Genomic DNA, 55,667 nt, shown 5'->3' with positions numbered 1-55,667 from the left:
GATCGAGTGCCCACGGCTGCTGTTTCCGTTCGCGCGCCAGATTCTGGCCGAGATCACCCGCGAGGGCGGCTACCCGCCGCTGCTGATCAACCCCATCGATTTCACGCCGCTCTATTGGTCCGAATTGCGCGAGCGCCAGGAGCGCGCGGCTGGGGCTGACGGGGCGCCGCCGCAGGCCGCCGCGGGCGGCGCGAGCTTCTAGCTCCCGGTTTTCAGCCAAATCGCCTTTTCGCCGAGCTTGGCGATAAACGCGGCGTGGGCCTCAGCTTCCTCGGCCGAGCCCCTCGGCCCCAGCGGGATGGGCCGTGGCGCGCGACGCACGAACTCAATCGGCTGCAGCATGCCGGCGTCGGCCGCCGCAACTTCGTCGGCCTCGAACGCCAGCCGCTGCTCGCGGCCGCCTTTAAGATGCAGATAGACCTCGGCCAAGATGCGCGAGTCGACGAGTGCGCCGTGACCGCCGGGCCCCTTGCGGGACGCCAGATCAAAGCCGTAGCGGTCCAGTTGGAAGCGGCGCGCCAACGCATCGAGCGAGCACGAGGCGCCCGGGAATTTCTTGCGCGCCAGCGCCAACGTATCGACGAACCGATCCTCCGGCAGCTCGGTCAGAAGGCACCGGCGCAGCTCCGCGTTGATGAAGCCGCGATCGAACGAGGCGTTGTGCGCCACGAGCGGCGCATCGCCGACAAACTCGATAAACTCGCCCACGATCTCGGCGAAGCGGCGCTGCGTTCGCAGAAAGTCGCCACGCAATCCGTGCACGCGCACCACTTCCTCGGGCACGTCGCGTTCGGGATTGATGTAGGCGTGAAACTCGCGGCCGGTGCGCTCCAGGTTGAACACCTCGACACAGCCGATTTCCACCACGCGGTCACGCAGCTTCTCGTCAGCATGGTCCGGGAAAACACCGGTCGTTTCCGTGTCAAACAGGATCTCGCGCATGCATTTTGGCTAGATCTGTTCGCGCAGCGCGTCCAGTATGCCTCTGACTTGCGACCGCGTGGTCTCGAAATCACCGCCCGTATCAATGACGAAATCCGCGCGGGCCCGCTTTTCCGCGTCAGGCATTTGCCGCGCCAGGATGGCTTCGAACTTCTCGGCCGTCATGCCGGGTCGCGCCAGTACGCGGGCGCGCTGCACCTCAGCTGGGGCCGAAACCACGACCGTCTTGTCCACGTATTTCGCGCCGCCGCCTTCGAAGAGCAGCGGAATATCGAGGACGACGACCGCCGTGCCCGCGTCGCGATTGTCCTGCAGGAATTGCATCTGCGCGGCGCGCACTAGCGGATGCACGATGGCTTCGAGCTGCTTGATCGCGGACTCATTGCCCACGACGCGTTTCGACAGCGCCTCGCGATCGATCGCGCCTTCCTTCGTGACGCCTGGAAACGCGGCTTCCACTGGCGCGACCGCTGCGCCGCCCGGCGCGTAGAGCGCGTGGACGGCGGCGTCGGAATCAAAACCGGGCGCGCCCTCCTCCGCGAACATTTTCGCGACCGTCGATTTGCCCATGCCAATCGAGCCGGTGAGGCCGACGATGATCATCCGCCGAGCGCCTCGAGCAGACGTTCCCGCGCCCTCTTCGTATCGGGTTTCACGCCGAACCAAAGCTCAAACGCACGCGCGCCTTGGTGGATTAGCATGCCCAGACCATCCATCGCGACCAGACCACGTGCGCGCGCGGCGTAGAGAAAGTCGGTCTCAAGCGGCTTATAGACAATGTCGGCCACGATAGCGGTGGAGCGGCAAAGCTGCACGGGCCAATCGTGCGATGGTTGCCCGGCCATGCCAAGCGTTGTCGTCTGCACGATGAGATCCGCCGCGCCGAAGCCGCGCTCCAAATCTTCCCAGCGCAGCACACGACCGTTCGACACCGCGGCCGCGGCCGCCTCGGCGCGCGCCAAGGTGCGGTTGGTGAAGTGCACAGTGTCCGCGTAAGCCGACAGGGCCTTGCCGACACCGAGCCCCGCCCCGCCCGCGCCGATGATCAGCACGCGGCTGACGCGGCCCCGCCAGTCGGGCGCGGTCTCGGTCAGCGCGTCCACAAAACCCGCGCCGTCCGTGTTGAAGGCCGATAACGTGCCGTCCTCTTCCCAGCGCAGCGTGTTGGCGACTTCGGATTCGCTGCGGTCCGCGGCGCGCGCGGCGGCTTCCTTGTGCGGGACGGTGACGTTCACGCCTGTGAAGCCGAGCGCCTTCATCGCACGGATGACGCTTGCCGCGTCATCGCTCTTCAAGGACAGCGCGGTGTAAACCGCGTCCAACTCGTGATCCGCGATCCAGCCATTGTGCATGACCGGCGAGAGCGAATGCCGCACTGGATCGCCGATGACCGCAAGCAATTTGGTGGCCGAAGTGATGTTCATTTCGCCACCACGCCATGTTCACGGAGGAAGGCCAAAAGCGGCAGCAACGGCAGCCCAAGCACGGAGAAATAATCGCCGTCGACGCGCTCGAAGAGCTGCGCGCCCAAGCCTTCAAGCTGATACGCGCCGACGGATTTCAGCGCGTCGGCGCCAGCGCGGGCCAGATATTCATCGATGAAAGCGTCAGTGAATGCGCGCATACGCAGACGCGGCGTTTCAATATGCCGCCAGATAATCGCGCCTTCGCGCGCGACCACGGCGGCGCAGAGAAGCTCATGGGTCCTGCCGCGCAAGCGCATCAGGTGTGCGCGCGCTTCGGCCATGTCCTTCGGCTTGTCCAGCGTTTCGCCCTCGATCGCCAGCATCTGGTCGGCGCCGATGATGAAGCCGGGGCGCTTGCGTGAAACTGCGAGGGCCTTCAGTTCGGCCAGTGCATCCGCTTGCTCGCGCGGCTTCAAGCCTTCGGCGCGGAGGCTCGCCTTAGCCCCCTCCTCATCCACACGCGCGACTTCGACCTCGAAATCGAGGCCCGCCGCAGCCAGCACCTGTCGGCGAATGGCGCTGCCGGACGCCAGCACGAGATTCATTCTTCCCTATGCTCCGCCAAGAGATTGAGCACCGCCGCTGCGGTTTCCTCGATTGATCGGCGTGACACGTCGATTGTCGGCCACCCTTCCCGCTCGAATAATTTCTGCGCCTCCATCACTTCGCGGCGCACATCTTCTTCGTCCGTGTATGAGCCCGCGCGCGTCTCTTTCATCGCCGCCAATCGATTTCGGCGGATGCCAATTAGACGGTCAGCTGAGATGAGAAGGCCAACGACAAGCGGCCGGTCCGGCCTGAACAATTCTTCCGGCAGCGGCACACCCGGCACCATCGGCACGTTCGCGGCCTTCACGCCGCGGTGCGCCAGATACACGCTGGTGGGCGTCTTGGAGGTGCGGCTGACGCCGACGAGGATAACGTCGGCATCCATCAATTCGACGGCCTGCTGGCCATCGTCGTGGTACATGGCGAAATCGAGCGCATCGATGCGCTTGAAATATTCCGCGTTGAGCTTCCGCGCCGCGCCGACGCGATGGTTGAGCTCAAGCCCGAGGTAGCGGGAGGTGACGTCCAGCACCGGATCGAGCACCGCCACGCACGGCATCTCCATCCTGGCGCACGCCTGCTCCAGCAGCGCCCGGTGCTCGAGATTGGAGAGCGTGAACATCACCACGCCGGGTGCGTCCGAGATTTCCTGGATCACCCGTTCCAGCTGCCGCGCCGAGCGCACCAGAAAATAGGAATGCTCCACGGGCATGATGTTGTCGAACTGCGCGCAGGTCGCGCGCATGACCCCGGCCAGGGTCTCCCCGGTGGAGTCCGACACCAGGTGGACATTGAAATAGATCGCGAGACGGTCACGGGTCGGCATGGGCTGCCCTCATATCAGGCCTGCCGCCCGTGTGGACAAGTTGTTGGCGAACCGACCAGTAAGACCGGTGAAGAGAACGAACAGACCACCCTGCCCCCGATTTGCTTCTCCTCATGCGCGATTCCTCCCCGACCTCTCCACAATGCGACAACGTGGGAAAAAAGGAATCGCCCGGTCCACTCGACAGGCTCAAGTAATTCGGCATTAACGATAATTCGCCTGGCGCCGAGACGGACAAGTCTGTGGGCAGCATGTGGAGAACCAAGTTCTCCCGGTTTGCGTATCGCCACAACAACGAGTCCTCTCTAATCAGATTTCTAAGTTTATTTAGTTTGGAAGAAGGTCATGGCCGATCGGGAAAGCGTTCCCGCTCTCTTGCGCGTTTTGAATGGAGAGAGATTAGACCCTCCTCCGATTTGGATCATGCGACAGGCAGGGCGGTATCTTCCGGAGTACCGGGAGCTCAGAACGCGGGCGAAGAACTTCCTGGATTTCTGCTATTCCCCTGCCCTAGCCACGGAAGCGGTGATGCAGCCCTTGCGGCGCTTTCCGCTCGATGCGGCGATCTTGTTCTCGGACATTCTGGTGATCCCGGATGCTTTGGGCCGGGCGGTCGCGTTCGTGGAAGGTGAAGGGCCGCGGCTGAAGCCTTTGGTCGAGGAAGAGACTTGGCGCTTCGATGATCCCGAGCGCGCACTGCAGCGGCTCTCTCCGGTCTATGAAGCCGTGGAACGTATCAAGCGCGCGATCCCCCGCGAAACGGCGCTGATCGGTTTCTGCGGCGGGCCCTGGACGGTGGCTACCTACATGCTGCAGGGCAAGGGCGGGGAAAAAGACCGCTCTCGCCGTGCTGTCTATGAAAGGCCTGCGGACGTCGATGCTTTGCTCGACGTGCTCGTGGAAATGAGCGCGCAGCACTTGGCCAAGCAAGTTCAAGCCGGCGCCGATTGTGTCCAGATATTCGAAAGCTGGTCCGAGGGCCTTTCTCCCCTCATGTTCCAGCGCGTCATTATCGGGCCGACGCGAAAGTTGGTTCAGCGTTTGCGCGCGCTTGGCGTGACCGCGCCGATCATCGGCTTTCCGCGCGGCGCCGGCGCGCAGATCGAAGCGTATGCGAACGAAACCGGCGTCAATGCGCTAGGCGTTGATACGCAAACGCCAGCGGATTTCGCGTTCAAGGTCGCGCCCGAAGGGATGGCGCTGCAGGGTAATCTTGATCCGCAAACCCTGATTGTAGGCGGCGAAGCCTTGGAGCGCGCCGCTCGTGATGTGCTGATCGCGTTCAAGGGCGCGCCGCATATCTTCAATCTTGGGCACGGCATTACGCCAGAAGCGACACCCGAAAATCTCGCGCATCTCGTACGCGTGGTGAAAGGCCAATGAGCGCGGTTCCGTTGGAGAACGAGAAGGCGGAAGAAGGTCCAGGGCTACGCCTAATGACCTCGCGCCGTGTCGCGATCATCCTCTTCAATCTCGGCGGCCCCGACAAACAGGAATCGGTGCGGCCGTTCCTGTTCAATCTGTTCAACGACAAAGCCATTATCAGCGCGCCGCAGCCGATGCGATTCTTGATCGCGCAGCTGATCTCCCGCACGCGTGAGAAGCTGGCGAAAGCCAATTATGCGCTAATGGGCGGCGGTTCGCCGATCCTGCCCGAAACCACGAAACAGGCGGACGCGCTCGAAGCGGCGATGGCGAGGCGCGTGAGCAATGTCACGTTCAAGTGCTTCCCGGCGATGCGCTATTGGAAGCCATTTGTGAAGGACGCCGCGCAAGCCGCGCAGGCCTGGGGTGCGACCGACGCGATCTTGCTGCCGCTCTATCCGCAATTCTCGACAACGACGACCGGGTCTTCGCTGAAGGAATGGAAGAGCCACAGCGACCTGCCCTGCTCCACGATTTGTTGCTACCCTGCCGGCGATGCGTTCGCTGAGGCGCACGCCGACGCCATCTTGAAAACGTGGCGCGACGCAGGCTCCCCGGCCAAGCCGCGCGTGCTGTTCTCCGCCCACGGCCTACCGCAACGCGTGATCGACGCGGGCGATCCTTATCAATGGCAAGTCGAGCAGAGCGTCGCCGCGGTGAGGAAGCGGCTCCCCTCGGACTGGGAAATGCGCGTCTGCTACCAATCCCGCGTCGGCCCACTCAAATGGATTGGCCCGTCCACGGAGGAAGAAATCCATGCCGCCGGCACGGACGGCGCGGGCGTCATCCTCTCTCCGATCGCCTTCGTCTCAGAGCATGTCGAAACCCTGGTCGAACTGGACATTGAGTATGCGCAACTCGCCAAGGACTTGAACCTGCCATTCTATCTGCGTGCGCCCGCGCCAGGGGCGGCCCCGCGCTTCATCGATGCGTTGGCCGATCTGACCGAGCGCGCCCTTGCCTGTCCGGGCAAATTGCAGTCAGAGAATGGCGGTCGGCTCTGCCCGGCGGCGTGGGGTCAGTGCCCCCAGGGGAACACGCGGTAATGGATCACGTGATTGGCTACGACCTCGCGCGGGGCCTGCACATCATCGCCGTGATCGCTTGGATCGCCGGCCTGCTGATGCTGCCGCGCTTCTATGCCTACATTACCGCCGGTCAGCCGGGCGGTGAACTTGAAGCCGCCATGCTGAAAGCGGCCCGCAGCCTGCGCATGATCATTCTCACGCCCAGCCTGATCCTGGCCTGGGCCTTCGGGCTTTTCCTATTCGCGACCTACATTTCCGGTGATTGGACCCGGCCAATCCCCGAAGTGCTCGCCACGGTGCCGCACTGGTTCTGGGGAAAACTCATCCTCGTTCTGGGTCTGAGCGGCTATCACGGCTTCCTGACGGCCGAGGGTCGCCGCATCGCCCAAGGCCAGCGGCGACACTCGGAGAAGTTCTGGCGGCTCATGAGCGAAATCCCGTTCCTGGTGGCCATCGCCGCTGTGCTGCTGGCGACACTTGAACCCTGAACCTGCGCTCCCACATTAAGCCCGGCTTGACGCTCCGGGCGCTATGTGGTGTCCATGCGTCCGAAGCGCGCTTTCCCAAAGCGCGTGTGCGACGGCGGCGCCGCAAATTTCCTTAACCGCCGGAACCTCTTTTCCCATCGACGGCCCTGCCCGCGCGAGCTTACGCGCGAGGTCCGTCTCCCGAGACGAATGAATGACTGAAGAACAAGCACTTGAAGGGCTCACCTCGCTCACGCTGCAGGAGCTCAAGCGCAAGCCAGCCGCCGAATTGCTGGCCCTGGCGGAATCCCTCGAGATCGAGGGCGCCAACACGCTGCGCATGCAAGACATGCAGGCCGCGATCCTGAAGCACGTCGCCGAACGCGGCGTGGAGATCGGCGGCGCCGGCGTCGTGGAAATTCTGCCCGACGGCTTCGGCTTCCTGCGCTCGCCGCAATCCAATTATTTGCCTGGCCCGGACGACATCTATGTCTCGCCGCAGCAGATTCGAAAGTTCGGTCTGCGCACCGGCGATACGGTCGAAGGCCAGATCAAAGCGCCGAAGGACGGCGAACGCTATTTCGCGCTGACCAAGGTCAATTCCGTCAATTTCGAAGACCCCGAGCGCGTACGCCACAAGGTCCATTTCGACAATCTGACGCCGCTCTATCCGACCGAGCGTCTGAAGATGGAATTGGACGATCCCACCATCAAAGACAAAACCGGTCGCATCATCGACATCGTGGCCCCGATCGGCAAAGGCCAGCGCTCTCTCATCGTGGCGCAGCCGCGGACGGGTAAAACCGTCATCATGCAGAACATCGCCAAGGCAATCGAAGCCAATCACCCGGAAGTGTTCTTGATCGTGCTCTTGATCGATGAACGCCCGGAAGAAGTCACCGACATGCAGCGCAGCGTGAAGGGCGAGGTTGTCTCCTCCACCTTTGACGAGCCGGCGACGCGCCACGTCGCGGTGGCGGAAATGGTGATCGAAAAGGCCAAGCGCTTGGCCGAGCACGGCAAGGATGTCGTGATCCTGCTCGATTCCATCACGCGCCTGGGCCGCGCCTACAACACGGTTGTGCCCTCTTCGGGCAAGGTGCTGACGGGCGGCGTCGACGCCAACGCGCTGCAGCGGCCGAAGCGCTTCTTCGGCGCCGCGCGCAATCTCGAAGAAGGCGGCTCGCTCACCATCATCGCGACGGCCCTCATCGACACAGGCTCGCGCATGGACGAAGTCATCTTCGAAGAATTCAAAGGCACCGGTAACAGCGAACTTCAGCTCGACCGCAAGGTCGCCGACCGCCGCATCTTCCCGGCTATCGACGTGCTCAAGTCCGGCACGCGCAAGGACGAACTCATCACGCCGAAGGAGCACCTGCAGAAGATGTACGTGCTCCGCCGCATCCTTTCGCCGATGGGCACGCAGGACGCGATCGAGTTCCTGCTCGACAAGCTCAAGGGCTCGAAGAACAACGACGATTTCTTCCAGTCGATGAACACGTAGTCACCTGCGAAAATGCGATGGTCCAACCAAGGGGCGCGACGCAGGTCGCGCCTCTTTCGTTGCCGGTTAGTCGCCTCAAGTGCTATTCGCTCGTCAAACGAAGGAGACGTCCATGCTCAAAATCTACCACGCGCAAGGCGCGCGTTCGCTGCGCGTGCTGTGGCTCTGCGAGGAAATGGGCGTGCCGTATGAGACGGCGGAAGCCTCCTTCTTCAAACCCAGCGATGAATTCAAAGCCGTCAATCCGCTGCGCACGGTGCCGGCGATGACTGACGGCGATGTCTCCATGATCGAGTCAGTGGCGATGATGATCTACATCATGGCCAAATACGGCCCGACCGATCTCGACGTGAAGCCGCACGAAGAAGGCTATGCAGACTATCTGCAATTCCTGATGTTCGGCGAAGCCGGGATGGCCGCCTACGGCAATCCCCTCGTCGCCACGCGCTACATGGCGCCCGACGATCAGAAGGCGAATTGGACGGTCGATTATCTCAAGGGCGCGATCGCCAAGCGCCTCGCTTTCACCGCCGAGCGCTTGGGCGGCAAGCCCTACGTCGCCGCCAATCGTTTCACTGCCGCGGACATCTCCGTCGCTTACGTGATTAGCGTCGCCAAGTTCGCCGGCATCGAAGACGTGGTGCCGCCGGCGATGCAGACCTATTACGACAACCTCGCCCAGCGCCCTGCTTTCCAGCGAGCGGCGGCGGTGAAGTAACTAAGGCACGAGCACCAGACTGCCCGTCGTCTTACGCGCCTCCAGGTCGCGATGCGCTTGCACGGCGTCGGCCAGCGCATAGCGCGTCGGCGGCGCGATCTTCACGGCGCCGGAGCCGATCACTTCGAACAGATCGGCCGCCGTCTCATCAAGGTCGGCGACGCTCGCGGTGTAGTGATTGAGCGTGGGCCGTGTGAAGAAGAGCGAGCCCTTTTGCGCGAGCAGCAACGGACTGAACTCAGGCGCGGGGCCTGATGCGTTGCCATAGCTCACCATCATGCCGAGCGGACGCAGACTATCGAGCGACGCCATGAACGTGTCTTTTCCGACGCCGTCATACACAACATGCGCGCCCTCTCCGTTGGTGATTTCGCGCACGCGTTTCGCGATGTCGTCGCGCGCTTGCACGATCACATGATCGGCGCCGAGCGCTCTTGCGATCTCCGCCTTCGCATCGCTGCCAACAACAGCAATCACGATCGCGCCGAGATGCTTTGCCCATTGCACAGCGATCTGACCAACGCCGCCAGCGGCCGCGTGGATCACAACAACATCGCCGCGTTTCACGCGAAACGTCTTGCGCAAAAGATAACGCGCAGTCATGCCCTTCAACATCGCGGATGCGGCGACATCGAACGAAATTGCTTGCGGCACATGCACGGCGCGCGTTTCTGGAAGCGTGTGTGTTTCAGCATATGCGCCGACAGGCGCCGTGCCGCTTGCAACGCGATCGCCGATTTTAAATCGCGTCACGCTCTCACCGATCGCTTCAACAACGCCGGCGAATTCTTGGCCGATGCCGGTGGGCAATGGCAGTTTGTACAACCCGCTGCGATGGTAGGTGTCGATGAAGTTCACGCCGATCGCATGAATGCGCACGCGGATATCGTTCGGCTTCAGCGCTGGAGTTTCCACCTCCACGAGCCGCATCATTTCCGGTCCCCCAGTCTCCGCAACGCGAATGGCTTTCATCGATCGCTCTCCATCATTTCGCGTTGATATGGGGATCAGTTGGCCGTCGCGCACTGCATGGCGGCGAGGCCGTCGACGCCGTCGTGGGCGTCCAGGTCGCGCGACGCCTCGACTGGCCGATCGGTGGCGATGAGCTGCAGCCCCGTCTCCGCGAACGCAGCGTATTGATCGCGGCCCTCGCGCGCGAAGCGCCCGTCCCATGAATAGTCGGGATTGCCCAGCGTGCCAAACATGGCCTCCACGCCGCGTTGCGCGAGCGCGACATTGAGAGCTGCGTTCGGCTCTTCGGTGCCAGTCCAAGCCAGCACTTTGCTCAGATCAACGCCGCGCCGCTCCAACGCATCAAGATCCCTCGCTTCATCGATCGAGACCGAGAGCACCAGCTCCGGCGCCAGATTGTGCACGCGCACGGCGGCGTCATCGCTGTAGGTGATGAATATGACGCGATCCTCGGCCCCGGCGGCGCGCACTTCAGCGACCACGTCTTCGTAGGAGACGCCCCGCTTCACATCGAGCTCCAGGATCGCGCGGCCGTCGGCCCAATCCAAAGCTTCGCGGAATGTTGGCACACGCGCATCGAGCGCCTGGCCGTTTTCGTCCTCGAGCTGCAGCGCTTGGATTTCCGCGAGCGTGTGCGCACGCACGAGTCCCGTGCCGGTCGTGGTTCGATCCAGCTCGTCGTCGTGCATCAGCACCAACACGTTGTCGCGCGTGCGGGCGATGTCGATCTCAAGCAAAGCGGGCGCTTGGCGCACCGTGTTCTCGAACGTGGGGATGGCGTTCTCGGCAAAGCCGGGCGCTGGCCCGCCGCGATGCGCCGCGACGATGGTGCGCCCGCTCGTGCGGAGGCAATCAAAGAACGCGCCGACGTCGGCCGGTGCGAGCGCCTGAATCTGATCGGCGTGCGTGTTGCTCGGCGTGGCCGTCCCCGCATCGCACGCCGCCAGCGCCAACGCGCCAATCAGCAAAAGCCGCTTCATACGAGGTTCGCCTTGAAGAACGCGATGGTGCGGTCATCGGCGGCCTTCGCGTCGGCCGCATCGTAATTCTTGCCGCCTTCGCGCGTGAAGGCGTGATCGCGCTCCGGGTAGTCGTGCAGCGTGACGTGGCTGTTGCCGGCCAAGCCATCTTTCATCTGCTTTTGCGCCGGCGGCGGCACGAAGCCATCCTTGCCGGCGATGTGCAGCATCAGCGGCTGGCGGATGTTCTCGGCTTCCTTGAGGAAGTTCGGAATGTTGACGCCGTAATAGCCGACGCTGGCGTCGGCGTCCGTGCGCGTGGCCGTCAGGTAGGCCAGCAAGCCGCCCAGGCAATAGCCGACCGCCCCGACCTTGCCCCCGTCCACCAAACCGCGCGCGTGATCGATCGTGGCCTGGAGGTCCTTGATGCCGGTGTCCAGGTCGAAGCGCTTCATCAAATCCATGGCCTTGGCCCATTCGGCCTCGGATTGGTCGGTGATGTCGACGTCCTTCTCGAGCCGCCAGAACAGGTCCGGCGCGATCGCCAGGAAGCCCTGGGAGGCCAGCCAATCCGCTTTGCCGCGCATCACGGCGTTGACGCCGAAAATCTCCTGGATCGCCACCACGGCGGCCTTGGGCGCGCCCGCGGGCTTGGCCATGTACGCGCGGAACACGCCGTCCGGTCCCGCGATCTGTACCCATTCACCCATGCCTCGATCTCCATCCTGTCTTGGGGCTTCGCCAGGCGTTATAGACGCTCACAGCGACAAACGCGCGAGAGGAATTGGGGCCATGAAGTTCACCGTCAATGTCGAATGCTCGCCGGAGGAAGCGCGCCGCTTCATGGGCCTGCCGGACGTCACGCCGATCAACGAAAAGCTCGTCGAGGAGATGGGCAAGCGCATGGAGAAGAACCTCCAGCTGATGAGCGGCGAAGCGATGATGAATTCGTGGATGAGCGTCGGCACGCAAGCCCAGGACGCGTTCGTGAAGCTGATGACGAGCGGCGTCAGCGGCGCTGCTGCTTCACGTGAAAAGCCCTAATCGCGTCTTAGAGAATTTCACATGAAACGCGACACGATCGTCGCGCTCGCAACGGGCGCAGGACGCGCAGGCGTCGCCATCGTGCGCATCTCTGGTCCGCATGCGCGCGATGTGTTGCGCGCGATAACGGCGCGCGAAATTCCATCACCACGCATTGCTGCGAGACGCGCGTTTTTCGCGCCAAATACGCGTGTTTCGATCGATGATGGTCTCGCGGTGTTTTTCGAAGCACCGGCGAGCTTCACGGGCGAAGACGTTGTCGAGCTACACGTGCATGGCGGGCCGGCGGTGATCGCCGCGATCATCGACGCGTGTCTTGTACAAACTGGAGTCCGCATCGCCGAGCCTGGCGAATTCACGCGCCGCGCGTTCGAAAACGGCAAGCTCGATTTGGCCGAAGCGGAGGGGTTGGCCGATCTCGTTGACGCCGAGACCGAGGGCCAACGCCGACAAGCTTTGCGCCAAGTACGCGGCGCGCTGAGCGCGGTCTATGAAGGCTGGCGCACGCGGCTGATCGAAGCGGCGGCTTTGATCGAAGCCGAGATCGATTTCCCGGACGAAGACCTGCCGGGCGCTTTGGCCCAGCGAGCCGGGCCCATTCTCGAAGCCCTAGCCGACGACATGAGCCGGCATCTCGACGACGGCCATCGCGGCGAGCGGGTCCGCGACGGCTTCCGCATCGCCATCATCGGCCCGCCCAACGCCGGCAAGTCGAGCCTCTTAAATGCGCTAGCCCAACGCGAGGCGGCGATCGTGTCGGACATTCCCGGCACGACCCGCGACGTGGTCGAGGTCCGCCTGGTGCTGGCCGGCTACCCGGTCTGGATCGCCGACACGGCCGGGCTGCGCGAAGCGGCGGACGCGATCGAAGCCGAAGGCGTGCGCAGGGCGCTGGCGCGTGCCGAGGAGGCCGATCTGCGGATCGCCGTGGTCGAGGCCGGGGCAGACATCCCAGTCGAGGTGCAGGCGGCGCTTCAGCCCGATGACCTGCTCGTTCGCTCCAAGGCCGACAAGTATGCGGCCCACAGCTCGGGCGAGATGCTGGAGATTTCCGTCAAAACCGGCATTGGCCTGCATCTGCTGGAAACCCAGCTCAAGGCGCGCGTGGTCGAGGCGCTTGAAGGCGAAGAGGCGCCGGTGTTGACCCGCGCGCGCCACCGGCGGCTGGTGGAAGAGGCGCTAGCCGCTCTACGCCGCGCCGTGCCGGCGCTGGATGCCGGCCCAGAGCTGGCCGCCGAGGACGTCCGAGCCGCCGCCCATGCCATCGGCCGGCTCACTGGGCGGATCGATGTTGAGGATCTGTTGGGCGAGATCTTTTCCAGCTTCTGCATCGGCAAATAAGCCGCCCGGAACCGGGGGTTCCACGCGAAACAGGTTTCCGGGCCTTTAGGGCGTTCCATGTGAAACGATCCAGGATTGGAGCCTCGCGCGCGGCCCCCATTTGCGCTATTAGACGCGCCCTCCATGACCCACGAAAACACCAGCTTCGACGTCATCGTCATCGGCGGCGGCCATGCCGGCTGTGAGGCGGCTGCGGCTGCCGCGCGCCTGGGCGCGCGTACGCTGCTGTTGACCCACAAGCTCGAAACCATCGGCGAGATGAGCTGCAACCCGGCCATTGGCGGCCTGGGCAAGGGCCATCTGGTCCGCGAGATCGACGCCCTGGACGGAGTCATGGGCCGGGTGGCCGACGCCGCCGGCATCCAGTTTCGCTTGCTCAATCGCTCCAAGGGCCCGGCCGTCCGAGGCCCCCGCGCCCAGTCCGACCGCAAGCTCTATCGCCAGGCCATGCAGGCCGCACTGGCGGCGCAGGCTAACCTCACGATTGTCGCTGCGGCGGTCGAAGACCTGATCTTGTCTTCCCCCGTTTACGGGGGAAGTGGCCGCGCCAACGGCGCGGTCGAAGGGGGCGGCCCCCTCAGTCAGGCTGCGCCTGACAGCTCCCCCGTAAACGGGGGAGCAGTTTGCGGGGTGACCACCGCCGACGGCCGCGAGTTCCGCGCGCCCCGCATCGTGCTCACCACCGGCACCTTCCTGAAGGGCGTGATCCATATCGGCGACAAGCGCATCCCGGCGGGCCGCCACGGCGAGGCGCCGGCGATTGGCCTGTCGGATCGGCTCTATGCGACGGGCTTCGCGATGGGCCGGCTGAAAACCGGCACGCCGGCGCGGCTGCAATCGAGCTCGATCGATTGGGACTCGCTGGAGAAGCAATACGCTGACGACGAGCCGTCGCCGTTCTCGTTCCTGACCGACAAGATCACCAACCGCCAAGTCGCGTGCGGCGTGACGTACACCACCGCCGAGACGCACAAGATCATCGAGCAATCGCTGTCGAAGAGCGCGGTCTATTCGGGCGCCATCAGCGGGCGGGGGCCGCGCTATTGCCCCTCGATCGAAGACAAGGTCGTCCGCTTCGCCGACAAGAACGCGCATCAAATCTTCCTCGAACCGGAAGGGTTGGATGACGATACGGTCTATCCGAACGGCATCAGCACCTCGCTGCCGGAGGATGTGCAGGAGCAATTCATCCGCACGATCCCTGGGCTCGAGCATGTCGTCATCAAGCGGCACGCCTATGCGATCGAGTACGATTACGTCGATCCGCGCGAATTGCTGCCGACGCTGGAGACGAAGCGCATCGCCGGCCTCTATCTCGCGGGGCAGATCAACGGCACGACCGGCTACGAAGAAGCGGCGGCTCAAGGTCTGATCGCGGGTCTCAACGCGGCGCGCGCCGCTGGCGGGGGCGCGCCGTTCGAGATCACGCGCGCAGAGGGCTATATCGGCGTGATGATCGATGACCTCGTCACGCGCGGCGTCACCGAACCCTATCGCATGTTCACGTCGCGCGCCGAGTATCGTCTGTCGCTGCGCGCCGATAACGCTGACCAAAGGCTCACGCCAAAAGGCATTGAGCTGGGATGCGTCGGCGCCGAGCGCGCGCGCAAATTCGCCGACAAAATGCGGGAAATCGAAGCCGCGCGTGCGCTCGCGAAATCGCTACAGCTGACGCCGGCGCAAGCCGAAGCGCGCGGGCTCAAGGTGAACCAAGATGGCCAACGCCGCGATGCGTTGCAGCTCTTGGCGTATCCGTCGATCAGCTACGATCAGCTCGGCGCCATCTGGCCCGAGCTTGTATCTCTCTCGCGCCAAGCGCGCGAGCAGCTTGAAATCGATGCGATGTATTCGGGCTATCTCGACCGCCAGGCGCTCGATGTTGCCGCCTTCAAACGCGACGAAGATTTGCGTCTCGATCCCGCGCTCGACTACGCAAGCGTCGGCGGTCTTTCGAACGAAGTGCGCGAGAAGCTGTCGCGCGCCAAGCCCGTCACGCTCGGCCAAGCCTCGCGCATTGAAGGCGTCACGCCGGGCGCGCTCACGGCGTTGCTGGCGCATGTAAAGCGCGAACAGAGGAAGCGGGCATGAGCCTGAAGCGAGACACGCTCTTCATCCTGCGCGCGCCGTTCGAGGACGCAGCGCTTGAGGGGACCTGGTTCTGCACCGCGTGCGCGACGATGGAAGGCGCGTTGCTCGCCAACCCGCATTGGGCCGCGCGCATCGATGTAAAGCGCATGCCGTTCCCGCGGCCGCGTCATGACATCATCGTGCTGATCGGCGAAGAGAACCAATCGATGCCGGTGCTCGTGCTGGCTGATGGTTCGACGCCACCGTCGGACGCCAAGGCGTTCGAGGGCCGGTACTTCCTTGATGAGCCTAAGCCCATCACACGCTACCTCGCCGCCACGTACGGCGGGGCGGGGCCGCATCCGTGAGCTACGGCCGCATTCATGCTCCCCCGCGTGCGGGGGAGCTGCCGAGCGCAGCGAGGCTGAGGGGGGCGTCGCCAACTTCCCCCTCCGTCGCCTTCGGCGACACCTCCCCCGCACGCGGGGGAGGATGGACGTGAGCTACGGCCTGGCGGAATTCACGCGTGACCTTGGGCTGCCGGTTTCACAAGAAACAGCTCAACGGCTGGAAACCTTTCGCCGGCTGCTGGCGGAGTGGAACGAGCACACCAATTTGGTCGGCCCAAAGGAGCTTGATCTCTTCTGGTCGCGCCACGCGCTCGATAGCGCCCAGCTGCTTCGCCTTGCGCCGGATGCCAAGCGCTGGATCGACCTTGGCTCTGGCGCCGGGTTCCCGGCGCTCGTGCTGGCCTGCTTCCTGGCCGAGCGTGAGGGCGCCAGCGTCCACATGGTGGAATCCATCGGCAAAAAGGCCCGGTTCCTTGATGAGGTAATCCAGGCCGCGGGCTTGCCCGCGCAGGTTTTCAACATGCGGATCGAGGATTTCGGCGGTGGGTCCGGACGGTATGATGTGGTGACGGCCCGCGCCCTCGCGCCCTTGAACCGACTCATCCCCTATGCGAAGCCGATTCTCGATCGCGGCGCGCAAGGTCTCTTCCATAAAGGCGCTGACCTAGACGCCGAGATGGCCGCCGCGAACGACGCTCTAAATGGTGGGGCGTACCGGGCAGAAGTGCTGGAGAGCCTGAGCGATCCGCGCGGCCGCATTGTTCGTGTCACGAAGGCGTCCGCGCGTTCCTAAGGCTCCGAGAAGGAGTGGTGGGACATGCGCGCTTTGGCGATCGCCAACCAGAAGGGCGGGGTGGGCAAGACAACCACCGCCATCAATCTCGGCACCGCTTTGGCGGCTGCGGGCAAGAGCGTGTTGATCTTCGACACCGACCCGCAGGGCAACGCCTCGACCGGCATCGACATCCATCCGCAGGATCGCAAGATCACGTCCTATGATGTGCTGGTCGGCAATCATCCGTTGTCCAAGGCGATCATGCCGACGAAGGTGCCGAACCTCTACATTTCGCCAGGCGATGCGAACCTCTCGGGCGTCGAAACCGAATTGATGGCCGGCGGCCGCGCGCAATTTCGCTTGCGCGATGCGGTGGCGCAATTTCGCGCGGAATCGCAGCTCAACATCGATTACATGCTGATCGATTGCCCGCCGTCGCTGAACGTGCTGACGGTGAACGCGCTCACGGCCGCTGATGCTGTGTTGGTGCCGCTGCAAGCGGAATACTTCGCGCTCGAAGGGCTCGCGCAATTGGTGGCGACCATCAATGCGGTGAAGGCCAATCTCAACACCACGCTTGAGATCCAAGGCGTGGTGCTGACGATGTACGACAAGCGCACCACGCTGAGCGAGCAGGTGGCCAACGAAGTGCGCACGCACTTCCCGGACAAAGTCTATGAAACCGTGATCCCGCGAAACGTGCGGATCAGCGAAGCGCCGAGCCACGGGCTGCCGGCGATCATCTATGATCAGAACGCCTCGGGTAGCAAAGCGTACATCCAGCTTGCCAAAGAGCTGATCGAACGGGAGCGCAATCTACAGGCGGCGTAGATTCCGGTGGGAAATTTTTACCCGCAGGTAAGACCTGCCTAGCGAAAATTTAAGCATACCGATTCGGGGTCGGGTAGGAGCAGGGCATGAGCGATTTAAGACCACGGGGGCTGGGGCGCGGGCTGTCAGCATTGCTGGGCGAGCCTGTCCGCACCGAGCCGCCGGCCGCTCAGCCAACGCCCGCGAATGCCTGGGCCCAACCGCAACCCGAACCGCCGCGCGCGCCGATCGAGCCGCCGCGCAATGTGTTCGAGCTGCCAATCGCCGCCAACGCCCAGCCGCAACCCGCCCCGGCGCCCGCCGCGCCGAGTTCAGTGTTCGGCGAGCCGGCCGCACCGCCGGCGGCGCCTGTTGCGCCCATCACGCCTGCTCCGGCTCCGACCCAGGCCGCCGCAGGGGAGACCGGCCCGCGCTCCATCTCGATCGATCTGGTTCAACGCAACCCGCAACAGCCGCGCAAGCATTTCGACGAAGCCGACCTGACCGAGCTGTCGAATTCGATCCGCACGCACGGCGTGCTGCAACCGATCCTCGTGCGCCCGATCGCCGATGGCCGGTTCGAGATCGTCGCCGGCGAACGTCGCTGGCGCGCCGCCCAACGCGCGGGCCTGCACACGATCCCCGCCGTGGTGCGTGAGCTCAACGAAGTTGAAGTCGTCGAGATCGCCATCGTCGAAAACGTGCAGCGCACGGATCTGAACCCGATCGAAGAGGCGCAAGGCTTCCAAGCTTTGATCGATCGCTTCGGCCGTACGCAGGAAGAGATCGCCGAAGCCGTCGGCAAGTCGCGCCCGCACATCGCCAACATGCTGCGCCTGCTGAAGTTGCCGGACGATCTGCAGGAGATGGTGCGCGACGGTCGCCTCAGCTCAGGCCACGCCCGCGCCATTCTCACCGCGCCCGATCCGCGCGGCCTGGCGCAGCGTGTGTTGAGCGAAGGCTTGAATGTGCGCGAAGTGGAACGACTCGCGCAGCAAGCCAAGGACGAAAAGCACGGCCCGCGCGTGGCGGTCGCCGCGCCCGCTAGTGTCGAGAAAAGCGCCGACACGCGCGCGCTGGAGCAAAGCCTGTCGAACGCACTTGGCCTCGAAGTGACGATCAATGATCGCAACGGCGCTGGCGAGGTCCGGATCAGCTACAAGACGCTCGAACAGCTCGACGACGTGATGCGTCGTCTGCGCGGCGGCTTCTAAGCTTCGGGAGGAAGCCCGGCCCAGCAAAGGGCAGGGCGGATCGTGAAACGTCGAAGGGCGCGGTGTTGGCCACCGCGCCCTTCTTCTTGGACCTCGCCAAGTTCATCGCAGGGAGCTGTGCGATGACCTTTAAGCGATTTGGTTGAGCGCGCTCATCGCGAACGGCGCGGCGGCCAGGAAGGCGAAGACCAGGGCGTAGAGTCTGGCGACGGCCGGCTTGGCGGCGGTTGCGAAGCTTGCGGCGGCGGCTTGGGCGGCTTGCGGATGCATGGGTGTTTCCCTCGGCTTTCGATTGCGGCTTAGGCGACGATCTGCGCGGCTTGGTTCAGCGTGGCGTAGGCGAACGGCGCGAACGTCAAAGCGGCGATGATCAGGCTGTAGAACTTGGCGGTCATTGGTCTTGCTCCCGGAAGCCCGTCGCTTCCATGAGCAAGACCTTATGACCGCCGTCTAAGGGCCGCCGTGACGCCAGTCACAGCAACCCACCTTTGGCCTAAGCCGCTCGGCGGGCGCTAACGCAACACCTCCACCGCGTCGACGACCTGCACGTCGGTCATCATGCGCAGATAGGCGTCGAACCATGGCTTGTGCGCAGACCCTGTGATCACCAGCACCCGGGCGCCAGGCTGATGGCTGATAACCTCACGGATGTTGGCGACCTGGCGCAGGTTTCGGGTTTCCCATTCGGCGACCCGCGTGCGACCAACATGATTGGGGCTCGCCCGGTTGATCATCGAAAGCCATTGACCGTTCGCGTCCGTGATCCCTACCGCCGGCGTGTTGAGCATTTGATAGGTCTGCAGCGCCTGGCGCGGCGTGCGCAGATTGCTCGACGCCTCGCGGAGCGGCGTGAACGCGGGGTCGGCCATGAGGTCGGTGAGCCAAGGTTCCGCGAAAAACGCTTCAAGGTCCGCGCTGCGCGCGAGTATCACGTCATCGCTTGCGTGATCGTCGATAGGATAGACGCGCTCAAGCCCGAGGCGGACGGCGAGACGGGCGCCGATCATGTGATTTTCGTTACGCCGCTCGCGATCATACAGGGCGAATTCCGTGATGAGGCGCTGGATAACGCCGTCGCCCTCGACCCGCTCGGCGGGCGGAAGTCTCCACCATTGCACCAAAGCCGAATTGAGATCGCCTGAGGCGACAAAGAGCGCCGCCAGCCGCCGGCGCTGCGCGGGCGTCGGCTCCTCCGGCCACGTCGCAAGCGTGCGCCGCACCTCAGCTTCGGCCTCGGCCATATCGAGCTGGAGATCGTAGCGCGTCATGGTCGAGAGCATCATGAGATAGCCGCCATAAGTGGTGGCGACTTCCGGATAGATTTCGCGATAGGTCCACAGCGTTTGGATCGACTCGCCTGACAGGCCTTCAATGGCGATGATGTCGGGGCGAAACGCCTCAAGGCGCTGCAGCAGCGGTTCGAGCACGGCGGGGTCGAAATTGCTTGGCGCGCCGCTCAGGTGCGGGGAGCCGAGCACCATGACTTGCGTGCGTTCGCCTACGATTTGATCTTGGTAGGTGCGCGGATCGAATGGCTGGGCGGCGGCGTGTGAAATTGCGCCGACCGCGACTAAAGCCGCGGCGGCAAGAATGAAGGTTTTCAATGCGGGGTCCTCCCTCCGTGATGAAGGGAGGACGCCCGCTGCCGCCGCTTTGGATGCAGCGGCGCTCAGATTTGCGACGGTTCAGGGTCTTTTTCGCCGCGTGAAACAACGGTCGCGACCACGAGATCGCCGGTCACGTTGAGCGTGGTGCGGCACATATCGAGGAAGCGGTCGACGCCGAGGATGAGGCCAATGCCTTCCGGGGGAATGCCGACCATCACCAGGATCATCGCGATCACCGGCAGCGAGCCCGCGGGCACGCCGGCGGTGCCGATGCCGCCCAGGATGCAGACCAGCATGACGATGACTTGCTGGCTGAGGGAGAGCTCGACGCCGAAGAATTGCGCCAGGAAGAGAACGGTGACGCCTTCGAACAGAGCGGTGCCGTTCTGGTTGGCGGTGGCGCCGACGGTGAGCACGAAGCGCGCGATCTTGCGCGGCAGGTTGAGCTCAGTCTCCGCCGCGCGCAGCGAGACGGGGAGGGTGGCGTTCGACGACGCGGTCGAGAACGCGACGACGATGGGTTCGCGGACATGGCCAAAGAATTTGAGCGGGTTGCGGCCCGCGAGCAGCCAAATGCACAGCGGATAGATAACGAACATATGGATCGCCATCGCGCCGACGGCGACGCCGACGAAGGCGGCCAAGCGGATCATCAGGTCCCAGCCGAACAGCGCCGCCAGATTGAACATCAAGCAGGCGATGGCGATGGGCGCGAGTTTGATGACGATGTTGATGAGCTTCATCATCACTTCGAAAATGCCCGCGATGGTCAGTTGCAGCTGATCCGTCGCTGGCGTGCGCACCAGCACAAGGCCAATGCCGAACAGCAGCGCGAACACCATCACCGGCAAAACCAGGTTGGCGCTCGCGGCGGCGAAGACGTTTTGCGGGATGAGGTCGAGGAAGAATTGGCCGAGCTGCACGCTTTCCGGCGCGTTCTCGACAATCCCGGCCGCGCCCTCGGCGCCTTGGGCCAAGAGTTGTTGCGCCAGCACCGGATCGACGCCGTCGCCCGGCCGCAACGCGTTGACCATGCCCAGGCCGATCAGCACCGCGATGGTGGAGATCACCACCGTCATCATCAGCGTCTTCCAGCCGACGCGGCCGAGCGCGCCGAGATCGCCCATTTCCGCAACGCCAACCACGAGCGCGCTGAACAAGAGCGGCAGCACCAGCATGAAGAGCAAGCGCAGGAAGATTTGACCTAGCGGGCCGGTGATGTTGGCGGTGAGCCATTCCACCCACGGCGCGTCGCCGCCGACATTCATGTTGACCCAAAGCCCGGCGCCGAGGCCCACGGCGAAGCCCAGCAGCATCAGAACATGGAGCGGGATGCCGCCCTTTTTGGTCGCTTCGGTCATGGCGCTCCCCGCACTTTGGTGTGTTCGTGGCTAGCGACGTAGGGGCAGGGGATCAAGCGCACTGTTGGTTCCGTGAGCTAGACAGCGTTTCGCCGGAGGCGTTCAATGCTGCAAAACACAATAGGGAGCGGTCATGAGACGAATGGCGGTGGCGGTGGCCACGGGGGTCGCTTTGGCTTTGGCCGCTTGCGGGCCGTCCGGACCGGCCGCGGTGAACGAGGCGCGCATCGTCGCCGCCGACCGCGAGCCCGGCAATTGGCTGACGCATGGGCGCACTTATTCCGAGGATCGCTTCTCGCCGCTGACCGATATTAACGCGGAAAATGTGAGCGAGCTTGGTCTCGCCTGGACCTACGAGATGCGCATGCCGCGCGGCGCCGAAGCGACGCCGATCGTGGTCGATGGCGTGATGTACGTCACCTCCGCCTGGAGCATCGTCTATGCGCTGAACGCCGCGACAGGGGAGGAGCTCTGGGTGTTCGACCCCGAGGTGCCGCATGAACGTGGCGCTTCTGCTTGTTGCGACGTTGGCAATCGCGGCGTCACGGTGTGGAACGGCAAAGTCTATGTCGGCACGCTCGATGGTCGACTGATTGCATTGAACGCGCGCGACGGCGCGAAGGTTTGGGAGGTCGTCACTGTCGATCAATCGCGCCCCTACACGATTACGGGCGCGCCGCGCGCCGCGCGTGGCCTCATCTATATCGGCAATGGCGGCGCCGAATTCGGCGTGCGTGGTTATGTGAGCGCCTATGACGCCGAGACCGGCGAGCTGCGCTGGCGCTTCTACACAACGCCCAATCCGCGCGAAGTCGACAACGCCGCCTCCGACTCCGTGCGCGACACCGCGCTCGCGACATGGAATCCGACAGCCGGCGCCTGGCTTGAGAGCGGCGGCGGCGGCACGGCGTGGGATGCGATCGTATATGATCACGAGACCGACACGCTCTGGATCGGCGTCGGCAATGGGTCGCCGTGGAACCGCGACATTCGTTCGCCAAACATCGAAGGTCGCAACAACGACAATCTGTTTCTCTCGTCCGTTGTGGGCGTCGATCCCGACACGGGCGCTTACAAGTGCCATTATCAGGAGACGCCAGGGGAGACCTGGGATTACACCGCGACCCAGCCGATCATTCTGAGCACGCTGCAAATCGGCGGGCAGGAGCGCCGCGTTCTGATGCACGCGCCGAAAAACGGCTTCTTCTATGTGATCGATCGCGACAATTGCGGGCTGATCTCGGCCGGCTCGATCGCGACGCAGACGTGGGCGAGCGGTGTGGACATGAGCACCGGGCGGCCGATCGAGAATGCCGAGGCGCGCTATGCGTCCGGCACAGCGATCGTGCTGCCGTCGCCGTTCGGCGCGCACAATTGGCACCCGATGTCGATGTCGCGCGACACCGGCCTCGTTTATATCCCGGTGCAGGAGCTGGCGCAGGATTACACCGCCGATCCGGCCTTCGTGTATCGCCCGGGCCGCTGGAATACGGGCACGGTGCATGCGGCGTTGCCGACAGATCGCGCCACGCGCGCGGCGATCCGCAATTCGATGCAAGGCTTCCTGCTGGCGTGGGACCCGGTGAATCAACGTGAAGCTTGGCGCGTGCCGCTTGGCACGCCGTGGAACGGCGGCACATTGGCGACGGCGGGCAATCTCGTTTTCCAAGGCACGCTGACGGGCCGCTTCCGCGCTTACAATGCGCAGACCGGCGCTCAGCTTTGGGATTACGACAACCAAGCCGCGACCATGGGCGGGCCGATCACGTACTCGGTCGATGGTGTGCAATATGTCGCCTCGCTTGCCTCTTATGGGACGCTTTGGTTCCTGCCGGTTGGCTTCGGCATCGCCGATCCGCCGCGTGAGCCTGTGAATGCGCGGGTCAACGTGTTCCGTATTGGCGGCACGGCGAGTTTGCCGACGCGCGAATTGGTGCGCCTGCCGATGGAGCGGCCGCCGACCCTGCGCGTCTCGCAAGCCGTGATCGCGCGCGGCTCGGCGGCGTACGGCGCCTTCTGCGGCGTCTGCCACGGCTCGGGCGCGACCTCGGGCGGCGTGCTGCCTGATCTCCGCCGCGCGCCATCGCTGCAGGATGCGAGCGTCTGGCGCGACACCGTGCACGGCGCGCGCGCCGCCAACGGCATGCCGGATTTCAGCCAATGGGTCAGCGCCAGCGACGCCGAAGCCATCCGCGCCTATGTCGCCAGCGAAGCGCAGGTGCTGTACGCCGAGGAGCAACGCGCGAATTAGGCGCGCGTCCGCATTGGCCTTGCGGCCTTCGAAAACTTTGGCCCGAGGAGGGCCGGAGACGCGGGATTGCGCGTCGTAAGAAGGGCGCCGTTGGCTCGGCGCTTATGACGCGTAAACCCGCGTCTCCGCGATTGTTCGAGGCGTCGGCTCCGCTGCGGGCGTTTTTTCACACCAGAGAGACGGACCGCCGACGGCGTGCGGCATGTCGTGTTCGCGACATTGCCGGTGCGCTCCCGCTGTTAGCAGCGGGCTTCGAACATCAGCGCCATCGCGGCTGACGGAGCGATGCGCCAAGCGGCAAGCCTGCATGACGCGCCCGACCCGGGCCGCTACCCCCGCACATCCGGCGCGCACCTTGAACGCGCTTGATCCGAATGGCCGCGCAAAGTTCGCGGCAGGCGGAGGAGCGTTGATGTTTCACGCTCAATCGCATCGCCGCCGCGTCGGTTCGAACAGGGTACCAACTGCCCTCCTGCGGAGGCGATGGCGGGAGAATACGGGCGGTGGGGGAGGGGTTGAATAGATTTTTTTGAAGGCGCGCTGGTCGATGTGGGCGCGGCGTGGACGGGTCCGCAAGTGCGCACGAAGCGGGCATTCCGCACGTCAGGCGCATAAGGCTGGAATTCGCCGAAGATGGACATTGCGTGGGTATCACGGACCAGACAAATTCTTCAGCCTGAAAGGGGGTGCGCGGCATGTGGAGGTTTCTCTCGGGGTGGCTTGCAGCCACGCTCTTAGGGGCGGCTCTGAAGACGATATTTGATATAGTTTTGTTCGCATCAGTGTTTGCAACGGCGGTGCATCAGACTCCCGCAGCATCCGATCTGCCGAACGCAGGGAATGCACTTCTAGCGACGGTGCTCTCCTACGCGATTGATTTCCTGCTGGGCTTTGCGGTTGCATTTCTACTCTCCCGCCGATTTCCCGCCGCTCACCTCGGCATCTTCATGATCGCTGGCCCCCTCGCTCTAATCGCGCCAAGGCTCATTTTTGTTGGTCCAGCATTTCTCGCCCTGCTCTGGCAGAACACGCTGGCCGAAATCGCAATCGGCTCAATTGCGGGATTGATTTGCGGCTGGATCGTAAGACCACGAGAAGCCGAGCCTACATCCGCATAGGGCCAATTATAGCCGCTCGGACAAATGCATACCAATGGCCGCTTCGGCGGCGCGGGAAAACGGCAAGGTCCGCCTGTGCCCGAAGAGGGGACGGCGTGGCGTGCTGGGGACGGTCACACGGCTTTTGAGCCGCGCGGGCCGTTCAATTGGAGGAGACGGAAGTTCAGCGCCGCCGCAACGCTCAAGACAAAGAACACGACCAGGGCGAGTGTCGAGGACAACGCCAAAGGAGACACCTCGTGGTTATGGACGCGCCAGACTAAGGCGCGCATGCGCATCGGGTCGATGCAGACTTTCGTGCAACGGCGCGCGACATGGCGCGTAGGCTCACTGGCCCTCGTCGGTGATGTGGTGCCCACATGTCGTTTGGTCCGCGGCGGCGCCGCTCACGCTCACCAGCACGGTAGCCGTTCGTTGGCGGTCGACGCCCGCGATGGCGCACGGTCGATCGTCCCGTATCTCCAAAAGGAGACCGCGCCCACCGGACTGAGCGCGATACCTCGTGCCATTCCAGCGCGGGAAGCTTGCTTCGACGTCGTTGAAGCGGAGCTCTTCGGCGCCCGAAATGACGACCACGCTGTCATTCGAATAGATGCGAACGATAGGCGCGCCCGTCGTCGCGACAGTCTGAAAGACCAGCCGCGGTTCGTCGCGCGGCGGTCCGCTGGCGCAGGCGGCGGCGCACAGAAGCGCCAATGCTGAGGAAAAGTGCTTATTCAAGTCGCCTCACCGCCTAACTTCACCCGGGCAACGCCGTTCACGATCAGCATCGGCGCGAGGGCCGCAGCCTGCAACACCAAATTAGCGCGATGTGACCGCCATGTGGCGTTGACAGGTCCGCGCCGGTGCTTGGTAAGTTCAACGCGCGAATGGGGCATTTTTCGATCGCGGCTTCGCGGGCTGGATTCATGTGGAACCGATTTCACCGAAACGTTCGGGGCTCCGCCTTGATCGTGACCATTGCGCTTCTCAGCGCCTGCGCGACGGCGCCGCCGATTGCGCGCCATGCGCTCGTGGGTCAGTGGCGCCAGGCGGAACATGAGTGCGGCATGGCGCTGGACGTTCGAGAATTGGAGTTCCATGCCGATGGCCGCTTCAGCGTCACGTGGCGGCCGTTCGAGACGTATCGCGATTATTGGGGGCGCTGGAGCTTCGATGAGCGCACCCGCGAACTCGCGCTCGTCATGGAAGGTGGCAACAATCGGCCGGCAGATTTCGTGGGACGAGGACGGATCAGGCTCGCCGATGGCGCCTTGCATCTCGGCGAAATTTCCCTGGGCTCGGCCTATGGAAGAGGGCCGTGCCCGGCGTCGTTTCGCCCGATGCAATCGCGTTAGCCGCATGGCGCGGAGAAACGCGAACGGCGCGAAGCGGGCGAAAGCGGATTTACCGACGAAGATCTGCGCCGCATGTGCGCGTCCGTTTGCGTGGCGCAAGAAATGGGCGCGGGATTGGGCGCAGGTGCTTCTGCTCGGACAAGTGCCGCGCGGCCGGCGCGAAATCCTAGCGCCGCACTCACCGCATCAACAAATCCGCATAGCGTTGCCGCAGCACTTTCTTGTCGATCTTGCCGGTGGCGGTGAGGGGGATGGTGTCGAAGAGGATGGCGTCGGGGCTCCACCATTTGACGATGCGCGGGGCGAGGAAGGCGCGCACGTCGTCTTCGCTCACATTGGCGCCGGCGTGAGTTTCGAGCACGAGGATCGGGCGCTCTTCCCATTTGGGATGCGGCACGCCGACGACGGCGGCGATGCGCACGCCAGGGCAGGCGACGGCCGCGTTCTCCAGATCGATCGATGAAATCCACTCGCCGCCGGATTTGATCACGTCCTTCTTGCGATCGGTGATGCGCATGAAGCCGAACGCGTCGAGCGTGGCGATGTCGCCGGTGTCGAACCAGCCGTCGGAATCGGTGACGTCTTTGTCGCCGCGATAATAACGTTGGATGGTCCAGGGGCCGCGCACCATCAGAGCGCCGGAGGTTTCGCCGTCATGCGGGGCCTCGGCGCCGTTCTCGTCGACGATCTTGAGCTCGATGCCGAATTGGAGGCGGCCTTGGCGGGTCCAGATGGCTTCGTCGAGCTTGTCTTCACCGAGGGCGGCAAGTGCGGGCGTCGGCGTGGCGATGACGCCGAGCGGGGCGGTTTCGGTCATGCCCCAAATTTGCAGCACGCGGACGCCGTAATCCTTCTTGAACGTCTCGGCCATGGCGCGCGGCACGGCTGAGCCGCCAATGACGACGCGCTGCAGCTTGCCGGGCGTTTGCCCGGTCTGCTTCAGATGCGCGAGATACATGGTCCAGATCGTCGGCACGCCGCCTGAGAAGGTGACGCCCTCGTTGACGATCAGCTCTTGCAGGCTTGCGCCATCCATGCGGTCGCACGGCATGACCAGCTTGCAGCCATTGATGGGCGCGGCGAACGGCAGACCCCAAGCCGAGGCGTGATAAAGCGATGAGCAGGGCATGACGACGTCGAACGCGTCGAAACCGAAGGCGCTGTTGAGGCCGGAGGCCATCGCATGCAGGACGATCCCGCGATGCGAGTAGAGTACGCCTTTGGGATCGCCGGTGGTGCCGGACGTGTAGCAGAGCATGGCGCCGGCGTTTTCGTCGATGCTGGGCCAGACGAAGGCGTCGTCGTTTTCGGCGGCGAGCAAATCCTCATAGCAGAGCGCGCCGACGGCGCCGGCTTCGTGCGCGCTAGCATCGCTCAGCATGATGAAGGTCTTGACGGTTTTCATGCCGGGCCGGAGCCGCTCAACAAGAGCGAGGAAGCTCTTGTCGAACAGCAGCACTTCGGCTTCGGCGTGATTGAGGATGAAGTCGATCTGCTCGTCGAACAGGCGGGGATTGACGGTGTTGAGCACCGCGCCCAGGCCGGGCACGGCGTAGAAGAGTTCGAAATGCCGATGCGTATTCCAGGCGAGCGTGGCGACGCGGTCGCCGGATTTGACGCCGAGACGCTGCAGCGCCTTGGCGGCGCGTTCGGCGCGGGCGAGCGCGTCGCGATAGGTGAGGCGGGTGAGCGGCTCGTCGATGAGCCGTGAAACAATCTCCACGCCGCCATGCGCGGTCGCGGCGAATTTGAGGATGTCGATAATCTGCAGCGGCTTGGGCTGCATCAGGCCTGGGATCATGTGTGGCGTGCTCCGCGCGCAGTGTGGGCCAGCGCGCGCGGATCGCCAAGGGTGAGGCGCGGGCCCTAGCCGCCCAAACGCACGCCCAGACGCGAGATCGCGTGCACGAAATTGTTGGGGGCGATGTCGATGTCGCCGGTCCAGGTGGCGTTGGGGTGGCGGGCGAGGATTTGGCGGTAGGCTTCCTCAAGCTGGATTTGCGCCACGCGTTTGCCGAGGCAGACGTGCGGGCCGTAGCCGAAGGCGATGTGTTTATCCGCGTTGGCGCGTTCGACATTGAGGGCGTCCGGATTGTCGAACATGGCGGGGTCGCGGTTGGCGGCGCCGTAATACATCAGCACCTTCTCGCCCTCGGCGATGTCTTGGCCGGCGATCTCTGTGTCGCGCGTGGCGGTGCGGCGCATATAGATGACGGGGCTGACCATGCGGATGAATTCGTTGGCGGCGTTGGCCATGAGCTCAGGCTGGGCCACAAGCTTGGCGCGCTGATCCGGGAATTCGGTGAGCAAGCGCATGGCGCCGGAGAGCGTGTTGCGCGTGGTGTCATTGCCGGCGAACACGATCAAGAGCCAGGAGCCGTCGAGATATTCATCGGCCAGCAATTCGCCGTCGAGCTTGGCGTTGGCGATGGCGGTGAGCAAATCCTCGCGCGGCTCGGCGCGGCGCTTCTTCAGGATGTCGCGGCCGTAAGCGAACATCTCTTCGACATTGCTGTTGAAGGCGCCGATGAAGGTGAGGAGGTCTGGCGAGAGCTGCAGCGTGCCGACGCGCTGTTGCATGGCGAGGTCTTGCGCGCGCTCCAGATAGTGCATCCATTCGAGGAATTTGGGGCGGTCCGGCTCTGGGACGCCGAGCAATTCGCAGAGCGTGTAGAGCGGCAGGCGCGCGGAGAAATGCTCGACCATGTCGATCTCTTCGCCCGCGTGCGGGGCCATGGCGTCGAGCAGACTGGTGACTTCCTGCGCGATGCGGCCCTTCAGCTTGTCCAGATATTTCGGCGTGAAGAACGCCATATGCTCGCGGCGCAATTCGAGGTGCCAGGGTGCGTCCATATTGATCATGGCGTCGAGCGAGGCGCGCGTGAGCAGGGGATGGCCCTGCTCCGGCTTCGGCGTGCCCATGAGGATGCCGCCGCGTTGCGAGGAGAAAGTCTGTGGGTCTGAATTGACCTTCATCACGTCGGCGTAGCGCGTGACCACCCAGAAGCCGGCGCCGCTGATGGGTTCGTCCACCCAAGCCACGGGCGCATGCTCGCGCAGATCGCGGTAGAGCGCATAGGGCTGCCCCTTGGTGAAGACCTTGATGTCGGTCAGCGCCGTTGCGTCAACCTGCTTGTTGCGCGCGGCGAAGTTCGGACCGGGACGACCCTCGACGGCGGTTTGACTGATCAATTGCATCGGGCGCTCCAAATCGTGTTGCGGGGAAACTAGGCCGCCGCGGCCCGCGTGCAAGCGTGGACGTGAGGGCCGCGTTGGCGCACCATGCGCTGACGTACGGAGAGGGTGACGATGTTCGAAGGCAAGACTTGGTGGATCACGGGCGCGTCGTCGGGCATCGGCGCGGCGTTGGCGGAGGCGCTGGCGGCCAAGGGCGCGCGCCTGATCCTGTCGGGACGCAACGAAGCGGCGTTGCGCGATGTGGCGGCGCGCGTACCGACGGAGACTCTGATCCTGCCGTTCGAGGCGACGGATTTCGCGCGCGTGCCGGACATGGTGCAACAGGCCTGGTCGTGGCGCGGGCGGGTTGACGGCCTAGTGAACAATGCCGGCATCTCGCAGCGCTCGTTGGCGGTCGATACCGCGTTCGAAGTGTATGAGCGCATCATCGCCGTCGATCTGATGGCGCCGATCCGGCTAACGCAGGCGCTGTTGCCGCTTATGGTGCGCGCGGGCGGCGGGCATCTGGTGGCGATTTCCAGTGTGGCCGGCATTGTCGGCGCCCCGCTGCGGGCGGCGTACAGCGCGGCCAAGGCTGGCATCATTGGCTATCATGACAGCGTGCGCGCGGAGACGACGCATCAGGGCATGAAGGTGCTGGTGGTCGCGCCGGGCTCGGTGAAGACGAACGTGTCGAAGAACGCACTCGACGGCAAAGCGCAGACGCGGGGCTTCAGCGATACGGCGATCGACAATGGGATGCCCGCCGACGTCGCCGCGAACACAATAGTCGATGCGCTGGAGAAGGGAACGCGCGAGCTTATCCTAGCGGAAGGCATGGAAGCGATGGGCGCGGCGCTGCGGCGGAGCAATCCCGATCAATTGTTCGACGTGATGGCGAAACTTGTTGCCGATGGTTACGCCAAGAAGCTTGGCGCGGAGTGAGGCTTTGCGCTGGGCGCGCGGGGCGCCTATCAAGAGCGCATGAGTTCGCTTGCTGATGTTGTCGCCGCGCTCGCTCCGGAGGGGGAGAGCTTTGCCATTGATGCGCCCGAAGCTTGGGCGCAAGGCCGCACGCTCTATGGCGGCATGACGGCGGCGCTTGGCTATGAAGCTTTGAAGCGCACGCACGGCGCGCTGCCGCCGCTGCGGTCGGCGCAATTCACTTTCGTTGGCCCTGCTTCGGGACGCCTGCGGTTCGCCTCGCCCCTGCTGCGGCGCGGGCGGTCGTCGGCGATCTTCGCCAGCGAATGCGTGAATGATGAGGGCGCGGTGGCGCGGGCAGTGTTCGTGTTTGGCGGCGCCCGCGACAGCCAGGTCGCGCACAATTATCTGCCGATGCCGGCTGTGGCGCCGGCCGCCGATTTGAAGCCGTTCCGCAAAGAGGGCGGCAATGCCCCGCCCGGCTTCTGGAATAATTTCGAGACGCGTCTCGCCGCTGGCGGTCGCCTCCTGGAGCAGAGCGCGCCGCGGCCGGAATTCAGCGTTTGGACGCGCTTCCTCAATCCCGGCGACGCTGATCCGAACACGGCCCTGCTCGCGCTTGCTGATTGCCTGCCGCCGGCGGCGATGGTGCATTTTCCGAAGCCCGCGCCGATCAGCACCATGACCTGGACGGTCGATGTGATGGCGCCGCTGGAGCGGCTCGATGCGTGGCACCTGCTCTGGGCGTCGAGCGAGCAGGCCGGCGAGGGCTATTCGATGCAAGCGATGACGTTGTGGGACGACGCGGGCAAGCCGCTCGCCGTTGGCCGTCAGGCTGTGGCGATCTTCGTCTAAGTGTAGCGCTTCGAGCTGCGCTGTTCGCCGATGTCGGCGTCGACTTTCTCCGCGCCGGCATAGCCGGTGATGCGATCGGCGACGAACGGATTGGTTTGACGTTCGCGGCCGAAGGTGGATGTGGGGCCATGCCCCGGCACGAACGCCATGTCCTCGCCCAAGGGCCAAAGCTTCTGCGTGATCGAGTCGATCAATTGCTGATGATTGCCCTGCGGAAAATCGGTGCGGCCGATCGAGCCGGCGAACAAGACGTCGCCGACGAAGGCGATGCGCGCGTCCTTGTTATGGATCACGACGTGGCCGGGCGTGTGGCCCGGCGTATGCGACACGTCGAAATGCACGCCTTCGAATTCGAGCACTTCGCCGTCGGTGAAATAGCGGTCGGGTTTCACATTGCGCAGGCCCGGCACGTTGTAGCGGGTGGCGGCGTCTTCGATTTGGTCCAGCCAGAATTGATCCGCCTCGTGCGGCCCTTCGACGGCGACGCCGAGACGTTCGCGCAATTCGTCCGCGGCGCCGGCGTGGTCGACATGGCCATGCGTCAGCCAGATGCGGGTAAGTTTCAGGCCAAAATGGTTGAGCGCGCCGATGAGCTTTTCGACGTCGCCGCCGGGATCGACGAAGGCGGCGTTCTTGGTCTCTTCGCTCCAGATCAGCGAGCAATTCTGCTGCAGCGGCGTCACCGGAATGATGCGGATCTGCAGCTTCGGCTGCGGGGGCGAGGCGTCGGTCATGGTGCTTGAATGGAGATCACGGGCAGCCCGCGCAAGCTTTGACGCTGCGCAAAGCGTTCAGAGGCCGCGGCTGATCGAGAAGACGAATGCGCTGTCGTAGCTGTCGGGACCGTACGTGTAGGCCTCGATGTCCGAGCCGGCGTCGATATCCGTGTCATGGTAGCGCAGGTCGAGCGTGAACCCGTCCACAACGTAGGCGGCGCCAAGATTCCAGGAGGCGTAAGTATCCTCCTCCGCCGCGCCAAAGGGGCCGTCGGGGTCTTCGACGCTTTGTGAGCCAAACGTGCCGGAGAAGACGAATTCGTCCGTCATCTCATAGGCGGCGCTGAGTTCGATATAGGTCGCCTCGCCCGTGTCGCCATAATTGTCTGGCGCCACATAGAGGGCGGGGCGCACCGAGAAGCTCTCGGTCAAGGAGAACGTGCCGGAGGCCATGAATTCGAGATAATCGAGCTCCGCTGCTTCATCATCGGCGCCGGGATAGAAATAGCCGAGCACGGCGAAGTCCCAGGTGATTGGGCCGGTGGTCGGCGTGAAGCCGGCATAGAGATCGAGTTCGACGCCGTCGGTGAGGCTTGAGCCCCATGTGCCGACATAGAAATGCTCGTCGGTCCAATCGAAGCCGCCTTGCACGGCCATGGCGCCGTCGCTGAGCGACACGCCGCGAAAGACGTAATCGCTGACAAGGCTGATATTGCCGGAGAACTCGCCCGCGTGCGCGGCGCCAGCCGGCGCCAGCAAGGCCAGTGTTGCAAGACCCAGTCGCTTCACCTTGGCACCTCGTCGTTTGCGCGAGGCTTGGCCGATTTGGTGAAGGAGGCCTTAAGCGAGGCCGCGCGCGAGACTTAAATCGCGCGCAGAGAGAAGGGCGCCGAGGGGGAGCATCCTCGGCGGCCTTCTGTGGCGCACTCGTATGGTCGCGGGGAGCTACGCGACGATCTGAGCGGCTTGGCTGAGTGTGGCCATCGCCATCGGTGCGAACACAGCGCAGGCGGCGATCAAGGCGTAGAACTTAGTCATGTGCGGGCTCTCGAAATTCTTGTGGGCGGGGCCGATCAGGCGACGATTTGCGCGGCTTGGGTCAGGGTCGCGAAGGCGACGGGGGCGAACACGGCGCAGGCGGCGATCAGGGCGTAAAACTTGGTCATGGGCTTTGCTCCTCAGGTCTCGAAGCGGCGTCGCTTCGATGAAGAGAACCTACCCGCACCCCCGCCCGGGCGATGTGACCATGGTCACGGTCCGGGACCGTGCCCGCGCGCCGTCTTGACTTGGCTGGGAACAACGAAGAACGGTTTGGGCGGCGCGACAGAAGACGCAGGACAACGCGCTTAGGGGACGATCGTGAGTGGCGGTGGACCGCTTCTAACACGCCGACACGTGGGGGCGGCCCTTGGCGCCGCCGCCCTCGCCGCGTGCGGCGCGCCGCTCGCGCGCCAGCCGACCGAGGCCAGACCCACGGGCAGAGGGGTGACGCCCCCGCCGGCGCCGCTGACGCGGCTTACCCAAGCCGAACTCGATCGCTTGCGGGCGATCACCGGCTCGCCCGCCTTAGCCGCGATGGCGCAAGCTGAAGCTGGACCGGTGGTGGGCTGGGTCTCGGGCGTGCGGCGGCGCGATGCGTCCGATCCCGCGACGCTGTCGGATCGCTGGCATCTGGGCTCAATCACCAAGTCGATGACGGCGACGTTGGTGGCGCGCTGTGTCGAGGCCGGTTTGGTGAGCTGGGACGACACGATCGAATCCGTGCTGGGCGGGTTCATGCCGAGCATGCGCGATGAATATCGCGGCGCGAGCTTCGTCCACCTGCTCTCGCACCGCGCCGGGCTGCAGACCGATGTGATCGATGTGGGCCTGCTGGGCCTGCCGTTGACGGAGACGGACGCGCGCGAAAGCCGCCGCGTGGTTGCGCGTTATGCCTTAAGGCAAGAGCCGGTCGGCCGGCGCGAAGACACGTTCGAGTATTCGCAGAGCGGCTACGTCATCGCCGCGGCGATGCTCGAAGCGAAGCTCGGCGCGCCGTGGGAAGAGTTGATGCGCACGCATGTGTTTGCGCCCTTGGGTTTGCAGAGCGCGGGGTTTGGTCCGCCGGGGCTGAGCGATGAAGGCGAACAGCCCGTCGGGCATGCGTCGTGGTTCACCCAGAGCTTGACCCCGCACCCGCCGGGCGAGGCCATCGCCGACATTCCCACGGCCTGGGCGCCGGCGGGATCAACGCATGCGTCGCTGCCGGACCTGATCCAATATCTGAACGCGCATCGCGATCGCTCCACGCTGCTGCGGCCCGAGAGCTGGGCGCTGATGCATACGCCGCCATTCGGCGGCGATTACGCGCTGGGCTGGTATCTGCGCAATGGCGGACTTTGGCACAACGGCACCAATTCAATGTGGTACGCCGAAGTTCTGATCGATACCACGGCGAAGACCTCGGCGGCGGCGGCGTGCAATGACGGCCGCATGGAAACGGTGACGCCGATCGTGCACGCGGCGCTGATGAGCGCGGCGCGGTATGATGATTTCAACGTCGACCATGTTGAGCAGACGCGGATCGCCGGCTGAGCCGGCTCTTGATGCGTCGGCAAATTTCGCTATATCGGGCGCCTCAGCACAAGGACGCGCACACGTGAACATCGCCTGACAGCCAAACCCTTTGTCGGATTGCCTGCGGACTATGTGTGTTCATGTCGTCGATTGTTGTGTCCAAGCTCGGCTGGGTTTTGCCCGATGGCCGGCCTCTCTTCTCTGATCTTGATCTGAGCTTCGGCGCTGAACGCGCGGGGCTTGTCGGCCGCAATGGCGTGGGCAAGACCACGCTGCTGAAGATTATTGCCGGTGAACTTGCGCCGCGCACAGGCTCGGTCAGCGTGCGCGGGCGCATCGCGGTGCTGCGCCAAAGCGTGCAGGTTGGCGCGGACGAAACCGTCGCGGATGTGTTTGGCGTGCGTGATGCGCTGGCTTTGCTGGCGCGCGCGGCGCGGGGTGAGGCTGGCGCCGACGAATTGGCGCACGCCGATTGGACGCTGGAGGCGCGTGTCGAAGCGGCGCTCGCGCGGCTTGGCCTCAGCGCCGACGCAGAAACGAAGCTCGCGGCGCTCTCCGGCGGCCAACGCACGCGCGCGGCTTTGGCGGCGCTGGTGTTCGCCGAACCGGATTTCCTGATCCTCGATGAGCCCACCAACAATCTCGACCGCGAGGGCCGCGAAGCGGTGATCGCGCTGCTGGCCGAATGGCGGGCGGGGGCGATTGTCGTCAGCCACGACCGCGAAGTGTTGGAGAACATGGATGCGATCGTGGAGCTGACGTCGCTGGGCGCCACGCGTTATGGCGGCGGCTGGAGCGCCTATCGGGGGCGCAAGGCGATGGAGCTTGCCGCTGCGGCGCGCGATCTCGACGATGCGGAAAAGCGCATGGCCGAACTCGCCCGCACCGCGCAGGCCACACTCGAACGCAAAGCCCACAAGGATCGCGCCGGCAAGCGCAAGGCCATGCGCGGCGACATACCGAAAATCATGCTGGGCGGCATGAAGGAGAATGCGCAGAACACCAGCGCCGAGCATGCGCGTCTGGTGGAGAAGCGGCGCGCGCAGGCTCAGGCGGATGTCGCCGCCGCACGCGAACGTATCGAAGTGCTGCAGCCTTTCGCGGTGGCTTTGGCGCCGACGGGGCTTGCCGTCGGCAAGCAGGTGCTGCGGCTGAAAGATGTCGTCGCGGGCTATGAGAGGGCCACGCCGGTGATTGATGGTTTGTCGTTGGAGCTTGTTGGCCCTGAGCGCGTCGCGATCACCGGGCCGAATGGCGCCGGCAAATCCACGCTGCTGGCGTTGATCACTGGGACGCTGAAGCCGTGGTCCGGGGAAGTCCGGGTGACGGCGTCTTGGGCGCTGCTGGATCAGCGGGTCTCCATGCTCGATCCAGAGCTTTCGATCCGCGATAATTTTCGCGCGCTCAATCCAGACGCTGATGAGAATTCCTGCCGCGCGGCGCTGGCGCGCTTCATGTTCCGCGCCGATGCGGCGTTGCAGAGTGTTGGCACGCTGAGCGGCGGGCAGATGTTGCGGGCAGGGTTGGCGTGCGTGCTGGGGGGGCACGCGCCGCCGCAGCTGCTGATCTTGGACGAACCGACCAATCATCTGGACATCGACTCGATCGAAGCGGTCGAAGCCGGGGTGCGCGCCTATGATGGCGCGTTGCTCATTGTCAGCCACGATGAGACGTTCCTGGAAGCCGTGGGCGTCACACGGCGCCTTGAAATGTTTGGGCGGCGCGGGAACGGGTGAGCGGAAACCGCGTTCATCAGGGGCGCGCACTTTCACCCCCGCCCTGCGCGCACCTTTAGAAAGCGGCCCTCCACCGGGCCGCTTTCGCACGTTGAGTTTCCGTGACATCGATAGGCGCGGAGGCGCGGGTGGCGGACGACGGTTTTGAAGGCGAGATTGTTTTGGAGCCGCCGGTGAATGTCGGCGCGCCGGAGGGCATGGCGCTTCTGACGGCGCAATTCGTGCGTTATCCCGGCTGTCAGCAATTGATCTTGTGGCTGCCGCAACCCGGGCGGCCTGGCTATGGCGCGCTGCGCATTGTCGGACCGGATGGCGCGCTGATGGAGCAGGCGCCGGTGGCCTCGCGCCTCAATGGCAGCATCCAGATTCTGACGGATACGTTCGGCTGGCCGCCCGGCGATTATCGCGTCGAGATCGATCACACGGAGGGCTGGCGTCATGAAGTGCGCATGCGCAAGCTCGAAGCGGGCGTCGCCGCGCCCAAACCGCCCGCGCCGACGCATGAGGAAAAACCGAGCGATGCGGCGCGGATATATCGCGACGGGTTTGGCAATGTGATCCCGAATGTGGATTTGGAGATGCGCCGCGATGCGTTGGAAACCATCGTGGCCAAATTCACGCGCCGGCTTGAGTTCGAGGGCAATGCGCGCGCGGGGACGGTGATTTATATCGAGGGCGAGCGCCGCATCCGCTTCTCGCACGAGATGTGCGCGGGCCGCGTGAAATTCAGCATCGACCTGCCGCGCCCGCAGCATTGGGAAGCGCAAACGGGCGCGCTGCTTACCGCGCGCGACGACATTGTCGAATTCGTCGCGCGTGAAACCCAGCGCACGCAAGCAAGTTCCTGGGCGTACGAGATCCACGAAGATCGGATCGACTTCGTGGACCCGCGTCGCGCCTAGTCTTCCTCCTCGCCGCGTTCACCGCCCTCGTGCGCGCCGCCGTGCTCAGCTTCGGCGCCAACGTAATCGGTCGGGATGGGCTGGGCCGCGAGCGCGAAGGTCGTCGTGGCGGCGAGGGCCAGGGCCACGATAAGCGCGACAGGATGGGCGGCGCGGGCGTCGGCGCCTGGCTCGTCGGGACGGCGCCGCTTCGCGCCCGAGATCATCGCTGGCACAAGCCGGTCGCGGCTGAGCCAGGATTCAAGCGCGACGCCGATCAGGTGCAGCACGACCAAGGCTTGCAGCACGCGGAACAAAGCTTCGTGCAGCTCGGCCATGTTTAAGCCGCCCATGCCGACGAACGGCCCAGCCATCTCATCGCCGCCGCTGAAGAGACCGGTGATGACGAGCGCCGAGACAATCGCCAGCAGCGCGAAGATGGCGACGCCGCCCAACGGATTGTGGCCGAGATGGCGCTTGGGCTGGTCGCGGAAGAGGTCGCCGAGATGCTGGATGATCGCGCCGGGCCCTGCCGCGAAGTCCGCGAAGCGGGCGCGCTCATTGCCGATGAAGCCCCACAGAATGCGGAAGACGATGAGACCGGCGATCGCTTCTCCGGCATAGCGATGCAGCGTCGCCGCGCCGCCCTCTTCACCGCCGCTGAACCAGGACACCGCCAACAGCGCAACAAGCGCCCAGTGGAAGACGCGTGTGGGCAAATCCCAGACGCGAACGAGTCTCTCTTGCATAATCGTCTCCTCGAGCTTGGCTCAAGGAACCTTTTGCGCCGCGCTGGCTGACGTTTCGCAGGCGGCGGGCGTCAGCGTTGCATCAGGTGCAATCGCGTTTCAGAGCTAATTGCCGACGAGCTTGGCGACGCCGCGATACGCGTCCGCGGCGATCAATTCCTGCGGCGCGCCCGCTGTTTTGCTGCGCAGCTCCGCGGTCCAGAGCACATCATAGGCGGCGTTGAGCTTCTTGGCGGTCCAGAGCCGCGCTTGGGCGGCGACCGCGTCGCGTTCTTTCCAGAAGACCGGCGGCCGCAGCTTGGCGATGGCGTCGGTGGGGCTCATGCCCTGGTCGATCAGCGCGCGCGCATCGCGCAATTGGTGCAGGCGACGCAACAGGGCGCGGAGCGCGGAGACGCCAGAGAGGGCATCGATCCGCGCCAGCGATTCCACCGCTTGCGCCGCGCGCCCTTGCGCGGCCGCGAGGGACGCGGCGTCGAGCGCGCTCTCGGCTTCGCTGGCCATGAGCGCTTCAAGATCCTCGATGCTGATCGGGCGGCCGAGATTGTGGGCGTAGAGCGCGAGCTTCTCGATCTCTTGGCGCGCCAGGCCGCGATCGGGCGGCAGGCCGCCGACAAAGATCTCCTCGGCGTCGGCATCGAAGGCGAGCTTCAAATCCTTGGCCAGCGCCTTGGCGTATTGCGCGCGCTCGGCGTCGGTCTCTTCGTAGAAGGCGATGACGGCGGCGTTCTTGGCCGCGCCAAATTCCTTCACCAGTGACGCTGTTGAGCCGAGATCGCCCGCTTCGACAATGAGGTAGCCGCTGGGCGCGCCGGCTTCGATCGCGCCCAGCGCGTCAAGGATCGCCTCGTCGCCGCCTTTGCCATTGATGCGCGCCCAGACGATCGTCGGCCCGCCCAGCAGCGATTGCGCGGCGAGCGCGTCGGCGAGCTTAGCGCTGTCTTTCTTGATCTCGTCGTCGCCCATCTTGGTGATGGCATAGGGATCGTCGGACTTGCCGAGCGCCCAGGCGGCGAGGGTTTGCGCCGCCTCGTGCACGAAGCTTTCGTTGGGGCCGTAGAGCAAAACAGCGCGGACCGCTTTGTCCGGCTTGTCGAGAAAGCGCCGGATCGAGGCGCCCGCGATCTTCACCGTGCGGCGCTCTGCGCCCGCGCTTGCGCCACGCGCATGGCGAGTTCGGCGCGGAAACGCTGCGCCATGGTTTCGGCGGCGCGCTCGCGCGCGTCGTCTTGCGCGGCAATCTCGCCGAAGGCCGCGGTCGGGATGTCGTAATTGACCGTGGTGATCACCGAGCCGCGCATGACGCGGCCTTGGCTGGTGGTCGGCGGGGTGAGTACGTAATTGGCGGTGAGGCGCAATTCCGCGCGGGTGGCGGACTCGTCGACGCGGATGCCGAGATTGCTGACGCTCTCCGAGAGCGTGATTTCCAGCTCCATCGGCGGCGAGCCGTCATTCTCGACCGCGAGCAGGCGGGTCAGCTCCGTGCGCAGCACGTGGCCGGCCTTGCCCTCGATCTCGACGATGCTCACTGGGCCGATGGCATTGCCGCCGCCGGCCGGCGCGTACATCGGCTGGAAGCCGCAGGCCGCGAGCAGCAGAAGCGAAAGGCTGGCGATCAGTACGCGCATCAGGTGTTCTCCGCCCGCGATCAATTCGCGACGATATTGACGATCCTATCGGTGACGACAATCACCTTGCGGACGGTAACGCCCTCCAAGAAGGGCTTCACCGCCTCGTGTTGCAGCGCAAGCTCACGCACGTCGGCCTCGGCGGCGCCCTTGGGCGCTTCGATTTCCGCACGTTTCTTGCCGTTCACCTGGATCGGCAGCGTGACGGTGGTGCGCGCCGCCAGGTCCGGGTCCGCGACGGGCCAGGGCGTGGTGGCGACGAAACCGGCGAAGCCCAGCTTCTCCCAGCATTCTTCGGCCAAGTGCGGCATGAAGGGCGAGATCAATTGCGCCAGGATGCGCAGCGCCTCGCCGCGCGCGAACAGGCTGCCGGCGTCGTCGCTCTTCAGCTTGGCGATGGCATTGACGAGTTCGTAGCTGCGCGCGACCGCGACGTTGAAGCGGAAATTCTCGATGTCGTCGGTGACGCTTTGGATGGCGCGATGCGCAAGCTGGCGCAGCGCGTGCGCCTCGGGCGACATTGCGGGCGCGGCTTCGCCGGGCTTCGGCGCGGGATGGCCGTGGGCATCGGTGAGCGTCCAAACACGCTGCACGAAATTCCAGGCGCCTTTGACGCCGGAGGCAGTCCATTCCACGTCGCGCTCGGGCGGTGAGTCCGAGAGTACGAACCAGCGCGCAACGTCGGCGCCGAAATCCTGAATGAACGCGTCGAGATCGACGACGTTCTTCTTGGACTTCGACATTTTCTCGATGGCGCCGACTTCTACCGGTGCGCCGGTCTTCAGTTCGATGCGCTTGCCATCTTTGACGTCCGTATCTTCCGGCAACAACCAAGCGCCCGAAGCCGACTTGTACGTCTCGTGCACCACCATGCCTTGTGTGAACAGGCTCTTGAACGGCTCGCCGTCGGCGGGGCCGTCGAGGAAGCCGCAATCACGCATGGCGCGGGTGAAGAAGCGCGAATAGAGCAGGTGCAGAACCGCGTGCTCGATGCCGCCGACATATTGATCGACCGGCAGCCAATAGCTGGCGGCCTTCTTGTCGAACGGCGCGTCCGGATTGGTCGGGTCAGTGAAGCGCGCGAAATACCAGCTCGAATCCACGAAGGTGTCGAGCGTGTCGGTTTCGCGGGTCGCAGCGCCGCCGCAAGTCGGGCAGCTCACATGCTTCCAGGTTGGGTGGCGATCGAGCGGATTGCCCGGCTTGTCTTTGTCGAAGGTGACGTCTTCCGGCAGCGTGACCGGCAGATCTTTCGCCGGCACAGGCACGACGCCGCATTTGGCGCAATGGATCGCTGGAATCGGGCAGCCCCAATACCGCTGCCGCGACACGCCCCAATCGCGCAGACGATATTGCGTCGTCGCTTCGCCCTTGCCGAGCTTCACCAGCTCTTCGATCGCGCGATTAATCGCGTCGCGGGTAGAGAGGCCGTCGAGGAAGCGCGAATTATAGATCACGCCGTCGTCGGTGAACGCTTCGTCGGTCACGGCATAGGTCGCGGCGTCCGCGCCGGGCGGCAGCACGACGGGTTTGAAAGGCAATTTGTATTTGTTGGCGAAGTCGAGGTCGCGCTGATCGCCAGCCGGCGAGCCGAAGATCGCGCCCGTGCCATACGACGAGAGCACGAAATTGGCCGCCCACACCGGCAATTCCCAGCTCGGATCGAACGGGTGCTTCACGCGCACGCCGAGATCGACGCCCTTTTTCTCGGCCTTTTCGATGTCGGCTTCGCTGGTGCCGAGGGCTGCGCATTCGGCGATGAACGCCGCGACATCGGGGCGATGTTCGGCGATCGCCTTCGTCAGCGGATGATCCGGCGCGAGCGCGAGGAAACTCGCGCCGAACAGCGTGTCCGGACGCGTGGTGTAGACTTCAATGGGATCGCGGGCGTGGTTCGGTTCGCCCGCTGGAGACGCCGGCAGGAAATCCGGCGCGGAGGCGATGTCCCACCAAATCTTCGCGCCTTGGCTTTTGCCGATCCAATTCGATTGCATTAGCCGAACTTTGTCCGGCCATTTGTCGAGCCTGCCGAGCGCGTCGAGCAGATCATAGGCGTAGGCGGTGACGCGGAACACCCATTGTTCGAGCTCACGCGTTTCGACCGTCGCGCCCGAGCGCCAGCCCTTGCCGTCGACGACTTGTTCATTGGCGAGCACGGTCATGTCGACCGGGTCCCAATTCACTTTCTGCTTTTTGCGATAGACGAGGTCGTTCTTCCAGAACGCCAGGAACATCGCTTGCTGATGCTTGTAATAGGTCTCGTCGCAGGTGGCGATTTCGCGCGACCAATCGATGGCGAGGCCGAGCGATTTCAGCTGGTCGCGCATCGCCTCGATGTTTTGCCGCGTCCAGCCGCCGGGATGAATGCCGCGCTCCATCGCCGCGTTTTCCGCCGGCAGGCCGAACGCGTCCCAACCCATGGGATGCAGCACGTTGTAGCCGTTGGCGCGCCGGAAGCGCGCGATCACATCGCCCATCGTGTAATTGCGCGAATGGCCGACATGGATGCGCCCCGAGGGATAGGGGAACATCTCAAGCACGTAAGCTTTCTTCTTGCCTTGGGCTTCTTCGGGCGTGAGTGCGCGATCGATCGCGGACTCAGCCCAACGCTTGCGCCATTTCGGCTCGACTTCGCGGTGATTGTACCTGGACGACATACGTACGCCCCTTAGAGGAGCGCCCGATTTCCGGCAATGGCGCGTAATGCCTTACTGCGGCAGCTGGCCCAGGCGGAGTTGGCGCGCGCGCGTCAGGATTGCGTTCTCGATCTGGATTTCGGTGTCCGGATTGACGGTCGCATCAACCCAGGCGCCGCCTTGTTGCTGCTGGCGGAAGATCGAGACGTTGAGCGCGTCGGCGCGCAGGCGGGTGTCGAGAATATAGACGGTGGCCTTGAAGCGCTCGTTCGGCGTCGTCGGGTCGGAATACCAATCGGTGATGATGACGCCGCCGAACGGATCGGCCGAGGCCAGCGGCATGAAGTTCAGCGTGTCGAGCGAGGCGCGCCAGAGGAACGAATTGACGCCGATGCCTTCTTCGACGGCCGAGCCGGCCGACGACGAGCCATTGTCGTCATCACGACCGAAGATCGAGCAGGCGGAGAGCCCGAGCACGGCGACCGTCAAAAGTGCGCCCTTCACGAGCATGCGCCCAGCCTGCGACATCAGCATTCCCTCCGCGTTCGGTGTGGCTGCGTCGTCCCCCGACGCAGCGCGAGCGCCCATATAACATGCGCTCGGTGGAGGGCCAGGGGTCCACTGCGAACCCGGCGATGTTGTGGCGGCGCTCTCGCCCCAATGGTTAATTGGCTGGAACCGGACTCAGAGGGGCGGGTTTTTGACAAAATATTCGTTGCAGCTGTGTCCTAAAGTTCACTGCGTCCGGGCATCGATTCGGTTATATTGCTCTGCTAGGGCAACCCAGCTGTGGGGATTGACGTGTTTAAGGGGTCTGCATTCGTGATCGCGGGGGCCGCCGTTCTGGCGACGGCCGGCGTCGCGCATGCGCAAGACCGCCCCGCCGCCGCCCCCGTGGTTGTCACCGAAAACGCGGCCAGCCGCGCTGCGGTGCCATGGTACCAGCGCTTCACCACCTCGAATGGGGTAACCGAAACCATTACCGGCGATGCCGAGAATGACCGGGCCCTGGCGCCGACCTGGGCGCTGAGCCAGCGTTGGGGCGTAACGCTCGATGTGCGCGAAGCGCAACGCATTGAGCGTTTGCCGGAGAGCCGCGGCGATCAGACCTCCGTCGGCGCCTTCTATCAGTTCACGCCAAGCGTCCGTGTCGGCGGCGAAGTCAGCGTCGAAACCGCGCCGGCGCTGAGCCCGATGGCGCCGGACCGCGATGAAGAGCCGCGTGCGGGCGTCCGCGTCGAGTCGGCGTTCCGCTTCTAAGCGCCGAACGCATCCACCGCCGCAATTCCAGCAAAACCTCGCCCGCTCAAGCAGCGCGCGCTGCGTGCGTCGACGCCGCCCAGCGCCACGACCGGCAGACACGCGGAACGGGCCATCTGACTGGCGTGAAACAGGCCGAGCGGGGGATTGCCTGAGACGCTGCGGGTTTCGAAAACTGGCGCTAGGATGCAGGCGTCGGCGCCAAATTCCGCAGCGCGCGCCAAGGCCTCGGTCGAGTGCGCGGCGGCAGTCTCAAGCGCAAAACCATGATCGCGGCGCGCCGGCAGCCGCTTTTCCGGCCAATGCACGCCGGTGGCGCCGACGCGCCGCGCCAAAGACGGATCGCCCGCGACCAGCAGCAGCAACGCGCGTGAGCGGCACAAGGCAGCGAGCTTGCGCGCGACAGCGTTGCGGTCATCCGCGCCAAAGTGGCGATAGACCACCGCCGCGCCGCGCGGCAGCCGTTTGGCGATCGCGCATGGGTCAGGCGTGCGCAGGGGATCGGTGAAGAAATACAGCCACGGAATCGATGGCGCGCCCGCCTCGGTGTTGAGCCGCCGCGCCTGCGCCGCTAGTGCGTGTATAGAGCCCATGGACCTCATTTCCGATATCGCCGCCAATCGCGCCGCCATCCTCGCCCGCATCGGTGATGCGGCGCGGGCCTCCATGCGCGCCCCGGAGGATGTGGCGCTGGTGGCCGTATCCAAACAACAGCCGGACGAGCGCGTCGAGGCCATGCTCGCCACGGGCCAGCGTCTCTACGGCGAAAACCGGGTGCAGGAAGCGCAAGCGCGCTGGACCGAGCGCCGCGCCCGGTTTGCCGATCTCAAGCTCCGCCTGATCGGTCCGCTGCAATCCAACAAGGCCCAAGACGCGGTCGCGCTGTTTGACGCCATCGATAGTCTCGATCGGCCGAAGCTGGCCAAGGCGCTGGCCGACGCGGCGCAGAAACTGGGCCGCTGCCCCGAGGTGCTGGTGCAGGTGAATACGGGCGAGGAGCCGCAAAAGGCCGGGGTCGCGCCCGCCGAGGCGGACGCCTTCATTAAGGCCGTGCGTGAGGAATACGGCCTGCCGGTCGCGGGCCTCATGTGCATCCCGCCGGTGGACGAGGAGCCGGCCATGCATTTCGCGCTCCTGGCGAAGATCGCCGCCCGTAACGGCCTTTCCACGCTCAGCATGGGCATGAGCGACGATTTCGAGACTGCGGTCCGCTTTGGCGCGACCCAAGTCCGGGTCGGCTCGGCGCTGTTCGGAAATAGGGCTTAAATCGCGCGCGCGATTGCAAAAGCGTGAAAGGACATGGTCATAAGGGTCAGGTTAGGCTCTATGCCTGCTCTTGGACGGCCGATGTCACGCGAAACGACCATCCTCATTATCGACGACGATGCTGACCTCCGTCAGGCGTTGGTCGAACAATTCGACCTCGAAGATGGCTTCGGGGGCGTGGGCGCAGCGTCGGCCGCGGAAGGCTTCGCCGCCGCCGCTGAGCAAAAGCCCGCCGCCATCGTGCTCGACGTCAGCCTGCCGGACATGGACGGCTTCGAGGCCTGCAAGCAGCTGCGCGACCAAGGCGTCAAAGCGCCGATCATCATGTTGACGGGCGCGGCGCAGGAAGAAGAGCAGCAGGTTCAGGGCCTGGACGCCGGCGCCAACGATTACGTGCTGAAGCCATTCAAATTCTCGGTGCTGTTGGCGCGCATCCGCGCGCATCTGCGCAGTCACGAGGCCAGCGAAGACGCGGTCTATCGCATAGGACCCTATGAATTCCGCCCGGCGATGCGGCTGCTGATCGATCCGCAGGAAAAGAAGATCCGTCTCACCGACAAGGAAGCCGCGATCCTGCGCTATCTCTATCGCTCGGGCGAGAAGCCGGTGGGCCGCGACGAGTTGCTGCGTGAGGTCTGGGGCTACAACGCCAATGTCACCACCCATACGCTTGAGACGCACATCTACCGGCTTCGTCAAAAGATCGAGCCGGATGCGCAGAGCCCGAAGCTGCTGATCACGGAGACCGGCGGTTACCGCTTGCAGGTTTGAGCGTCCTCGCCGCTAAATGGCCAAGGGCTGCACGCGGCGGGGAACGCAATGATACGAGCGTTGGGATTGGTGCTGGCGGCGAGCGTCCTCGCCGCTTGCGCTTCGATGCAGGATGAGCAGAGCGCGGAACGTTTGCCCCGCCTGTCGGAATGTCCGGCGTTTGAGAATGTAGATCGCGCGGAGCTCATGCGGCTCGCCGATCCCGCGCAAAATCCGGCGGTCGCCGAATACGATCAGAACATTCGCGCATCGGTCGAACGTACGCCGCTGCCCCCGGAGGCCGCCGTCGCCACAACGCGGATTCGCCTGCGGGCGCCGCCAACAGGAATGTGGGCGCGGGATAATTTCGTGACTGCGTGGCGCGACGGGAGAGGCGATTGGTATTTCGCGCGGCAGGACATTGATTATAGCGCGCCGCCGCCTCCGCCCGTCATGCCGCCATCGTATCCGCCGCCCGCGGATTGGGCGCCGCTGTCGCCGACACTGGCCGAGCGATTCCCCGTGCGCACCGGGCGAGCATCAATGGAGGCCGGGGCCGCGTTGGATGCGCTGTTGGCGGACCCCTGCATGCGTCTAGAGCCGGATCGCTTTACCAGCAGTGTTCCGTTGCGACGCGCCCACGGCTGGGTTTGCGTGCCGGATAGTTCGGCTTGGTTCGCCGAGATCGTGCAGGCTGGCCGGCCACCGCGACTGGTCGGCGTGGCTTGCGAGAACCGTTTCCTGAGTTCGCGCTTGCTGCAGACCGTGCTCGCAATTGGCGCCCGCGAATGAAGAAGGCCCGGATCGCTCCGGGCCTTTTAGCGTTTTGGATTTTGCATTCTGGGATTACGCCACGATTTGCGCGGCTTGCGTGACGGTGGCGAAGGCGAAGGGCATGAACACTGCGGCGGCTGCGATCAGGCTGTAGAACTTGGTCATTGGTTTGCTCCCCGGAACCCCGTGTTCCGATGAAGCCAAGGTACTAGGCCTTCAGGCCTAGCGATGTGACGCGAGTCACGCGCCAACAAAAAGCGCCCCGGCTCAACCGAGGCGCTTTTCTCTTCCGAAGCGACGGCGCTTAATTGGCGGCGACGCGCGGCGAAGCCGGACCGCGTTCGGCGGCGATCTTCACTTTGCCGCTGCGTGCGTCGGCCAGACGCGCGAGCAGCGCTTCGTGCTCGTCCCATAAGCGTTGTGGCAGACGATCGCCGAATTTTTCATAGTGCGGGGTCACCAGCGCGGCTTCTTCGTCCCACACGTCGAGATCGACGCCGAGCAGCAGATCCAAGGCTTCATCCGCGATGTTCAGCCCGCTCGTGTCGAGCGCGTTCTTCGTCGGCACGCGGCCGATCGGCGTATCCAGCGCGGCCGCCTTGCCGTCCAGACGCTCCGCAATCCACTTCAGCACGCGGCTGTTGTCGCCGAAGCCCGGCCAAATGAACTTGCCGTTCTGATCCTTGCGGAACCAATTGACGAAGAAAATCTTCGGCAGCTTGGCGCCTTGGCGCTCGCCGACCTTCAGCCAATGCGCGAAATAATCGCCCATGTGATAGCCGCAGAAGGGCAGCATCGCGAACGGATCGCGGCGCAATTCGCCGACCTTGTTTTCGGCGGCGGCGGTGCCTTCGGAGGCCACGTTCGAGGCCAAGAACACGCCGTGCGCCCAGTCGAACGCTTCGGTCACGAGCGGCACGGCGCTGGCGCGCCGGCCGCCGAACAGAATCGCGTCAATCGGCACGCCTTTGGGATCTTCCCATTCCGGCGCGATCACAGGGCATTGGCCGGCGGGCACGGCAAAACGTGAGTTCGGATGCGCGGCCGGGAATTTGGAATCCGGCATCCAGGGATTGCCCTGCCAATCGGTGAGGCCAGCCGGGGGCGTGTCGGTGAGCCCTTCCCACCAGACGTCATTGTCCTTGGTGAGCGCGACGTTGGTGAACACGGTGTTGGCGTAGAGCGTGTCGAGCGCGGACTTGTTGGTCTTGGCGCTGGTGCCGGGCGCCACGCCAAAGAAGCCGGCTTCCGGGTTGATCGCATACAATCGGCCATCATCGCCAAAGCGCATCCAAGCGATGTCGTCGCCGATCGTCTCGGCCTTCCAGCCGGGGATGGTCGGCTGCAGCATGGCGAGATTGGTTTTGCCGCAGGCCGACGGGAAAGCCGCGGCAATGTATTTGGCTTGGCCTTCCGGACTGGTGAGCTTCAGGATCAGCATATGCTCGGCGAGCCAACCCTCATCGCGGGCCATCACCGACGCGATGCGCAGCGCGAAGCACTTCTTACCCAGCAGTGCGTTGCCGCCGTAGCCGGAGCCGTAAGACCAAATCTCCCGCGTCTCCGGGAAGTGCACGATCCACTTCTCTTCGTTGCAGGGCCACGGCACGTCCTTCTGGCCGGCCGCAAGCGGCGCGCCGAGCGTGTGCACGGCCGGCACGAAGAAGCCGTCGTCGCCGATCTGATCGAGCGCGCCTTTGCCCATGCGGGTCATGATGCGCATCGAGGCGGCGACGTAACCGGAATCGGTGATTTCCACGCCGAGCTGCGAAATTTTCGAGCCGAGCGGGCCCATGCAGAATGGCACGACGTACATGGTGCGCCCACGCATGCAGCCGTCGAACAGGCCATTGAGTTTGGCGCGCATTTCCGCCGGCGCGACCCAATTGTTCGAGGGACCAGCGTCGCCTTGCTCTTGCGAGCAAATGAAGGTGCGGCTTTCGACGCGCGCGACATCCTTCGGATCGGAGGCGGCATAGAACGAGTTCGGGCGCTTGTTTTCGTCGAGCTTCTTCAGCGTGCCGGCGGCGACGAGTTCACTCGTGAGACGCTCCCATTCCGCGTCCGAGCCGTCGCACCAATGGACGCGGTCCGGCTTGGCCAAAGCGGCGATGCTCTCAACCCATTCTACGAGCTTTTTGTGCTTCGTCGGGGCCGGGTGAAGGCCGGGAATGCTTGCGGTCACGGAATCCCTCCAGACGCGGCTGTGTCGGCCGCGCGCGTGCGTTTGCGTGCAAGAAGCGTGCTTGAGAGACGCCATGTCAAACAGGTTCTGCGCGGCCAAGGGGGCGCACTGCCGCAACCGCAATTGCCACCGGTAGCAATGCGAAATTCAATGCAGCAATGCGCGGATGGGGGTGTTCCGTGGCGGTAAGGCCCCGTGCGCGGGGGCTAAAGGTGTGGGGTCTAAGCTTGGTTGGCGGCCCACTCGTTCATAATGCGCTCAAGGACTGAGAGCGGCACCGCGCCATTCGCGAGCATCGTGTCGTGGAAGCCCTTCAAATCGAAACGCGCGCCAAGCGCGGCGCGAGCGCTGTCACGCATGCGATTAATCGCTTGGCGCCCGACCATGTAGGAGCACGCTTGGCCCGGCCACACGCAATAGCGCTCGATCTCGGTGGTGACGGAGCTTTCCTGATCGCCCGTGGCTTCGACCATCGAGGCGATCGCCTGCTCGCGTGTCCAACGCTTGTGATGCATGCCGGTGTCGACGACGAGGCGCGAGGCGCGGAATGTCGCCGATTGCAGATAGCCCAAGCGGCCGAGCGGATCGGCGTCATACGCGCCAAGTTCGTCGGCGAGCTGTTCGGCGTAGAGCCCCCAGCCCTCGCTGAAGGCGCTGAAGCCCAACATCGCGCTACGGATGAACGGGATCGAGCCAGATTCTTGTTGGATCGAAATCTGCCAGTGATGGCCCGGCACGCCTTCGTGATAGTTCAGCGTCGGCAGCGTGAATTTCGGCCATTCGGACGTGTCGCGCAGATTGATGTAATAGGCGCCAGGGCGCGACCCATCGAGCGCGGCCCGCTGGTAATAGCCGCCCGGCGCGCCAGCCTCTGTTGTCACCGGCACGCGGCGGATTTCCAATTGCGCGCGCGCCAGTGTGTTGAAGGCGCGCGGCATCATCGCTTCGATCGCGCGCGTTTGCGTGTTGAGGTCGGCGAGAATCTGCGCGCGGCCGGCGTCGGTGTTTGGGTAGGGCTGGTCTGGACGACGCGAGAGCTGTTGCACGCGGGCCGCGACGCTGCCGCGCGTCATGCCTTGGCTACGCAGAATTTGATCCATCTCGCTGTGGAATTGCGCGATGAGTTCGAGGCCGATGTTGTGAATCTCATCGGGCGACATTGTCGTGGTTGTGCGGCTTTGCAGGGCCGCTGCGTACATTTCCGCGCCTTGCGGCAAACGCCAGATGCCGGCGTCATGTACGGCGTTGCGGCGCACTTCACGTAAGGCCGACTTTTGGCGCTCATAGGCCGGATAGATCGCATCGCGCACCGCGGCTTCCGCGCGGCTAATGTAAGCGGCGCGCTCGGCATCGGTCAGTTCAGCCGTTTGCGGCAAGCGACGCACCAGCGTTTGCACCAGCAGGTTCTGCGCGGCTGGCGTGGACGTGAAGGCGTCCATTTGGGTGAGCGTCCGGTCGATCGCGAAATCGGGCGGGATCACGCCGGCAGCGGCGTCCTCGCGGATAATGGCGGTCTCTTCGTCCAGGTTGCGGACGTAAGCGTCGAGGCGGCCGAGGAAGCCGTCGGCTTCGTCACGTGTGCGCAGCGGGTGCTGATTGTCGAGGAAGTCCGGGGTATTGCGATAAGCGCCGGTGAGCTGGGTGACGATGTACGGACTGCCAGCGCCGTTGCCGACTTCGAAGGCGGAATTGGCGAGACTGTTTTCCCACGCTGTGGCGACGACATCGTAAGTGACGCGTTCGCGTGGCTCCAACCAGTCGCGATTGATGACCCGCAAATCGTTGAGCGCGGCTTGCGTCTCGGCGCGCGCGGCGCGGTTCGCGGCCTTGGAGGCGTCGCTCAATTTGTCGATGAATCGGTAGCCAGCGCGCGCCTCGGTGAGACCCAGGCTTGTGCATCGTTCCGGCGCGCGGCGCAGCGTCGCCTCCACGGCGCGGTCGAGGATCGCGTGCATGCGCGCGTTCCAATCGGGCGCGGCGGTTTCGACGGGGGCGCTCGTGGCGCAGCCGGCAAGCAGCGCTGCGCCGGCCGCGCCTGCGCCAAGAAGTGTGCGTCGTGAAAGTTGCATCGCGTATTCCCCCAGAGCTGAAGTCGCGTATCGTACCGAGAGCGACCGGTCGCTCAATGCGGGTTGCGACGACGCGTCAGAGTTTGAAGCCGGCGACGACCGGCACGTGATCGCTGGGGCGGTCCCAGGAGCGGCAGGGGACGTGGATGTGGAACGCGTCCGCTTGCGAGGCGGGGGCCAGATCAGCGGTGGCCCAGATGTGATCGAGGCGGCGGCCGCGATTGTTCTTGGTCCAATCGGGGCTGCGATAACTCCACCAGGTGAAGAGCTTCTCCGGGTCGGGCTTGTGGTGGCGCGCTAGGTCGACGAAGCCGCCCGCTTCGCGTGCGGCCTCCAAGCGGGTGGTCTCGCCCGGCGTGTGGCTGACAACATCGAGCAGCTGCTTGTGGCTCCAGACGTCGTTCTCGCCCGGCGCCACGTTGAGATCGCCGACCAGGATCATCGGCGCCTTGCCGCGGCGTTTCTTGTAGTCGCGCTTCATGCGGTCGAGGACGTCGAGCTTGTGCGCGAATTTTGGATTGGCGACAGGATCGGGCACGTCGGCGCCGGCGGGAACGTAGAGATTATGCAGCTCTATGCCGTCGATTAAAGCGGTGGCGACGCGCGCTTCTTGCTTGGAACAGAGCGGCGGCGCTTCGATCGGTTCGAGCTTGCGCTTTGAGACGATGGCCACGCCATGCCAGCCCTTTTGGCCGACGACGTGCATGTGCTTGTAGCCGGCTTCCTTGAACGCCTTGGCGGGAAACTCGCCGTCGCGGCATTTGATTTCCTGCAGACACAAGACGTCCGGCTTCGCTTCGCCGAGGAAGCGGCAGACCATCTCGATCCGCAGGCGGACGGAATTGATGTTCCAGGTGGCGATTTTGAGCATGGCCCCTGTGTGGGGCGGTGGGGGGCCCAAAACAAGAAGGCTCGGCGCGTTCAGCGGCCGAGCCTTCTCTGCGCCTTGAGGGTTGGCGCGGTTTCGCCGGCAGGGGAAAAACCGGCTGCAGTGGTCGCCGCGCTGGATCGGTCAGCGGGGGGGACGACGCTAATCCAGGGGGATATGCGGCGACCGTGCCTGATGTATCTAGATCACATTAGCTAAAAATTCAAGGTCTCCACTGGTGAAAGGCCTTGCCAAATCATTACAAATTTGGCTGGCGCGCCCGATTTTCGCCACGCTTAGCGACGGGGCCGGTTGGGGAGCATGTCCTCCAAGCGGAAGAGATTACGGTCGAGGCTGGCGGGTTGGATCACGTCCGACAGCGTCACGCGCGTGCGCGCGCCTGTGGCGTCGGTGACGTCCCAGGAGCGCAATTGATCTTGCGCGTCGAAATGCAGCGAGAGCGCGCCATCCATTTCACCGGTGCGATCGCGCGCGGTGACAACGGTCCATTCGCCGCCGCGCGACACGCGGATGACGCGCGCATTGCGCTCCAGATTAATGTTTTCGCCGAGGATCAGATGCAGCGGCGTTGACCGCAAAGGCGTGCGTTCCGTGGTGCGCATGGCCGTGTCGCGCATGGCGACAACGCTGCCGTCCGAGACGATCAGCAAGGTCGCCGGCGGATCGTATTGGAAGCGCAGTTTGCCGGGGCGTTGCAGATAGAACGTGCCGGTGGCGCGGCTGCCGCCGGGCGAGGTTTGCACGAAGCGGCCCTGCAGCGCGCGCACGCCGTTCAAGGCGGCGTTGACGCGGGCGAGCGCTGCGGCGCGGTCGGCGCCTTCCAGCGTGACCAAGGTGGCGGCTTCGCTGGTGCGTGGGCGCAGCTCTTGCGCGAGCGCTTGCGGCGCGAGGACCAGGGCGGAAAGGCCCAGCAGGGCGAGGCGTCTGTTCATGTGTGTCATGTGGCGGAAACGCGTGGCGAAAAAAAGGGTTCGCTTTGCCCAGAAATGGCCTTTCCCGTTCAGACGCGGTTCATCCGGGCGGCGAGTGGGCTTGGCGAATGGCGCTCCACAAGCTCTTGATCTCATCGGCGTTTCGATTCGCGGGGTGAGGGAATGTTTGCAGACACGACGCAGATGCTGCCGTCGATCGGTTGGGCGGGGTTCCTCGATGGGCCGCAGATCGTGGAATTCATCGCAGCCCTTGCGCTCGCCATCGCACTGGGCGCCGCGATCGCGTTCCATCCAACCACGGCGCGCACGATCGACACGCGCGAAGAGGCGGAGATGCCGAAGGTGTACATCATGTACGCCCTTGTCGGCGCCGTCGTCGGCGAGATCGTGCTGGCGTACGGCATGGTCGTCGGCTTCGTGATCTTTGGCCTGGGCGGGCTGATGCGGTTTCGCACCGACACGGCCTCGACGCGCGACACGGGGCGGCTGATCATCGTGACGCTCCTGGGGCTGATCGCGGGCCTCAACATGCCGCACTTCGCTCTGATCGCGGCGGCGGTGACGTGGATCCTGATCTACGTGTTCGACGGCCATCCGGTGTGCGAGCTCGAAGTGCACGAAATTCCGGAAGGCCGCGTGCGCGACGCTTCTGTGGCGTATCGCGCCGTGCTTGAAGAATTGGGCTGCAAACTGATCAACGAAGACAAATCCTTCTCCAAACATCGCATCGATTACGTCTTCCGCGCCCCGCGCGCGTCGACGCAAGCCAGCTTGCACAAGGCGTTGTGTGAGCGTGTGCCGGTGGATGTGCGGGGGGAGATTGATTGGGAGATCGAATAGGGACTAGGGCGATGGCGCGTGTGCTTGCGTGCGCGACTCGCTCGACATGCAGGCGAACCCGAATCCCTCGTCCCTCGTCCCTACGCGCGCGATGCTTGGTGATCTTGCGATCGGAACAATCGATCCGCCTTCGCCGAGGCTTCGGCGGACCGCTCTCGCGCACGCGAGAGCGGGAGGACGGGGCGCGTCAGAGGCGCCGAGTTAGATTCAGATATGCTGTGCGATCGCTCGCGCGGACAGCATGCGCGTCGAACGCGCCCCGTGATCGGCCGTTATTCCCGGACTGGGATAGGGCTTGCTCTGCTCACCTCCAGGGAAACCGCGGAGGGGCCTTAGGCCCGAATTCACCAGATTTCACCGGTGCAGCGCGTCAGCATCTTCCGAGGGATGCTGGGCCTCGCGGTTTCATGCCCCGCGAGCAATGCAGGCGTCGTTCGCTTCGCCGCCAACGCCGAACCTCTGTCGAGCATTCGACGCCGCGTACTTCCTCAACGATCCTCCTTCGCTCTTCGAGCTACGGAGGATCGAAGCGGCGCCTGCCGCGCCGGTCGATGTCCGCACATTTCAAAGCTTCGCAGCTCTTCGAAACCCTCCCGTGTGAGGACACGTGAAGTATGCGCTGGGATTGAGAGCGGTCGGATAGATTTTTGGCGGGGTGAGGGAAGTCAGGGGGTTAGGTGGCGAAAGCGGTGGGATTGGGGAGGGTGAGCCTAGTCGCGCTAGCCCCAGAAGTTGGGATCGTTCAGTTTCACGTTGCTGACGAGCAAGCCGCCTTCGCAGCGATCAACATCGACGAATCCCGCGCGCTCCAGAATACGCCAAATCTGTTGTTCTCCGCGTTCTAGCCATCGCTGAATCGCGATCAATTGCCTGATCATGATCCGGCAGCCCTCCTGGTCCAGGTCGCCGGGCCATGCGCCGGATTGGAATAGGCGGTGGACGAAGTGATCTCGCTTATTCTTGAGCCACTTTAGATAAGAGATGTCCGTGAGCGGCACGTTGTGCTTTTCTAGAATTCCGATCATCGAGCCGAGTGTCGAAGCATTCAGCGCATTGTGCCTCCTGATAAGTTCGCTTCCCGCGTCGGCCGCCCGGTCGGTCTTGCCGACTTTCATGTCGTCGCAAATGAGGATTGCAGACACGACCATGTTCTCGAACTTGGCAACCGCCATAAACGTGGCGGCCATATGCTGACAGTAGAGAAATCTCGCGAAGTCACTATCGGACATTGCACCGATGAGGGCGCGAACTTGCTCTTTGCTTATGTTCGGGTGAAACATCAGTCCACCGTAAAGAAGCTCTTGCCGGAAATTCCTGCGCGGTCGAAGAACGCTTGATTACGACTGCGCGCGTCCGTCAGTAGCGCGTCCCAACCGATCAACTCTATTGAGCCCTTGAAACCATCGCGTGGCTGATAAATGCGGCCACGCCCATCGGCCGTTCGCTGCCAGGTAAAAGTCCATTCGTCGAGTCGACCAATGATGTCGGCGACGATGAAGCAGTGAAAAACGGTGTTCTGATCAAGCTTGATAGGACGACCGGCAACGTCGCGTAGGTCTCCTGATAGAAGGCGGCGAACGTAGCGCTCCACCTGCATATGCGGGTTCTCGTCGTCATCGTAAGCTTCCCGACCGGGTCGCTTCAGCTCAATCAGCAGGACCTTCGGGGCGTCAGCAGCTTGGCGAAGACCGTGAGCGTAATCGAATATGAGGACGTCGGCGCGGTCATCGCTGTCGATAGCCTCCGATAGCACGGAGAACTCTACGTCTGAGCTGAAATACCGTGCAAACGTCAGGCGTTCATCGACGATCCAGAGGTCATGAGACGCCGATGGCTCCACTCGCCGCTTTCCTGACGCCAGCGTAGTGACGTGCATTGGGCATATCAGCGAATGAAGAACATCCTCTCGTTGATATGAGCTGTCGCGTTCATCATCTCTGACCTTTTGAAGTAGCATCTCGATAAAATCGAGGACGACTTTTCGGCGAACAACATACTCTGCCAAGCTGCGTTGCTCGGCCTCTTCAATTGCTTGTCCCGCCTCGGCAATCGCCTGGTCGAAAGTATCAGCTGTTACGTCGCCAGTTTTGAGTCGCGTAAGAACGGTTCGCACGCGTTCGGCCTGCCGTTGATCACGACGAAAACGCTCGCGCGCCAGGTGGCCATAGATGGCGTCGTCATTGAGTTCGCCGGAGGGGATCTTCTGTTGAAGTTCTTCGACGTCACCAAACGCCACCGATGGATAGGACTCCGTGATGGCTTCGATCCGCTCGCGCTGAGTTCCGCTGAGCAGTGCGAGAGGTTCTTCAAGGAATCTCTCAATGTGTGGAGTGCAGACGTCTTTTATGATGCGTTCAATCACCGCATCTTCGAACATAAACGCCGTTCGTTCTTGATTGACATTTGAGTCCAAGAACTCGCCAGTCAAAATTGCGTGGAAGACACGGTCGCCGTCATCACCGAAATATTTGAGCCCCAATTTTCCGTCGATGGATTGAGAATGCACTGTTCGATCGTGCGCAATGAAGTGCACAAAGTGCGACCCTTTCAGGTCCGCACTGGCGACTTTGTCACACTCCATCATTGTCAGATGGAGCGTGCCGTACTCTTCGGTCTCGATAGAAATCACCGGATCGCGGCGATAGACGATCTCGTCGATGGCTTGAGGGTAGTCGCGCGACTCATCGCCGACTACAACGGTCATCAAAGG

53 protein-coding genes and 2 pseudogenes (1 of these 55 running past the window's edge) are annotated in these 55,667 nt (G+C 64.1%); 27 read left to right on the top strand and 28 right to left on the bottom strand.

The window, feature by feature from the left end:
- On the top strand, window positions 1-202 hold the final stretch of the coding sequence (gene secB, locus VF769_RS04170) for a protein-export chaperone SecB (RefSeq protein WP_331007112.1). 329 nt of this gene lie to the left of the window's left edge; only the last 202 of its 531 coding nucleotides appear in the window; its start codon lies off the left edge, out of view; it ends in the stop codon at window positions 200-202.
- On the opposite strand, the gene dnaQ is transcribed toward secB, so the two are convergent.
- Genes dnaQ through VF769_RS04145 form a run of 5 tightly spaced genes read right to left on the bottom strand, consistent with a single transcriptional unit; the run spans window position 199 to window position 3,783 of the window.
- On the bottom strand, window positions 199-942 hold the full coding sequence (dnaQ, locus tag VF769_RS04165) for a DNA polymerase III subunit epsilon (protein WP_331007111.1): 744 nt from the start codon (window positions 940-942) through the stop codon (window positions 199-201). The genes secB and dnaQ overlap by 4 nt on opposite strands.
- Before the next feature lie 9 nt (window positions 943-951).
- A complete protein-coding gene (gene coaE, locus VF769_RS04160) occupies window positions 952-1,545 on the bottom strand; it encodes a dephospho-CoA kinase (RefSeq protein WP_331007110.1) in 594 nt (197 codons plus the stop codon).
- Entirely contained in the window at window positions 1,542-2,366 is an 825-nt protein-coding gene (gene aroE, locus VF769_RS04155; protein WP_331007109.1) for a shikimate dehydrogenase, read from the bottom strand. Before aroE ends, coaE begins: the two co-directional genes overlap by 4 nt.
- Entirely contained in the window at window positions 2,363-2,953 is a 591-nt protein-coding gene (locus VF769_RS04150) for a Maf family protein (RefSeq protein ID WP_331007108.1), read from the bottom strand. The genes aroE and VF769_RS04150 overlap by 4 nt, the downstream gene beginning before the upstream one ends.
- Window positions 2,950-3,783 carry a pyruvate, water dikinase regulatory protein gene (locus VF769_RS04145; RefSeq protein WP_331007107.1) on the bottom strand — a complete coding sequence of 278 codons (834 nt, stop codon included), beginning with the start codon at window positions 3,781-3,783 and terminating at the stop codon, window positions 2,950-2,952. Before VF769_RS04145 ends, VF769_RS04150 begins: the two co-directional genes overlap by 4 nt.
- A 345-nt stretch (window positions 3,784-4,128) precedes the next feature.
- Here VF769_RS04145 and hemE point away from each other — a divergent pair, with 345 nt between their 5' ends.
- From hemE to VF769_RS04120, 5 genes are all read left to right on the top strand, one after another.
- The gene (hemE, locus tag VF769_RS04140; protein ID WP_331007106.1) at window positions 4,129-5,166 is read left to right on the top strand and encodes a uroporphyrinogen decarboxylase; all 1,038 of its coding nucleotides are present in this window, start codon (window positions 4,129-4,131) and stop codon (window positions 5,164-5,166) included.
- 53 nt (window positions 5,167-5,219) lie between these two features.
- Window positions 5,220-6,254 carry a ferrochelatase gene (hemH, locus tag VF769_RS04135; protein ID WP_349258093.1) on the top strand — a complete coding sequence of 345 codons (1,035 nt, stop codon included), beginning with the start codon at window positions 5,220-5,222 and terminating at the stop codon, window positions 6,252-6,254.
- Entirely contained in the window at window positions 6,254-6,724 is a 471-nt protein-coding gene (locus tag VF769_RS04130; protein WP_331007104.1) for a CopD family protein, read from the top strand. The genes hemH and VF769_RS04130 overlap by 1 nt, the downstream gene beginning before the upstream one ends.
- Window positions 6,725-6,917: 193 nt before the next feature.
- Window positions 6,918-8,210, top strand: coding sequence for a transcription termination factor Rho (gene rho / locus VF769_RS04125; RefSeq protein ID WP_331007103.1), 1,293 nt, complete (start codon window positions 6,918-6,920; stop codon window positions 8,208-8,210).
- A 112-nt stretch (window positions 8,211-8,322) separates the two neighbouring features.
- Window positions 8,323-8,928 (top strand): glutathione S-transferase family protein, encoded by a 606-nt coding sequence (locus VF769_RS04120; RefSeq protein ID WP_331007102.1) that lies wholly within the window; start codon window positions 8,323-8,325, stop codon window positions 8,926-8,928.
- Here VF769_RS04120 and VF769_RS04115 read toward each other — a convergent pair whose 3' ends face one another.
- From VF769_RS04115 to VF769_RS04105, 3 genes are read right to left on the bottom strand one after another with little or no spacing between them, the layout of a single operon-like run.
- Window positions 8,929-9,900, bottom strand: a complete 972-nt coding sequence (locus VF769_RS04115) for a quinone oxidoreductase (protein ID WP_331007101.1) — start codon at window positions 9,898-9,900, stop codon at window positions 8,929-8,931.
- Window positions 9,901-9,935: 35 nt separating this feature from the next.
- Complete coding sequence (locus tag VF769_RS04110) at window positions 9,936-10,880, bottom strand: glycerophosphodiester phosphodiesterase family protein (RefSeq protein ID WP_331007100.1); 945 nt, start codon at window positions 10,878-10,880, stop codon at window positions 9,936-9,938.
- Entirely contained in the window at window positions 10,877-11,569 is a 693-nt protein-coding gene (locus tag VF769_RS04105) for a dienelactone hydrolase family protein (protein ID WP_331007099.1), read from the bottom strand. Before VF769_RS04105 ends, VF769_RS04110 begins: the two co-directional genes overlap by 4 nt.
- A gap of 82 nt (window positions 11,570-11,651) precedes the next feature.
- On the opposite strand from VF769_RS04105, the gene VF769_RS04100 reads away from it, so the two are divergent.
- The 7 genes from VF769_RS04100 (at window position 11,652) to VF769_RS04070 (ending at window position 18,460) form a co-directional block, all read left to right on the top strand.
- Window positions 11,652-11,903 (top strand): DUF6489 family protein, encoded by a 252-nt coding sequence (locus tag VF769_RS04100; RefSeq protein WP_331007098.1) that lies wholly within the window; start codon window positions 11,652-11,654, stop codon window positions 11,901-11,903.
- Window positions 11,904-11,924: 21 nt separating this feature from the next.
- Window positions 11,925-13,244, top strand: a complete 1,320-nt coding sequence (mnmE, locus tag VF769_RS04095) for a tRNA uridine-5-carboxymethylaminomethyl(34) synthesis GTPase MnmE (RefSeq protein ID WP_331007097.1) — start codon at window positions 11,925-11,927, stop codon at window positions 13,242-13,244.
- 123 nt (window positions 13,245-13,367) lie between these two features.
- On the top strand, window positions 13,368-15,332 hold the full coding sequence (gene mnmG, locus VF769_RS04090; protein ID WP_331007096.1) for a tRNA uridine-5-carboxymethylaminomethyl(34) synthesis enzyme MnmG: 1,965 nt from the start codon (window positions 13,368-13,370) through the stop codon (window positions 15,330-15,332).
- Complete coding sequence (locus VF769_RS04085; protein WP_331007095.1) at window positions 15,329-15,679, top strand: DUF3088 domain-containing protein; 351 nt, start codon at window positions 15,329-15,331, stop codon at window positions 15,677-15,679. The genes mnmG and VF769_RS04085 overlap by 4 nt, the downstream gene beginning before the upstream one ends.
- Window positions 15,680-15,809: 130 nt before the next feature.
- Window positions 15,810-16,454, top strand: a complete 645-nt coding sequence (gene rsmG, locus VF769_RS04080; RefSeq protein ID WP_331007094.1) for a 16S rRNA (guanine(527)-N(7))-methyltransferase RsmG — start codon at window positions 15,810-15,812, stop codon at window positions 16,452-16,454.
- A gap of 24 nt (window positions 16,455-16,478) precedes the next feature.
- On the top strand, window positions 16,479-17,267 hold the full coding sequence (locus VF769_RS04075; protein WP_331007093.1) for a ParA family protein: 789 nt from the start codon (window positions 16,479-16,481) through the stop codon (window positions 17,265-17,267).
- An 86-nt stretch (window positions 17,268-17,353) separates the two neighbouring features.
- Window positions 17,354-18,460, top strand: a complete 1,107-nt coding sequence (locus VF769_RS04070) for a ParB/RepB/Spo0J family partition protein (protein WP_331007092.1) — start codon at window positions 17,354-17,356, stop codon at window positions 18,458-18,460.
- 129 nt (window positions 18,461-18,589) lie between these two features.
- Here the strand turns inward: VF769_RS04070 and VF769_RS04065 are convergent, their stop codons facing one another.
- From VF769_RS04065 to VF769_RS04055, 3 genes are all read right to left on the bottom strand, one after another.
- The gene (locus tag VF769_RS04065; RefSeq protein ID WP_331007091.1) at window positions 18,590-18,730 is read right to left on the bottom strand and encodes a hypothetical protein; all 141 of its coding nucleotides are present in this window, start codon (window positions 18,728-18,730) and stop codon (window positions 18,590-18,592) included.
- Window positions 18,731-18,972: 242 nt separating this feature from the next.
- Window positions 18,973-20,064 carry a DUF5694 domain-containing protein gene (locus VF769_RS04060; RefSeq protein WP_331007090.1) on the bottom strand — a complete coding sequence of 364 codons (1,092 nt, stop codon included), beginning with the start codon at window positions 20,062-20,064 and terminating at the stop codon, window positions 18,973-18,975.
- Window positions 20,065-20,129: 65 nt separating this feature from the next.
- Entirely contained in the window at window positions 20,130-21,428 is a 1,299-nt protein-coding gene (locus tag VF769_RS04055) for a dicarboxylate/amino acid:cation symporter (protein ID WP_331007089.1), read from the bottom strand.
- A gap of 133 nt (window positions 21,429-21,561) precedes the next feature.
- On the opposite strand from VF769_RS04055, the gene VF769_RS04050 reads away from it, so the two are divergent.
- Both VF769_RS04050 and VF769_RS04045 read left to right on the top strand, forming a co-directional pair.
- Window positions 21,562-23,679, top strand: coding sequence for a PQQ-dependent dehydrogenase, methanol/ethanol family (locus VF769_RS04050; protein ID WP_331007088.1), 2,118 nt, complete (start codon window positions 21,562-21,564; stop codon window positions 23,677-23,679).
- Between the two features lie 695 nt (window positions 23,680-24,374).
- Window positions 24,375-24,797, top strand: a complete 423-nt coding sequence (locus tag VF769_RS04045; protein WP_331007087.1) for a hypothetical protein — start codon at window positions 24,375-24,377, stop codon at window positions 24,795-24,797.
- A 327-nt stretch (window positions 24,798-25,124) separates the two neighbouring features.
- Here the strand turns inward: VF769_RS04045 and VF769_RS04040 are convergent, their stop codons facing one another.
- Window positions 25,125-25,517: a hypothetical protein gene (locus VF769_RS04040; RefSeq protein WP_331007086.1), complete on the bottom strand. Its 393-nt coding sequence runs from the start codon at window positions 25,515-25,517 to the stop codon at window positions 25,125-25,127.
- A gap of 227 nt (window positions 25,518-25,744) precedes the next feature.
- Here VF769_RS04040 and VF769_RS04035 point away from each other — a divergent pair, with 227 nt between their 5' ends.
- Complete coding sequence (locus VF769_RS04035; RefSeq protein WP_331007085.1) at window positions 25,745-26,134, top strand: hypothetical protein; 390 nt, start codon at window positions 25,745-25,747, stop codon at window positions 26,132-26,134.
- A 4-nt stretch (window positions 26,135-26,138) separates the two neighbouring features.
- Window positions 26,139-26,304: pseudogene (locus VF769_RS18420) on the top strand (DUF2256 domain-containing protein).
- A gap of 8 nt (window positions 26,305-26,312) precedes the next feature.
- Here the strand turns inward: VF769_RS18420 and VF769_RS04030 are convergent.
- Entirely contained in the window at window positions 26,313-27,935 is a 1,623-nt protein-coding gene (locus tag VF769_RS04030; protein ID WP_331007084.1) for a long-chain fatty acid--CoA ligase, read from the bottom strand.
- A gap of 65 nt (window positions 27,936-28,000) precedes the next feature.
- Window positions 28,001-29,332, bottom strand: a complete 1,332-nt coding sequence (locus VF769_RS04025) for a cytochrome P450 (RefSeq protein ID WP_331007083.1) — start codon at window positions 29,330-29,332, stop codon at window positions 28,001-28,003.
- Window positions 29,333-29,443: 111 nt separating this feature from the next.
- Here VF769_RS04025 and VF769_RS04020 point away from each other — a divergent pair, with 111 nt between their 5' ends.
- Entirely contained in the window at window positions 29,444-30,256 is an 813-nt protein-coding gene (locus VF769_RS04020; RefSeq protein ID WP_331007082.1) for an SDR family NAD(P)-dependent oxidoreductase, read from the top strand.
- Between the two features lie 39 nt (window positions 30,257-30,295).
- Window positions 30,296-31,090, top strand: a complete 795-nt coding sequence (locus VF769_RS04015) for a thioesterase family protein (RefSeq protein ID WP_331007081.1) — start codon at window positions 30,296-30,298, stop codon at window positions 31,088-31,090.
- Here VF769_RS04015 and VF769_RS04010 read toward each other — a convergent pair.
- Window positions 31,087-31,824, bottom strand: coding sequence for an MBL fold metallo-hydrolase (locus tag VF769_RS04010; RefSeq protein WP_331007080.1), 738 nt, complete (start codon window positions 31,822-31,824; stop codon window positions 31,087-31,089). The genes VF769_RS04015 and VF769_RS04010 overlap by 4 nt on opposite strands.
- A gap of 57 nt (window positions 31,825-31,881) precedes the next feature.
- Window positions 31,882-32,595 carry a TorF family putative porin gene (locus VF769_RS04005; RefSeq protein ID WP_331007079.1) on the bottom strand — a complete coding sequence of 238 codons (714 nt, stop codon included), beginning with the start codon at window positions 32,593-32,595 and terminating at the stop codon, window positions 31,882-31,884.
- A gap of 570 nt (window positions 32,596-33,165) precedes the next feature.
- Here VF769_RS04005 and VF769_RS04000 point away from each other — a divergent pair.
- The 3 genes from VF769_RS04000 to VF769_RS03990 all read left to right on the top strand — a co-directional run bounded on the left by VF769_RS04000 (window position 33,166) and on the right by VF769_RS03990 (window position 37,000).
- Window positions 33,166-34,380, top strand: a complete 1,215-nt coding sequence (locus tag VF769_RS04000) for a serine hydrolase domain-containing protein (RefSeq protein ID WP_331007078.1) — start codon at window positions 33,166-33,168, stop codon at window positions 34,378-34,380.
- A gap of 122 nt (window positions 34,381-34,502) precedes the next feature.
- Window positions 34,503-36,098, top strand: a complete 1,596-nt coding sequence (locus VF769_RS03995; RefSeq protein ID WP_331007077.1) for an ABC-F family ATP-binding cassette domain-containing protein — start codon at window positions 34,503-34,505, stop codon at window positions 36,096-36,098.
- Window positions 36,099-36,226: 128 nt separating this feature from the next.
- Window positions 36,227-37,000 carry a hypothetical protein gene (locus VF769_RS03990; RefSeq protein WP_331007076.1) on the top strand — a complete coding sequence of 258 codons (774 nt, stop codon included), beginning with the start codon at window positions 36,227-36,229 and terminating at the stop codon, window positions 36,998-37,000.
- Here the strand turns inward: VF769_RS03990 and VF769_RS03985 are convergent.
- From VF769_RS03985 to VF769_RS03965, 5 genes are all read right to left on the bottom strand, one after another.
- Window positions 36,997-37,728, bottom strand: coding sequence for a cytochrome b/b6 domain-containing protein (locus VF769_RS03985; RefSeq protein WP_331007075.1), 732 nt, complete (start codon window positions 37,726-37,728; stop codon window positions 36,997-36,999). The genes VF769_RS03990 and VF769_RS03985 overlap by 4 nt on opposite strands.
- A gap of 105 nt (window positions 37,729-37,833) precedes the next feature.
- Window positions 37,834-38,859, bottom strand: coding sequence for a DNA polymerase III subunit delta (holA, locus tag VF769_RS03980; protein WP_331007074.1), 1,026 nt, complete (start codon window positions 38,857-38,859; stop codon window positions 37,834-37,836).
- A complete protein-coding gene (gene lptE / locus VF769_RS03975; RefSeq protein ID WP_331007073.1) occupies window positions 38,856-39,356 on the bottom strand; it encodes an LPS assembly lipoprotein LptE in 501 nt (166 codons plus the stop codon). Before lptE ends, holA begins: the two co-directional genes overlap by 4 nt.
- A 20-nt stretch (window positions 39,357-39,376) precedes the next feature.
- A complete protein-coding gene (gene leuS / locus VF769_RS03970; RefSeq protein ID WP_331007072.1) occupies window positions 39,377-42,013 on the bottom strand; it encodes a leucine--tRNA ligase in 2,637 nt (878 codons plus the stop codon).
- Window positions 42,014-42,064: 51 nt separating this feature from the next.
- Window positions 42,065-42,520, bottom strand: coding sequence for a DUF3576 domain-containing protein (locus VF769_RS03965; RefSeq protein WP_331007071.1), 456 nt, complete (start codon window positions 42,518-42,520; stop codon window positions 42,065-42,067).
- Window positions 42,521-42,793: 273 nt separating this feature from the next.
- On the opposite strand from VF769_RS03965, the gene VF769_RS03960 reads away from it, so the two are divergent.
- The gene (locus VF769_RS03960) at window positions 42,794-43,252 is read left to right on the top strand and encodes an NtrZ family periplasmic regulatory protein (protein ID WP_331007070.1); all 459 of its coding nucleotides are present in this window, start codon (window positions 42,794-42,796) and stop codon (window positions 43,250-43,252) included.
- On the opposite strand, the gene VF769_RS03955 is transcribed toward VF769_RS03960, so the two are convergent.
- Entirely contained in the window at window positions 43,249-43,845 is a 597-nt protein-coding gene (locus tag VF769_RS03955; protein ID WP_331007069.1) for a thiamine phosphate synthase, read from the bottom strand. The genes VF769_RS03960 and VF769_RS03955 overlap by 4 nt on opposite strands.
- Between VF769_RS03955 and VF769_RS03950 the strand changes: the two genes are divergently transcribed.
- From VF769_RS03950 to VF769_RS03940, 3 genes are all read left to right on the top strand, one after another.
- The gene (locus VF769_RS03950) at window positions 43,844-44,518 is read left to right on the top strand and encodes a YggS family pyridoxal phosphate-dependent enzyme (RefSeq protein ID WP_331007068.1); all 675 of its coding nucleotides are present in this window, start codon (window positions 43,844-43,846) and stop codon (window positions 44,516-44,518) included. The two genes, VF769_RS03955 and VF769_RS03950, sit on opposite strands and share 2 nt — an antisense overlap.
- 81 nt (window positions 44,519-44,599) lie before the next feature.
- On the top strand, window positions 44,600-45,289 hold the full coding sequence (locus VF769_RS03945; RefSeq protein ID WP_331007067.1) for a response regulator transcription factor: 690 nt from the start codon (window positions 44,600-44,602) through the stop codon (window positions 45,287-45,289).
- Window positions 45,290-45,337: 48 nt separating this feature from the next.
- Window positions 45,338-46,060 (top strand): hypothetical protein, encoded by a 723-nt coding sequence (locus tag VF769_RS03940; RefSeq protein ID WP_331007066.1) that lies wholly within the window; start codon window positions 45,338-45,340, stop codon window positions 46,058-46,060.
- 286 nt (window positions 46,061-46,346) lie between these two features.
- Here the strand turns inward: VF769_RS03940 and VF769_RS03935 are convergent, their stop codons facing one another.
- From VF769_RS03935 to VF769_RS03920, 4 genes are all read right to left on the bottom strand, one after another.
- Entirely contained in the window at window positions 46,347-48,227 is a 1,881-nt protein-coding gene (locus VF769_RS03935) for a phosphoenolpyruvate carboxykinase (GTP) (protein WP_331007065.1), read from the bottom strand.
- Between the two features lie 221 nt (window positions 48,228-48,448).
- A complete protein-coding gene (locus VF769_RS03930) occupies window positions 48,449-50,296 on the bottom strand; it encodes a DUF885 domain-containing protein (protein ID WP_331007064.1) in 1,848 nt (615 codons plus the stop codon).
- Between the two features lie 76 nt (window positions 50,297-50,372).
- Complete coding sequence (locus tag VF769_RS03925; RefSeq protein ID WP_331007063.1) at window positions 50,373-51,167, bottom strand: exodeoxyribonuclease III; 795 nt, start codon at window positions 51,165-51,167, stop codon at window positions 50,373-50,375.
- Between the two features lie 293 nt (window positions 51,168-51,460).
- Window positions 51,461-52,117, bottom strand: coding sequence for a LolA family protein (locus tag VF769_RS03920; RefSeq protein ID WP_331007062.1), 657 nt, complete (start codon window positions 52,115-52,117; stop codon window positions 51,461-51,463).
- Window positions 52,118-52,279: 162 nt separating this feature from the next.
- Here VF769_RS03920 and VF769_RS03915 point away from each other — a divergent pair, with 162 nt between their 5' ends.
- Entirely contained in the window at window positions 52,280-52,957 is a 678-nt protein-coding gene (locus tag VF769_RS03915) for a hypothetical protein (RefSeq protein WP_331007061.1), read from the top strand.
- A 719-nt stretch (window positions 52,958-53,676) separates the two neighbouring features.
- Here the strand turns inward: VF769_RS03915 and VF769_RS03910 are convergent.
- Both VF769_RS03910 and VF769_RS03905 read right to left on the bottom strand, forming a co-directional pair.
- Entirely contained in the window at window positions 53,677-54,237 is a 561-nt protein-coding gene (locus VF769_RS03910; protein WP_331007060.1) for a hypothetical protein, read from the bottom strand.
- Window positions 54,237-55,667: pseudogene (locus VF769_RS03905) on the bottom strand (hypothetical protein); the annotation flags it as partial. The gene VF769_RS03910 and the pseudogene VF769_RS03905, both read right to left, overlap by 1 nt.

It is taken from the genome of Vitreimonas sp. (assembly GCF_036392335.1).
In the GTDB taxonomy this organism is placed as follows: domain Bacteria; phylum Pseudomonadota; class Alphaproteobacteria; order Caulobacterales; family Aquidulcibacteraceae; genus Vitreimonas.
Note: the sequence above shows the minus strand (reverse complement) of the source record. Positions and strands in the feature narration are given on the sequence as shown.

What these genes read in the sequence shown, in the direction of transcription:
- dnaQ (WP_331007111.1), bottom strand. Translation starts at nt 942, where the DNA reads ATGCGCGAGATCCTGTTTGACACGGAAACGACCGGTGTTTTCCCGGAC.
- coaE (WP_331007110.1), bottom strand. Translation starts at nt 1,545, where the DNA reads ATGATCATCGTCGGCCTCACCGGCTCGATTGGCATGGGCAAATCGACG.
- aroE (WP_331007109.1), bottom strand. Translation starts at nt 2,366, where the DNA reads ATGAACATCACTTCGGCCACCAAATTGCTTGCGGTCATCGGCGATCCA.
- VF769_RS04150 (WP_331007108.1), bottom strand. Translation starts at nt 2,953, where the DNA reads ATGAATCTCGTGCTGGCGTCCGGCAGCGCCATTCGCCGACAGGTGCTG.
- VF769_RS04145 (WP_331007107.1), bottom strand. Translation starts at nt 3,783, where the DNA reads ATGCCGACCCGTGACCGTCTCGCGATCTATTTCAATGTCCACCTGGTG.
- hemE (WP_331007106.1), top strand. Translation starts at nt 4,129, where the DNA reads ATGGCCGATCGGGAAAGCGTTCCCGCTCTCTTGCGCGTTTTGAATGGA.
- hemH (WP_349258093.1), top strand. Translation starts at nt 5,220, where the DNA reads ATGACCTCGCGCCGTGTCGCGATCATCCTCTTCAATCTCGGCGGCCCC.
- VF769_RS04130 (WP_331007104.1), top strand. Translation starts at nt 6,254, where the DNA reads ATGGATCACGTGATTGGCTACGACCTCGCGCGGGGCCTGCACATCATC.
- rho (WP_331007103.1), top strand. Translation starts at nt 6,918, where the DNA reads ATGACTGAAGAACAAGCACTTGAAGGGCTCACCTCGCTCACGCTGCAG.
- VF769_RS04120 (WP_331007102.1), top strand. Translation starts at nt 8,323, where the DNA reads ATGCTCAAAATCTACCACGCGCAAGGCGCGCGTTCGCTGCGCGTGCTG.
- VF769_RS04115 (WP_331007101.1), bottom strand. Translation starts at nt 9,900, where the DNA reads ATGAAAGCCATTCGCGTTGCGGAGACTGGGGGACCGGAAATGATGCGG.
- VF769_RS04110 (WP_331007100.1), bottom strand. Translation starts at nt 10,880, where the DNA reads ATGAAGCGGCTTTTGCTGATTGGCGCGTTGGCGCTGGCGGCGTGCGAT.
- VF769_RS04105 (WP_331007099.1), bottom strand. Translation starts at nt 11,569, where the DNA reads ATGGGTGAATGGGTACAGATCGCGGGACCGGACGGCGTGTTCCGCGCG.
- VF769_RS04100 (WP_331007098.1), top strand. Translation starts at nt 11,652, where the DNA reads ATGAAGTTCACCGTCAATGTCGAATGCTCGCCGGAGGAAGCGCGCCGC.
- mnmE (WP_331007097.1), top strand. Translation starts at nt 11,925, where the DNA reads ATGAAACGCGACACGATCGTCGCGCTCGCAACGGGCGCAGGACGCGCA.
- mnmG (WP_331007096.1), top strand. Translation starts at nt 13,368, where the DNA reads ATGACCCACGAAAACACCAGCTTCGACGTCATCGTCATCGGCGGCGGC.
- VF769_RS04085 (WP_331007095.1), top strand. Translation starts at nt 15,329, where the DNA reads ATGAGCCTGAAGCGAGACACGCTCTTCATCCTGCGCGCGCCGTTCGAG.
- VF769_RS04075 (WP_331007093.1), top strand. Translation starts at nt 16,479, where the DNA reads ATGCGCGCTTTGGCGATCGCCAACCAGAAGGGCGGGGTGGGCAAGACA.
- VF769_RS04070 (WP_331007092.1), top strand. Translation starts at nt 17,354, where the DNA reads ATGAGCGATTTAAGACCACGGGGGCTGGGGCGCGGGCTGTCAGCATTG.
- VF769_RS04065 (WP_331007091.1), bottom strand. Translation starts at nt 18,730, where the DNA reads ATGCATCCGCAAGCCGCCCAAGCCGCCGCCGCAAGCTTCGCAACCGCC.
- VF769_RS04055 (WP_331007089.1), bottom strand. Translation starts at nt 21,428, where the DNA reads ATGACCGAAGCGACCAAAAAGGGCGGCATCCCGCTCCATGTTCTGATG.
- VF769_RS04050 (WP_331007088.1), top strand. Translation starts at nt 21,562, where the DNA reads ATGAGACGAATGGCGGTGGCGGTGGCCACGGGGGTCGCTTTGGCTTTG.
- VF769_RS04045 (WP_331007087.1), top strand. Translation starts at nt 24,375, where the DNA reads ATGTGGAGGTTTCTCTCGGGGTGGCTTGCAGCCACGCTCTTAGGGGCG.
- VF769_RS04030 (WP_331007084.1), bottom strand. Translation starts at nt 27,935, where the DNA reads ATGATCCCAGGCCTGATGCAGCCCAAGCCGCTGCAGATTATCGACATC.
- VF769_RS04025 (WP_331007083.1), bottom strand. Translation starts at nt 29,332, where the DNA reads ATGCAATTGATCAGTCAAACCGCCGTCGAGGGTCGTCCCGGTCCGAAC.
- VF769_RS04020 (WP_331007082.1), top strand. Translation starts at nt 29,444, where the DNA reads ATGTTCGAAGGCAAGACTTGGTGGATCACGGGCGCGTCGTCGGGCATC.
- VF769_RS04015 (WP_331007081.1), top strand. Translation starts at nt 30,296, where the DNA reads ATGAGTTCGCTTGCTGATGTTGTCGCCGCGCTCGCTCCGGAGGGGGAG.
- VF769_RS04010 (WP_331007080.1), bottom strand. Translation starts at nt 31,824, where the DNA reads ATGACCGACGCCTCGCCCCCGCAGCCGAAGCTGCAGATCCGCATCATT.
- VF769_RS03995 (WP_331007077.1), top strand. Translation starts at nt 34,503, where the DNA reads ATGTCGTCGATTGTTGTGTCCAAGCTCGGCTGGGTTTTGCCCGATGGC.
- VF769_RS03985 (WP_331007075.1), bottom strand. Translation starts at nt 37,728, where the DNA reads ATGCAAGAGAGACTCGTTCGCGTCTGGGATTTGCCCACACGCGTCTTC.
- lptE (WP_331007073.1), bottom strand. Translation starts at nt 39,356, where the DNA reads ATGCGCGTACTGATCGCCAGCCTTTCGCTTCTGCTGCTCGCGGCCTGC.
- leuS (WP_331007072.1), bottom strand. Translation starts at nt 42,013, where the DNA reads ATGTCGTCCAGGTACAATCACCGCGAAGTCGAGCCGAAATGGCGCAAG.
- VF769_RS03965 (WP_331007071.1), bottom strand. Translation starts at nt 42,520, where the DNA reads ATGTCGCAGGCTGGGCGCATGCTCGTGAAGGGCGCACTTTTGACGGTC.
- VF769_RS03950 (WP_331007068.1), top strand. Translation starts at nt 43,844, where the DNA reads ATGGACCTCATTTCCGATATCGCCGCCAATCGCGCCGCCATCCTCGCC.
- VF769_RS03955 (WP_331007069.1), bottom strand. Translation starts at nt 43,845, where the DNA reads ATGGGCTCTATACACGCACTAGCGGCGCAGGCGCGGCGGCTCAACACC.
- VF769_RS03945 (WP_331007067.1), top strand. Translation starts at nt 44,600, where the DNA reads ATGTCACGCGAAACGACCATCCTCATTATCGACGACGATGCTGACCTC.
- VF769_RS03940 (WP_331007066.1), top strand. Translation starts at nt 45,338, where the DNA reads ATGATACGAGCGTTGGGATTGGTGCTGGCGGCGAGCGTCCTCGCCGCT.
- VF769_RS03930 (WP_331007064.1), bottom strand. Translation starts at nt 50,296, where the DNA reads ATGCAACTTTCACGACGCACACTTCTTGGCGCAGGCGCGGCCGGCGCA.
- VF769_RS03925 (WP_331007063.1), bottom strand. Translation starts at nt 51,167, where the DNA reads ATGCTCAAAATCGCCACCTGGAACATCAATTCCGTCCGCCTGCGGATC.
- VF769_RS03920 (WP_331007062.1), bottom strand. Translation starts at nt 52,117, where the DNA reads ATGAACAGACGCCTCGCCCTGCTGGGCCTTTCCGCCCTGGTCCTCGCG.
- VF769_RS03915 (WP_331007061.1), top strand. Translation starts at nt 52,280, where the DNA reads ATGTTTGCAGACACGACGCAGATGCTGCCGTCGATCGGTTGGGCGGGG.
- VF769_RS03910 (WP_331007060.1), bottom strand. Translation starts at nt 54,237, where the DNA reads ATGTTTCACCCGAACATAAGCAAAGAGCAAGTTCGCGCCCTCATCGGT.